This window comes from Photorhabdus africana (assembly GCF_035181445.1).
GTDB classification, from domain to species: domain Bacteria; phylum Pseudomonadota; class Gammaproteobacteria; order Enterobacterales; family Enterobacteriaceae; genus Photorhabdus; species Photorhabdus laumondii.
On sequence record NZ_JAXBVE010000012.1, the window covers coordinates 57,672 to 115,342 of the forward strand.

At 41.7% G+C, this 57,671-nt stretch carries 43 protein-coding genes (2 of these 43 cut by a window edge); 8 read left to right on the forward strand and 35 right to left on the reverse strand.

Annotated features, from left to right (window positions below; genetic code table 11):
* From SLS51_RS09175 to SLS51_RS09195, 5 genes are all read right to left on the reverse strand, one after another.
* Window positions 1–1,281, reverse strand: the 5' portion of a protein-coding gene (locus SLS51_RS09175; protein WP_323837582.1) for an RHS repeat protein. Its footprint begins 1,632 nt before the window's first position; 1,281 of the gene's 2,913 nt are visible here — the first part of the coding sequence; its start codon is at window positions 1,279–1,281; its stop codon lies beyond the left edge, outside the window.
* Window positions 1,282–1,441: 160 nt separating this feature from the next.
* On the reverse strand, window positions 1,442–1,762 hold the full coding sequence (locus tag SLS51_RS09180) for a phage holin family protein (protein ID WP_323837584.1): 321 nt from the start codon (window positions 1,760–1,762) through the stop codon (window positions 1,442–1,444).
* A 52-nt stretch (window positions 1,763–1,814) separates the two neighbouring features.
* Entirely contained in the window at window positions 1,815–6,242 is a 4,428-nt protein-coding gene (locus SLS51_RS09185; RefSeq protein ID WP_323837586.1) for a SpvB/TcaC N-terminal domain-containing protein, read from the reverse strand.
* Window positions 6,243–6,298: 56 nt separating this feature from the next.
* Window positions 6,299–13,357 carry a Tc toxin subunit A-related protein gene (locus tag SLS51_RS09190; protein WP_323837588.1) on the reverse strand — a complete coding sequence of 2,353 codons (7,059 nt, stop codon included), beginning with the start codon at window positions 13,355–13,357 and terminating at the stop codon, window positions 6,299–6,301.
* A 472-nt stretch (window positions 13,358–13,829) separates the two neighbouring features.
* Window positions 13,830–20,459, reverse strand: coding sequence for a Tc toxin subunit A-related protein (locus SLS51_RS09195; protein ID WP_323837590.1), 6,630 nt, complete (start codon window positions 20,457–20,459; stop codon window positions 13,830–13,832).
* 892 nt (window positions 20,460–21,351) lie between these two features.
* Between SLS51_RS09195 and SLS51_RS09200 the strand changes: the two genes are divergently transcribed.
* Window positions 21,352–22,071, forward strand: a complete 720-nt coding sequence (locus SLS51_RS09200) for a class I SAM-dependent methyltransferase (RefSeq protein WP_323837592.1) — start codon at window positions 21,352–21,354, stop codon at window positions 22,069–22,071.
* 135 nt (window positions 22,072–22,206) lie between these two features.
* Here the strand turns inward: SLS51_RS09200 and dtpB are convergent, their stop codons facing one another.
* The 25 genes from dtpB to SLS51_RS09325 all read right to left on the reverse strand — a co-directional run bounded on the left by dtpB (window position 22,207) and on the right by SLS51_RS09325 (window position 43,061).
* Complete coding sequence (gene dtpB, locus SLS51_RS09205) at window positions 22,207–23,676, reverse strand: dipeptide/tripeptide permease DtpB (RefSeq protein WP_323837594.1); 1,470 nt, start codon at window positions 23,674–23,676, stop codon at window positions 22,207–22,209.
* 414 nt (window positions 23,677–24,090) lie between these two features.
* Window positions 24,091–24,609, reverse strand: coding sequence for a 4-hydroxyphenylacetate 3-monooxygenase, reductase component (hpaC, locus tag SLS51_RS09210; protein ID WP_323837596.1), 519 nt, complete (start codon window positions 24,607–24,609; stop codon window positions 24,091–24,093).
* Window positions 24,610–24,628: 19 nt separating this feature from the next.
* Window positions 24,629–26,191 (reverse strand): 4-hydroxyphenylacetate 3-monooxygenase, oxygenase component, encoded by a 1,563-nt coding sequence (hpaB, locus tag SLS51_RS09215; RefSeq protein WP_011145338.1) that lies wholly within the window; start codon window positions 26,189–26,191, stop codon window positions 24,629–24,631.
* Between the two features lie 213 nt (window positions 26,192–26,404).
* Window positions 26,405–26,743, reverse strand: a complete 339-nt coding sequence (locus SLS51_RS09220; RefSeq protein ID WP_323837598.1) for a hypothetical protein — start codon at window positions 26,741–26,743, stop codon at window positions 26,405–26,407.
* 267 nt (window positions 26,744–27,010) lie between these two features.
* Entirely contained in the window at window positions 27,011–27,757 is a 747-nt protein-coding gene (locus SLS51_RS09225; RefSeq protein ID WP_323837600.1) for an SDR family oxidoreductase, read from the reverse strand.
* 330 nt (window positions 27,758–28,087) lie between these two features.
* Window positions 28,088–28,402, reverse strand: a complete 315-nt coding sequence (locus tag SLS51_RS09230; protein WP_323837602.1) for a hypothetical protein — start codon at window positions 28,400–28,402, stop codon at window positions 28,088–28,090.
* Between the two features lie 41 nt (window positions 28,403–28,443).
* Complete coding sequence (locus SLS51_RS09235; protein WP_323837604.1) at window positions 28,444–28,764, reverse strand: contact-dependent growth inhibition system immunity protein; 321 nt, start codon at window positions 28,762–28,764, stop codon at window positions 28,444–28,446.
* A gap of 125 nt (window positions 28,765–28,889) precedes the next feature.
* On the reverse strand, window positions 28,890–29,183 hold the full coding sequence (locus SLS51_RS09240) for a contact-dependent growth inhibition system immunity protein (protein WP_113042099.1): 294 nt from the start codon (window positions 29,181–29,183) through the stop codon (window positions 28,890–28,892).
* Window positions 29,184–29,266: 83 nt separating this feature from the next.
* On the reverse strand, window positions 29,267–29,587 hold the full coding sequence (locus tag SLS51_RS09245; RefSeq protein ID WP_011145341.1) for a contact-dependent growth inhibition system immunity protein: 321 nt from the start codon (window positions 29,585–29,587) through the stop codon (window positions 29,267–29,269).
* Between the two features lie 126 nt (window positions 29,588–29,713).
* Complete coding sequence (locus SLS51_RS09250) at window positions 29,714–30,022, reverse strand: contact-dependent growth inhibition system immunity protein (RefSeq protein ID WP_323837607.1); 309 nt, start codon at window positions 30,020–30,022, stop codon at window positions 29,714–29,716.
* 43 nt (window positions 30,023–30,065) lie between these two features.
* The gene (locus SLS51_RS09255; protein WP_323837609.1) at window positions 30,066–30,398 is read right to left on the reverse strand and encodes an RNase A-like domain-containing protein; all 333 of its coding nucleotides are present in this window, start codon (window positions 30,396–30,398) and stop codon (window positions 30,066–30,068) included.
* Between the two features lie 185 nt (window positions 30,399–30,583).
* Window positions 30,584–30,787, reverse strand: a complete 204-nt coding sequence (locus SLS51_RS09260) for a hypothetical protein (protein ID WP_323837611.1) — start codon at window positions 30,785–30,787, stop codon at window positions 30,584–30,586.
* 2 nt (window positions 30,788–30,789) lie between these two features.
* Window positions 30,790–31,269: an Hcp family type VI secretion system effector gene (locus tag SLS51_RS09265; protein WP_323837613.1), complete on the reverse strand. Its 480-nt coding sequence runs from the start codon at window positions 31,267–31,269 to the stop codon at window positions 30,790–30,792.
* 262 nt (window positions 31,270–31,531) lie between these two features.
* Complete coding sequence (locus tag SLS51_RS09270; RefSeq protein WP_323837615.1) at window positions 31,532–31,843, reverse strand: YjeO family protein; 312 nt, start codon at window positions 31,841–31,843, stop codon at window positions 31,532–31,534.
* 313 nt (window positions 31,844–32,156) lie between these two features.
* On the reverse strand, window positions 32,157–33,047 hold the full coding sequence (hpaA, locus tag SLS51_RS09275; protein ID WP_323837617.1) for a 4-hydroxyphenylacetate catabolism regulatory protein HpaA: 891 nt from the start codon (window positions 33,045–33,047) through the stop codon (window positions 32,157–32,159).
* 25 nt (window positions 33,048–33,072) lie between these two features.
* On the reverse strand, window positions 33,073–34,449 hold the full coding sequence (gene hpaX / locus SLS51_RS09280) for a 4-hydroxyphenylacetate permease (protein ID WP_323837619.1): 1,377 nt from the start codon (window positions 34,447–34,449) through the stop codon (window positions 33,073–33,075).
* A 96-nt stretch (window positions 34,450–34,545) separates the two neighbouring features.
* The gene (hpaI, locus tag SLS51_RS09285) at window positions 34,546–35,352 is read right to left on the reverse strand and encodes a 4-hydroxy-2-oxoheptanedioate aldolase (protein ID WP_113025297.1); all 807 of its coding nucleotides are present in this window, start codon (window positions 35,350–35,352) and stop codon (window positions 34,546–34,548) included.
* An 11-nt stretch (window positions 35,353–35,363) separates the two neighbouring features.
* Window positions 35,364–36,167 (reverse strand): 2-oxo-hept-4-ene-1,7-dioate hydratase, encoded by an 804-nt coding sequence (gene hpaH / locus SLS51_RS09290; RefSeq protein WP_323837622.1) that lies wholly within the window; start codon window positions 36,165–36,167, stop codon window positions 35,364–35,366.
* A 4-nt stretch (window positions 36,168–36,171) separates the two neighbouring features.
* The gene (locus SLS51_RS09295) at window positions 36,172–37,644 is read right to left on the reverse strand and encodes an NAD-dependent succinate-semialdehyde dehydrogenase (protein WP_323837624.1); all 1,473 of its coding nucleotides are present in this window, start codon (window positions 37,642–37,644) and stop codon (window positions 36,172–36,174) included.
* A complete protein-coding gene (locus tag SLS51_RS09300) occupies window positions 37,634–38,863 on the reverse strand; it encodes a Bcr/CflA family multidrug efflux MFS transporter (protein ID WP_323837626.1) in 1,230 nt (409 codons plus the stop codon). The genes SLS51_RS09295 and SLS51_RS09300 overlap by 11 nt, the downstream gene beginning before the upstream one ends.
* Window positions 38,864–38,865: 2 nt before the next feature.
* Window positions 38,866–39,252, reverse strand: coding sequence for a 5-carboxymethyl-2-hydroxymuconate Delta-isomerase (locus SLS51_RS09305; protein WP_323837628.1), 387 nt, complete (start codon window positions 39,250–39,252; stop codon window positions 38,866–38,868).
* Window positions 39,253–39,255: 3 nt separating this feature from the next.
* Window positions 39,256–40,140: a 3,4-dihydroxyphenylacetate 2,3-dioxygenase gene (hpaD, locus tag SLS51_RS09310; RefSeq protein ID WP_323837630.1), complete on the reverse strand. Its 885-nt coding sequence runs from the start codon at window positions 40,138–40,140 to the stop codon at window positions 39,256–39,258.
* Window positions 40,141–40,204: 64 nt separating this feature from the next.
* Window positions 40,205–41,671, reverse strand: a complete 1,467-nt coding sequence (hpaE, locus tag SLS51_RS09315; protein ID WP_323837632.1) for a 5-carboxymethyl-2-hydroxymuconate semialdehyde dehydrogenase — start codon at window positions 41,669–41,671, stop codon at window positions 40,205–40,207.
* Window positions 41,668–42,432 carry a fumarylacetoacetate hydrolase family protein gene (locus SLS51_RS09320; protein ID WP_323837634.1) on the reverse strand — a complete coding sequence of 255 codons (765 nt, stop codon included), beginning with the start codon at window positions 42,430–42,432 and terminating at the stop codon, window positions 41,668–41,670. Before SLS51_RS09320 ends, hpaE begins: the two co-directional genes overlap by 4 nt.
* Window positions 42,429–43,061, reverse strand: coding sequence for a fumarylacetoacetate hydrolase family protein (locus SLS51_RS09325; RefSeq protein WP_323837636.1), 633 nt, complete (start codon window positions 43,059–43,061; stop codon window positions 42,429–42,431). The genes SLS51_RS09320 and SLS51_RS09325 overlap by 4 nt, the downstream gene beginning before the upstream one ends.
* Window positions 43,062–43,447: 386 nt before the next feature.
* On the opposite strand from SLS51_RS09325, the gene hpaR reads away from it, so the two are divergent.
* On the forward strand, window positions 43,448–43,894 hold the full coding sequence (gene hpaR, locus SLS51_RS09330) for a homoprotocatechuate degradation operon regulator HpaR (RefSeq protein ID WP_323837638.1): 447 nt from the start codon (window positions 43,448–43,450) through the stop codon (window positions 43,892–43,894).
* 72 nt (window positions 43,895–43,966) lie between these two features.
* Here the strand turns inward: hpaR and SLS51_RS09335 are convergent, their stop codons facing one another.
* The 5 genes from SLS51_RS09335 to SLS51_RS09355 form a co-directional block, all read right to left on the reverse strand.
* Window positions 43,967–44,710 carry a 4'-phosphopantetheinyl transferase family protein gene (locus SLS51_RS09335; protein WP_323837640.1) on the reverse strand — a complete coding sequence of 248 codons (744 nt, stop codon included), beginning with the start codon at window positions 44,708–44,710 and terminating at the stop codon, window positions 43,967–43,969.
* Between the two features lie 45 nt (window positions 44,711–44,755).
* Window positions 44,756–45,778, reverse strand: a complete 1,023-nt coding sequence (locus SLS51_RS09340) for a fimbrial protein (protein ID WP_323837642.1) — start codon at window positions 45,776–45,778, stop codon at window positions 44,756–44,758.
* A 28-nt stretch (window positions 45,779–45,806) separates the two neighbouring features.
* Window positions 45,807–48,287: a fimbria/pilus outer membrane usher protein gene (locus SLS51_RS09345; protein WP_323837644.1), complete on the reverse strand. Its 2,481-nt coding sequence runs from the start codon at window positions 48,285–48,287 to the stop codon at window positions 45,807–45,809.
* A gap of 23 nt (window positions 48,288–48,310) precedes the next feature.
* The gene (locus SLS51_RS09350; protein WP_323837646.1) at window positions 48,311–48,979 is read right to left on the reverse strand and encodes a fimbrial biogenesis chaperone; all 669 of its coding nucleotides are present in this window, start codon (window positions 48,977–48,979) and stop codon (window positions 48,311–48,313) included.
* Between the two features lie 66 nt (window positions 48,980–49,045).
* Window positions 49,046–49,552, reverse strand: coding sequence for a fimbrial protein (locus SLS51_RS09355; RefSeq protein WP_323837648.1), 507 nt, complete (start codon window positions 49,550–49,552; stop codon window positions 49,046–49,048).
* A gap of 2,302 nt (window positions 49,553–51,854) precedes the next feature.
* Here SLS51_RS09355 and SLS51_RS09365 point away from each other — a divergent pair.
* From SLS51_RS09365 to SLS51_RS09390, 6 genes are all read left to right on the forward strand, one after another.
* A complete protein-coding gene (locus SLS51_RS09365; RefSeq protein WP_323837650.1) occupies window positions 51,855–52,949 on the forward strand; it encodes a cupin domain-containing protein in 1,095 nt (364 codons plus the stop codon).
* 10 nt (window positions 52,950–52,959) lie between these two features.
* The gene (locus SLS51_RS09370; protein ID WP_323837652.1) at window positions 52,960–54,168 is read left to right on the forward strand and encodes an aromatic ring-hydroxylating dioxygenase subunit alpha; all 1,209 of its coding nucleotides are present in this window, start codon (window positions 52,960–52,962) and stop codon (window positions 54,166–54,168) included.
* Entirely contained in the window at window positions 54,161–54,646 is a 486-nt protein-coding gene (locus SLS51_RS09375; protein ID WP_323837654.1) for a hypothetical protein, read from the forward strand. Before SLS51_RS09370 ends, SLS51_RS09375 begins: the two co-directional genes overlap by 8 nt.
* Before the next feature lie 316 nt (window positions 54,647–54,962).
* Window positions 54,963–56,147 carry a CaiB/BaiF CoA transferase family protein gene (locus SLS51_RS09380; RefSeq protein ID WP_323837656.1) on the forward strand — a complete coding sequence of 395 codons (1,185 nt, stop codon included), beginning with the start codon at window positions 54,963–54,965 and terminating at the stop codon, window positions 56,145–56,147.
* A gap of 169 nt (window positions 56,148–56,316) precedes the next feature.
* Entirely contained in the window at window positions 56,317–57,528 is a 1,212-nt protein-coding gene (locus tag SLS51_RS09385) for an MFS transporter (RefSeq protein ID WP_323837658.1), read from the forward strand.
* Between the two features lie 34 nt (window positions 57,529–57,562).
* Window positions 57,563–57,671 carry the 5' portion of a TauD/TfdA dioxygenase family protein gene (locus SLS51_RS09390; protein WP_323837660.1) on the forward strand. It continues 839 nt past the right edge of the window, so the window shows 109 of its 948 coding nt (coding positions 1–109); the start codon lies at window positions 57,563–57,565; the stop codon falls past the right edge of the window.

Below are 57,671 nucleotides of genomic sequence, written 5' to 3' on the forward strand. Positions count from 1 at the left end.
GTAGTTGTTTTGCGTCGCCGGTGAACTGTGCTGGATTTTAGTCAGATTGCCGCCTCGGTCATAAGTATAAGTACGGGTATAGTTGGTGTAGGTGTTGTTATCAGAAGGTAGAGCCGGGGAGGGAAATTGGTGACTTTGTTGACCTATATTCGCCATCTCGCGCCCGGTGGCACTGATAAGCTGATACAGGGAATCGTAAGTGTAGGCGTTTTCCGGCACCACTTTCTGATTGTGCCAAAAGCGGGTGGCTTCCGCATCGTTACGGATACTGATGACATTGCCCACCGGATCATATTCATAACGTAGGTCTTGCAACACTTTGGTGTCCAACGGGTTGGCGTCTAACGAACGGCGGGTTTTGATACCGATAAGCCGTTGGGTTTCCGGTTCATAACTATATTCAGTAATAACACTATTGCCGTGTTCCTCGCGTAATTTTTGTCCGGCAGCGGAATAGGTCAGGGATTTGATAATTACTTGTTCCGTCTGGCCTTTTAATGTTAACCCGCTCCCGTTTAGCTGCCCGGCCACATCATAGGCTAGCCTCTGAATGTTGCCTTTCGCATCGGTCTGAGTCAGTAAAGCGCCGGTGGTATCGAAGGTGCTCAGGATGGTGTAGATGTCATCAGCCAGCATGTTTTGCCAGACGGTTTCGTTATCACCTGTCCAGTTAGCTGCTTGAGTGTCGAGCAATAGTTGGCTGGATTGAGATAAAACAGTACCGGTCAGTGATAAACTCTCCAACCGAGTCACTCCCGCCGTGTCATAGTGGCGCACACACTGACCGACAAGGTTATGGTCTTTCTCTGCTTCGGTATTGCCAGCCCAAATCAGGCGTTCGGTGATACGGGATGTTTCTTCCTCTGGTGTTTGTTCGGTAACAGATAACAGACGGCCTGGCAGGGAAGAAGTTTCATATTGCCGGGTTTGTATGACACCTGTTGCCGTCACCATCAGCAGCGGACGGCCTTCAATATCATTCAAGGTGACAGTGCGACCTGCATCAATGCTCTCTGTACGTAGGGTATTGCCGGTCAGATCATACTGCCAAAGAAAATTGGGTTTGATCGTGTTATTGAGTTGCTTGGCTTCATACAAGCGTGGGTCGATGCTTTGACTTAGGTGTCCGTGAGTATTGTATTGATGGCGGGTAATACGGGTATCGGTATCACCGTTTGCAGTGGTGCGGTGAAAATCGATGTTACGGATCGTCAGGCCCCGGTTGTCTTGGACGTTGACGACGGGGGTCTTTTGATAAAGTTTAGGATCAATGTTTTTCATGAGTTACCTCGTTGTTGGGTTATTGGGTTATTGGGTTATTGTGTGTAATCCTTTCTGCAATCGTAATTTTTGTCTGCATGTTAGTTTTCTTACGATAGTGTAGTCGATAATTTCCCAGTTTAACGGGAGACAGATGGTTTGTTGTGGCAGTGGGCATGCCTTATTGCTTCTTTCCATGATCATGATGATACGTAATGAGGCGGCGCCACAGCCAGTTCAATCCGGTACTTCCTGTTGTGCCGAATAGACCTGCAATCGCAAAAGTCATATAGATGCTGCCACCACTTTCAAAACTCAGTAATCCTCCCAGTACACCGGTAAAACAGGAGATGATGAGTTGACAGAATACGTTGATCCAACTCCATTTATATTGTTTGTTTTGCATATCAATTAGGTACCTTACTAATCCGCCCCAGGCCGCAATAAAACCAATGATCAACCAGATGATAAGTTGAGTATCTGACGGTATGATGAGCAACACCTTTCACCTCCATCTCTGTTTCCCGCCTGTCAGACAGGCGGGATTGATCAAGTTACATATTCACCTCAGCAGTTGTGTCATTTTCATCCTCATTGACAGTAAACCAAGGAGTGAACAAGGTTTGGCGGAACCAACCTTTTGCGGTGATAACCTTGATTTCTCGACCAACGGGATCATAGATATGGGTATCTGCATAAGCTTCTTTTTCCTGCCGGGCACTGTCATTGCTGACGTATCGCCAGTCATTGAGGAAATAGGGCTGATAGGTGCGTATCGGCTGTCCCTTATTGTCATATTCCGTCCGTCCAGTCACTGCCCAACGATTCTCAGTATGCTGGGCATTGATAATCAGAGAGCCGTCTTCATTGCGTTGCCAGGCCATGCCTGTCTCATGTCGGGCAGCGGCTTGCAGTAAGCGACCAAAGCCATCACTGAATACTACCTGTTGACGGATCTGTTGCTCAGGATCACGATCATAACGATCCGTGGTCAATGTGAGGCTGTGAGGCGGTAAATGGGGTCCGTTATTTAACAGGCTAATAAGTTGAGGGGTTGCCTTTTGACTTTGTGCCCAGCGGCGATAAGCCAGTGTGCAGAGGCGTCCATCTTCGGTGATGATTCGGGCGCTATATAACTTTTGCCGATCTTGCTCTGCCAGCCTATTGAGGGCTTTCTGACTTAATACTGGCATCCAGCTTTCTGGTGCGTAAACCTGACACTGTGCTACAGGGAGCGGTTTTTTTAACTCAATAGCGGAGTTCACATCGGACGGTGGAGAAAACGGTGCTTTTTCCGGTGAAGAGTAACCGGTCATCTTGCCGTTTTCAGTTCCCCAAAAGCGCAGTGTGATTGGCCGGCCTAGTGCATCCAGCGTGATAAGGTGCTGATTGTCATTGATATCCGTGAGTTGCACAGGGGTCAGAAAACGCCAGTCATATTTGGCTGAGGTTGTCAGTCCAGCAGCATCTCGGGTTTGTGTGACAACGCAATAGGTTGCATCCCAAGTGAGTGTAATTTTGCCCGTGAGCTGGGTGTTGCTCTGTTTTTGCGGGCGCCAGAACTGTGCGGCTGTACCGTAATCGGTATAGCCATGATGAGTCACCCAGACTTTATCTTCTCCAGTGCTAGGGAATTGATAATTTGTTTGTTGATATCCGGCTTGCTCCAGCGTCGTTGTTAATTTAGCAGACGGGATACTCCCATCAAATGCTGATAGTGTGGATTGACTAAATACCGTTGTCTCGGTAAAGGCAACCAGCGCTTGTCGCGTTGGTGTTTGCAATGGCGCTGAATTTTGCCCATTGGTATAAACGGTTTTTTTCTGGCCGAGGTATTCACGCAGTTTATGATCCACATTATCCGCAATCAGGCTATCTTTAATACTCAGTAGTTCCAGATTTAAACCACCAGCAGGTACATTTTTAGCTTCATAAGTGAAGATATCACTGCGGGTACTATCCGGTAATCCCAACACCCGAACGGTATTGTCGGTCAGATGATGCCAACGGGATTGTTGATAGGTGAGCCGTAATTGGCGTTGCTGTTCATCATAGCTGTTGGCTAACAATTCATCAGGCAGCGTATCAGGATACGGATTGATTGCTGGTTGCTGTCGGCGTGGATACTGTACCGAAACCTGTTTTAGCGGTTGGCCAAATAGATCACTGGATAGCGTAATATCTTGGCTGCATTGTGGGTCGCTGGCGATACGCTCGTAATGATAGCTGCGGCTTTCAACTACAGATGACCAAAGCACCGGGTATTGGTTATCTGCCTGCTGTAATCGACGTACCTGTGGACGGAATTCAGTGACAGTATAGGGAACGTGTTTATTTGTACTGTCGTCCAATCCGTACAGTTCACTGCGTAGCAATTGGCCTTTCAACGCCCGGTTGAACCAGTACCGACTGTTATCATCTTCCGGTGTTAACAGAATATCTTTGCCATCTTGCCAAGTCGTAAAGCGTGGTGAAAAACCGGCAAAAGCCTGATGATCACCACGCCAATACTCTGTCGATAATGTGTTATCTATTACCGGCAGCCCGGTGGCATACCAGTTTTTGGTCAGTGCAGGTGGGGTGCGTTCTGACGCGTTGCCTTGAGCCAGTTGATGGCTGTCTGTCTGCTCAACATAACCAAATCCGCGAAATTCCCGTTCACGCCCATCCCAAGCGCCACGAGCATAACGCAGTGTTGTGACTAATTTGTTGCCGCTGATTTCATCCTCTGTTTCCGTTTGCCATAGGGTGTGCACCGGAAAGGGGAGATAACAAACCGGTGTTTGCCCGGCAGCCAGTGCCGCCGCTTTTTCATCCAGCCAAAACTGGGTGGAACTGCGGTAACGCAAGGTGTGATGGGCCCCCATATTGTTATTCATTTCACTGAGTAACCACGGTTTTGCGCTGGTTAGATCACAACGCCAATGATGGGGAGCCATATGTGGCACGCTCAGTATCAGGCTGGCGACGCCTAACCCTTGTACATCGGCCACTTGTAACTGACAGGTATGATCAAAACGTACTCCTTCTGGCAGGCGCAATGTCACTGACGTGGCAAAACCGTTGCCGCTTTTATTCAGGAAGATATCCAGACGGTTGGTGTGAACATAAATCAGATCCGTTGGGCCACTGCCATCCAGATCGGCCAGATAAACTTGAGCTGGGTTAAATATAACTTCTGGCTGGCTGAATCCCGGCAGGGTAATGGGTTGACCAAAACGTCCATGCCCCAGATTAGGCCAGCAGGTGACTTTAGTTGCGCTCACTTCAACCAGATGTGCCTGACCGGAACCCAATACATCACTAAACGCCACCAACTTACGCGGATCGGCACCCGGTACTGGCAGTGTGACATCACCGGATTGCACCACATCTTTTCCTTTGGCGAAGCCGTCACGAGTATTGGCATATAAACGTACACTTTTAGGGCCGATCAGCACTAAATCAGAGAGCCCGGCTCCCATTAAATCCGCGAGTTGCGCGCGTGGATGAGTATATTCCACCGGCAGAGCGTTGAGTGGGGTAAAACGTGTCCAACTGCCATCCGGGCGCTGACTATGATATCCCCGTAATCCCGGTCCGGTGATAACCCAGTCAAGTTGACCGTCTCCGTTGATATCGATCAGCGAGGCGTTACTTTGCAAGGAAGGGATAACAGACAAAGGCTGTATTTTTTCCCAAGTGACGGTATCTGAGTCAATTTCACCCAGACGCTGTGCGGAACGGTACCACCAGGCGCCTTGATCCTGATATAGCAGGCCGGGTAATCCTTCGCCTTTTAGATCGACTAGCTGCCAGCGCTGAATGGCATTGAAGTTTGCCAGCACATCCATCGGTTGCCAGTAAGCGTGATGTTGCGGTGAAAAATCCTGATACGCCAATTCTAATGGCGGCAGGGTGACGGCAGTGCCGTCTTGCTCGTGCCCCACTCGACGAACGAATGCCAGCGTGCTAGCGATTTCGCTTTCGTCATAATTGAGTATCAAGCGTGAAACCAGCGTTGGTCCGTTGTGTTCTTTTATCTTATTATCCAGTGCTTGCAAGTGGTGATACATCAGTATCTGACGGCATAAACGGCGAGTACGTAATGCAAAGCCATATTCATAACGGGAAAAACGGTCCTGGCGACAAAGCCAGCTACCCGTAGCCGAAAATGCGGGTGGCTTTTTCAGGTTGTTATTACGTTCGCCGTAATCAAATACCAGATAGAACAACCAGTCTGCTTGTGATGGGGCGCGACCATCCAGACCGGGTAATGTTTCACTGGCTGTCCGGTTGCCGTAATAGACGATATGTAAATAACGTTGCGCTGTGGCTTGTGGATGGCGAGTAATTTCATCAGTTTTGCAATCTGTATCATCTTCGGCCCGGTACTGATAATAAATTTGCTCACCATGTGGTGATACAGAGGCTTCCAGCAACCATTGTGCTGTTTGCGTCGTTTGGGATGGGTTGCTGATCCGCGCTTGCGGTGATTTACCCAGTAAATGTACCTGCCCATCTGGGCTATATATCAGCCAAAAATCTGTTTTGCCGGTTGTCTTGGGTTGCCAATATTCCAATCGACTGAAATGACTTTCCAGACGGGAACGGTATCCGGTAACGGTGAAGGTAGCGCCTAGGTTGATACCCTGTAATGTCGATTCATCACGCGGTTGATCCGCGACTACCAGTACTTCGCCTTCCGGCCCAAGGAAAGTATCGGTTTCGTTATAATGGGGAACGCCAAAATGGGTACGGCGGCGGATAGTCATAACGTTGCAATCCCAACCCAGACCAAATGGACTGTTACCGGCACCGCTGTTGTAGTTTAAGGCGAGTGACGGGGCATAACCGCGCCCGGCAGAAATAGGCAATGGTAGAGATAGCGCGGCCATACCATCCGGTCCAGCGGGGGTTAATGCTTCCCCCATTCCCGTGATAGCGCCTCCCCCTTTGGGCAGTGATAGTTCTGTAATACTAAAATCTTGTGAATTTTGCATGAAAGACTCCTTGCAGGCCCCATTTAGGGGCCTGTTTTAGCGCTTAATTGAAATCGTTATTGGCGAATGGTGTAGCGAATATGCAGAATGATGTCGCTTAGACTCTCCAGTATGGTTTTTTGTTTGCCTTCTTTGCTTCCTTCACCAATTGCATTTGGGAAGCTCAATGTCAGCGTACCTTTATCAATGTCGATTCCTTCAAATGGCAGGAATTTTCCATCGTTGAAATCCAGTTGGAACTGGCCGCTGTCATTCATCCCATGAGAAACCGCCAACGATTTGCAACTTTCAGCCAATCCAGTGACCTCTCCGCTGTAAGACAGAATCGCCTGCACATCCTGATAGGGACCTAACAGTGCTGGCAGGGTGACACTGATCTGTTTAATCCGGCGAACATTACCGACTCCACTACCTTCTGGGTAATCGTGACGAATTTGTAAGTCAGCTAATGAAATAGATGCTTGCAGAGACGTTTGGGCATTTCCGGTACCAAACTTCAGGGTGTTATTTCCGTTACCGGCAGTGACTAATTTATTCTTCATCAGTTCTGCAATTTTCTCAGTCAGGGAAAATTGACCTTTCTCTTTATAGATATTTGCCAGTGAAACGGTACGTTCTACTTCCAGTACGCGTTGATCCTGTTTCAGATGCGCGTCTTCCATTTGTGCCAGATTCAACATTAAGGTTTCTCCTGCCAGCAAACCGGCATGGGTTCCCTGCCAGGCACCGGGCTTGATAAAGCGTGCTGTGGCATCGTTAGTCTCCCAGCGATAGGCCATTTCAGCCATCAAACAGCGAGCTACCGTTAAATCATAGAACTGGAAGTAAATCGCGGACAGCCGACCACGTAGCCAGTTGTACAAAGCTTGATTGCTGAACTTATGTTGCAGGAAGGTCAGTTGTGCATGAGTCTGTTCCTGTTGGGTTTTCAGGCTGGTTTTCTGCAATACTGCGGCTTCACGGCGCACTACCAGCGAACCAAGTTGAGCGTCGATTTGTTTCAGCTCTGTCTCGGCGTTATTACGCTGAATTTCCCACTCCTGACGACGCCGACGGTAGGCTTCAGACTGGCTAATTTTATCCGCTTCGGTGCTGATAACACTGGCGGAAAACTCCATGACATTACTTGTGGCTTGGGCAATTGCTCCCCAATGGCTACCACCATCAGCGAAGCCAAAGATGTTGGGAGCCAAATCAAGCGCTGCGCCTGCCAGATGTGATGCTTGAAGTGCAGTAGAGATGCCTGCGACGGAGGCTCGCAACGCCATCGCCTGTTTTTCACCTGCGTTGATGTCTTCATCGTAGAATTTGCTGTAGCTATCAAAACGCGATTGAGCTCCGGCGCGGGTTTTTTCTAGTACAGTTTTTTCAGCATCCAGCTCTTCAATGGTTTTGTCCTGTATGCTGAGATTGGTCAATATCAGTTCTGCCGCCTGATTCTGCAATAGCGTGTTTAATGCCTCTGCATCTTGACGTTCGATAATATTTTGTAACGTGGAACCGAATTGGGTGAGCTGACTGACCATACTGCGGGCGTTTTCCAGCATATGTGGGAAACGCCAAACTGATATAAACGCTGACGGAAGATTATTTCCACCTTGTGAACTGGCGACAGCGGCGCTGAGCAGCGCTTTTGGATCGGCTGGTGTTGCGAAAATAGGCAGATGCAAAGGTTGACCGTCGATAGAGAGGTTATGGCGCAGGTTATACAGCCGTTGTTCCAGTTTCTGCCAATAGCTCAACATCACTTCGTTAACCTGTGGCAGGAAAAGATCTGTGTTGCTTCCACCTGTAGACTGGCCTTGTCGTAAATCTGCTACTGCTTTGGCATGTGTCTTTTGTTTCTCAAGATCTGCGGCCTCTTCTAGTTCTGGATCACGCCATGTTGAACTGAGTGATAAATGAGGTCTATCACCCAAGAGATGCAATGCTTGCATATACCATATTTTGGCTTCGGTGAGTGTGTCCCGCTCCAATTGGCGATAGGCGTAATCTCCCTGTTCGATCAACAGATCAAGGGTGCGCATAAAGGAAGCGACTTTGTAGTGCATTGGATCATATTGCGCTATGGCATCGGGATCAAATGAACCCAACGGATCATCGTTCCAACTCGTGTCCTCTTGTAATGGGCGAACATTCCAAGTGTGGGGATACTGCTTTTGACCATTGGTAATATGACCAGATGGGTTCCAGACATATTTCAGCCAACGGTTAGCTTCATCGAAGTTTTGTTCGTGCAGCAAACGCTGAGCAATCAACATCGGGGTATAGTAGAACAGTTCCCAGAAATAAAGACTGTTCGCGCCGTTGAAGTCCATTGGTTCCATAGCATCAGGGGAATCTTCTGCTAATTTAGGTTCCTGAATATTCTGAGTTTCCAGGCTCAAAATAGTGTCGATTCCCGCGTTGGCGCGGCTAATTAATTTGCGGGCAAACAGCGTATTAAGGCGAGTACGATAGTCTCCCCATTGCATATATTGTGCCCCGCTTGAATTGCTGTGAAGGGATAGGACATTATTAGTCTCCGATTTTTTGATAATACGAATACTAAAATGTTCTTCGCCTAGGTTACGTTCCTTCTGACCACTTTCAAATGCATCAGCAAATGCTGTAAAGGTGATATCAATACTTGCTTCATTATTTTTAAATACTAGCTTGGAGACATCTATTTCTTTGAGACCATTAAACTGGTAACACATTTCTTCGAAGTTGAGTGGTGGTTTAACTGAAACTTTGTCGTTCGCTATATATGGTTCACTATTTAATGTTCCATCCTCCTTCACTGTTTTCACTGTGATTTTAACGTTTGAAGGCTGAATATTTGTATTAATAAACATTGGCCCCGAAACATCAGTGTCAATACCGCCGTGGTCATCCATATAGAAATATTCTTTGAATGGATTGTTGTTACTATGTTTATTATCAATATAACCATAATTACCACTAATGTTACCGCCGGTGGTTATGGACATTTCTTGAGAGCCAGAGGGAAGGTTAGGGAGCCAGGCTCTTGCAAAGTTAGTCGTACTATCCCGATAAAACAGAAGTCTTCCTTGACTAAGCTTACTGGCATTTCCTTCATATTGATAAATAGGGTAGATAAATTTTGCATTTGATAAATTATTCGGGTTAATACCTAGCGTGGTATAAATAATAAATTTATCACCAGGCTTACCGTATTTCTTCATCAAATTGCATTGATTACGTTGTCGACCTTCATATCCATTATGAATAATTCTTAACTTCGGTGAGATTTGGATTTTTGAACCATTTAATTGGGGGCGGGTAATCAGAATACTCCCGCCGTATACCATACTCAGGTAGCCTTCTCCCCAATCATAACCATTATTACTGTTTACTGATGAAGGGATTTCGTAGCTTTCTGCATAGCGGTTATTGACGCTTATAACACTATTGGTTTCAGTGCGGGTATCAAGCTGTTTATAGATATTAGTTTTATAATTATCAGGCACCATCTCTTCTTGTGACATATTAGAGGAGATATATAACCCTTGCATGGTGGCATTTTTATAACTCGCCTGTTCAGGCTCTTTTTGGTAAAACATCACCAGTAATTTATCTTTGCCTTGATAACTTGCACAATAGAGCCCTAACGCTTTATTCTTCGGTTCTGGATTTAGAGTAGATATTTTATTATTCACATCAAAAGTGACTGGTGTATTCCAGGTGCCGTCATAACGAATATGAGCGAGTTTCAGTTCATAACTAAAACCGGAGGTAGTTTTGTCACCTTCTTGTTTAGTCATTTTCTTCTGTTCCAGCCAAGTAATATACAGGCGGGATTGGTAGACTACCGGGCGGATAATATCTTCGTAGGGGTTAATTGGGCAGTCAATTTTGTGCCACTCGCTCCAGGCATTAGCGGGGAATTTACCTTCGTTGAATTTATTGTGATCCACACTGCGCCAATAATATTGATTCACTTCTGTTTTACTGCGTCCGATAAAATAGGTTAATCCTTGGTCATTATTAATGTTGTCATGATAGGCGCTGATGACTTCTAAATTAGCCACCTGTTCGAATGACGTTAGATAAGATTTAAAGGCATCTTCTACGGTATCGGTATTCAATTGACTCTGGCTGATGGATTGCAGTAGCGCATCCATCATTTTTGTCTGGCCGATCCGCAAGGTTGGATCGATGTAATTTTCCGGGTAGTAAAGGAGTTTAGCAATGCCGGCCCAGGTGCTGTAGCGTTTGTTGTATTTATCCCAGTTGGTGAAGAATGAACGGCTAGTGACACTTGTGTCGGTATCTCCCTCCATATTTTTCAATGTGCGGTTAATATACAGTTGGATACTGGCGATAGCTTCCGCAATCTCCGTGGTTTTGATAGCTGAGGAAACTTGGTTATCGATTAGTAGGTATTGATATAGATCATCACGGTCTTTAATTACCGTATGTTTTCTTTCTTCTCGATCTTTTTGGTTATGAGAATAAATATAGTATGTACTTAACGCAGCACTGCGAGACTCATCTAGAAATGCATGTAGGGTATTGGCTTTTTGGGTGTTCAGCCCGGCGGTTAATATCGCGGCGACGTTTTCCCATTGGGTATAGTCAGCGGAAGATTCTATGTCTAATACTTGCGTCAGTTCAAAAACGCCTTGTGGAGAGATATTCAATTGACGTGCGATGTTAACCCATTGCCGGATGGTGTCGATAGATGTCCAACTGGAGAAATCAGCTTTTGCTTGAGTCTTGGCTTGCTCCAGTAGATTTTTATCAAGATTTATGGCGTTAGCCAATAGTTCTGCTGTTAATGTTCCTTTTTCAATCTCGGTCAATATAGAAGAGGCGTTTTCACCGAGTGAGTTAACCCAGTCAGCAAAACGCGTTAGTGACATTAGTGTTGATACATCATGTGCTGGTATTGTCTCGGTTGTTTCAGTTGCCTCAATTGTTTCGGTTGTTTCGGTTTTAATAACAAAGTGTTGTGGCTTTGTCACAAAAAGACGTAAGGTGCTTTCGCTAAGGCCAGTAGAACGGTAAATTAGTGCTAGTTGTGCTAGACACTGGCAATAATGGACAGCTTGTTGAATTGAGTTATCTGATGCAGTTGTTCCTGTTGGTTTCGATGATTGGGTTCCAAAGGGATTTTTCCGCAACCAGTCCCAGAGTGTGCTTGCCGTCATTTTGTCTGTTTTGCCAGAGTTTAGTTTATCTGCCCAGGCCAGCACGGAGAGAGCAACATTCTCAGATGGCAATTGCAGAGCGGCGGCGATGTAATGAGACAGTGTTTGTTTCAGATTTTCCTCGGCTTCTTGCAGATTTTTTTTGGCTTTATTTAAATTTTCTTCCGATTTTGGCTGGCTTTCTTCCGCTTTTTTTAGCTCCTCTTTGGCTTTTAGTATTTTCTTGTCAAAATCTTGCAGACCGTTATATGTAGTATCCAGTAAGTTCTGGATTTCTGGTGTCAGGGTTTGGTTATAGTCGGTGGTGGTCATCACAAATAACTGATATACACTCCATTTCCGTGTACGCAGCCAATTGGTAACGGAATAGAGTTTGCTAATTAGAACCGCTAAATTGTCATGAGTAATCTGAGATAAATCGGTTTTTCCTTCATCTATGGCAACTAGTAGTACCCCTAATTCATCAATAGTTAATTGATGGATATCCGCCAGTAATTTTGTGCAATAGAGATGAGAGAGATTATCTCTATTATTAACCATTGTTTCTTTAGTGTTGTCTCCATAGGTAACCTTTAGTAGTCGATTTAATGAGATATCATCGACGTTAAAAGCAAGTTTAAGTACAGTTTTGTTTCTGTCATTGGTATTGCTTGGGTTTAAATTAATCTCTGGCGTGCCATTGATGGAAAAATCCTGACCATTTATTTTTGGGGAATTAAATAAACGATCAAATTGGCTTGGATGGTCGTCATTGCTATGTTGTGAAATGGGTGCCTTGCACAGTATTAATGCAGTTTCAGCATCAATACCATAACGTTGCATATAGTATTTAATACGAAAGATTTTTTTTAACACTTCTTTATTGATATTGAATTCTGGACTGATACTGCGGAGGATCCCACTTAATACCGTTGGTGATAAGTTTATCGCTTTGAATAGATAAATAAATTTATTAATTTTCAACAGAGCACGATAATCAGTCTTTTCGATAGTTTGTTGTGTATTAGTAGTATGCGATGCAGGCTCAGTAATTTTCATTTCTTCTTCTGGGAGAAGTATAGTTCTTATTTTAAGGAAGTCGCTAAACTCTTCATCACTCAGATTGTAATAACTTTTCAGATATTCCAGTTTTTTTGTCAGAGAAGGTTTAATATCACCAAAATTATTATTATAAAGAGTTTCAGTAGTAGACTCGGTAATCTCTTTTGTCAGAATAGTCAATAACTCTGGTGAAACGGAAGCATTAATATCCAACAGGGAAGCTTGATACTTCAATTGAGAGAGTGTTGTTTCTGGGAATAGACTTAATTGCTCAAATACTGGAGCCTGTAATTGAATACCCTTACGTACACTTTCATAGGCATCGTGATATGGCATTGAGCCAGAAGTGCGGAAAGTTGATAACGTTTCCATCACGTTAGCGTGGCTGTCCAAATTAGTCTGAGTCTTAATACTGTTCAGTAACATGTTATTAGACAGAGAAAGTGTGGAAATCTCCGTATCCATATTTTTCTGGCTGAGTACCAATGATTTTAGATCTGGGCGACGCGTATCCAGATGATAAATGGAACCTTCTGCATGTAAATTTCGTGCCTGACGATAAAGTTCAGTCAGATAAGCCGCAGGAGAAAACATGGAGGAAATTGCGCCAGGGGCTGCATACTGACTGGCGCGGTTGCCAAATCGGCTATTGTAACCTTGCTGGTCGGCATGAGGAGTTGTCAGGGCAAGATGGACCGCACTTTGTAATTGAGGGTTTGCGCGTTTCAGAATACGGGCTTCATGCAGCAGGTTATCCTTTTGCATCTGCTGTGCTTCAAGATATAAGCTCTGGGTCTGTGACCATGAGAGTTTGTCCTTCACTTTTTTGCGAAGTTCGTCAAAAGAGAGGTGGCAAATATCGGTTAGATTAAAATCTGCTCCTAACGCTTGTTGATATTCGGGCTTGAGTGTGTTCATGCTTATTCCTTTTAAATATTGAGTCAATAAAACATTTATGCTGGCTTGCATATCGTGGAGATAAATAAGGTTATTTATCTCCATCAAAATAAAGGCAACACAGGTAACGTTTGATAGCGGTCTGAAATTAGGTTGAAAATAATGGTCAAATAAAAACACCATTTAACTATCAACTATTTCGTAACGTTATTATTTATTTAAATGGCTGTTGTGATGCAATAACAAAAATTATAATTACATCATAAGTAATATAATTAGTTAACAATAACCAAATGAAATAGTTGCATTTGTTACATATTGCATGCTACGAAAAAGAAGAGGGTTGATATTTTATAGTAGGTAATCGGACTCACGAGAAAAGGAAATATCTCTGTTATAACGAGCGCTAGACAGGTAAGAAGGCAGACGGTGAATGTGGTGAAAGGTTCAGGCCCCCGTTTAGGAGCCTGTTTTTAGTGTTTGATTGAGATGGTTACTGACGAATGGTGTAGCGAATATGCAGAATAATATCGTTCAATGCCCGCAACATGGCTTGCTGTTTGCCAGTCGCATTCGGGAAATTGAGTGTTAATGTGCCGGTATCGTTAATCGCTATCCCTTCAAATGGCAGCAACTTACCATTGTTAAAATCCAACTGGAATTGACCACTATCATTAATTCCATGAGAAATCGCCAGTAATTTACAGCTTTCAGCTAATCCGGTTTCACTTCCTCCGTAGGACAGAATGGCTTGTACATCTTGGTATGGTCCTAACAGGGCTGGCAGGGTGACACTGATCTGTTTAATGCGTCGAATGTTGCCTACGCCGTTGCCTTCTGGGTAGTCACTATGCAGTGACAGATCTGACAGTGAGATTTTGGCACTGAGCTGGTCGTTTTCTAATGTAACGGGATGATCGTCAACGGGTTCAGTTTTACTACCTGCTAGCAGGGTAGAAATGCGTGTTGCCAAATTAAATGATTTTTCTGGCAGTGCTCCATAGAACTGTGTCAGTGAAATGGTCCGTTCTACTTCCAGAGCGCGTTGATCCCACCTCAAATAGGCATCTTCCATTTGTGCCAGATTCAACATCAAGGTTTCACCGGCGAGTAAACCGGCATGTGTCCCTTGCCAGGCACCGGGTTTGATAAAGCTTGCGGCGGTATCATTAGTCTCCCAACGATAAGCCATTTCGGCCATTAGACAACGGGCTACGGCCAAATCGTAAAATTGGAAATAAATAGCCGCTAGCCGACCACGTAGCCAGTGGTACAACGTTTGATTACTGAATTTACGTTGCAGGAAAGTCAATTGCGCCTGAGTTTGTTCCTGTTGGGTTTTTAGGCTGGTTTTCTGCAACACTGCCGCTTCACGGCGTACTGTCAGCGATTGAAGTTGGGCATCGATTTGTTTTATCTCTGTTTCGGCATTGCTACACTGGATTTCCCACTCCTGATGGCGGCGGCGATAGGCTTCGGACTGGCTGATTTTATCCGCTTCGGTGTTCATCACACTGGCGGAGAATTCCATGACATTACCTGTTGCTTCGGCAATCGCCCCCCAACGGCTACCGCCATCAGCGAAACCGAAAATGTTGGGCGCCAGATCAAGAGCAGCACCGGCCAGACGCGATGCTTGCAGGGTGGTGCTGAGGCCAGCAATGGAGGCATGTAATGCCATCACTCGGTTTTCACCTGCATTGATATTTTCATCGTATAGCTTTTTGTAACTGTTAAAGCGTGATTGCGCCCCGGCTTTGGATTTTTCCAGTACGATTTTTTCCGCATCCAGCTCTTCAATGGTCTTATCTTGTATGTTGAGATTGGTCAATATCAGTTCTGCGGCTTGATTCTGCAATAGCGTGTTTAAGGCTTCCGCATCCTGACGTTCGATAATATTTTGTAGCGTGGAACCGAACTGTGTTAGCTGACTCACCATACCGCGCGCATTTTCCTGCATCTGTGGGAAACGCCACAGTGACATAAATGATGTCGGTAGCTCGTTTCCGCCTTGTGCGCTGGCAACAGTAGCGCTAAGCAACGCTTTTGGATCCGCCGGTGTAGCATAAATAGAAAGATGTAGCGGTTGACCGTCGATAGAGAGGTTGTTGCGCAGGTTATACAGCCGTTGTTCCAGTTTCTGCCAGTATTTTTGCATCACTTCGTTGACCTGTGGCAAGAAAAGATCTGTCGGGTTGCTGTGACGGCTAATATCACCTTGTCGCAAGGCGGTCATTGCCTGGGCGTGTTCTTCCTGTTTTTCCGTTCTGGCAGCATCACCTAAACTCGGGTTACACCACTCTGAACTGAACGATAGATGAGGTTTATCACCTAACAGATGCAGTGCTTGCATATACCACATCTTGGCTTCGTTGAGTGTGTCCCGTTCTAACTGACGATAGGCGTAATCTCCACGCTCCAGCAACAGATCAAGGGTGCGCATAAAAGTAACGACTTTATAGTGCATTGGATCGTATTGCGCGATAGCATCAGGATCGACTGAATTTAATGGATCATCGTTCCAACGGGTATCTTCCAATAATGGGCGGACATTCCAGCGGTAGTGCTTAATTTGACCATGCTCAATATAACCGGATGGGTTCCAGACATATTTTAGCCAACGATTAGCTTCATTGAAGTTTTGTTCGTGTAGCAAACGTTGAGCAATCAGCATTGGAGCATAATAGAACAGCTCCCAAAAATAGAGGCTATTAGCTCCGTTGAAATCCATTGGTTCGGTTCCCAATTTATTTTCTGTAAAAATAGGATCAATATTTTCCATAGAATATTTTGGATAATAACCTTGAAAATTAGTTTTATTAATAAACCAGAACTCTCCAATGTATTTTGGATCTCCAGAGTATTTTACAAATAAATAAATCCAACATTCGCCATTATTTATCTCATTTCCTGGCTTAGTACTATTATTGCCATTTATTACGGATATATAAGTTTGAGAAAGATCAATTAATTGAATTTCATCCTTTAATTCACCCTGATAAATGATATTTTCTTCGTCAGGTTTTTCCGTGTCATTGCCTAACATTATTGTGATATTTTTGCTGTTACCGTGATGACTTGAGCTATATATTGGTAATGTTGCAATAAAATTATCATTCCATAAAGTAGGCTCTTGAATATTCTGGGTCTCTATATTCAGAATAGTATCAATTCCAGCGGTGGCGAGACTGGCTAATTTACGGGCAAACAAGGTATTAAGGCGAGTGCGATAGCCGCCTGACTGCATATACTGCGCTCCGTTTGTGTCGTGGTAAAGGGTCAGGATATTATTGTCACTTATCTCTATTGATGAAGAGACTTCATACCGGTTATTCACCTTAATGATACTATTGACGCCAATATCGATATCAAATTGGTTATGAATATTAAGTATGTAATCTCCGAGATTGATATCTTCGGGTAATATATTTGAGGAGATATGTAGCCCTTTTATTGGCGCATCTGTTGTGTATTTATCCAGTGCATCCTGTTTTTGATAAAATATGACTAACAACTTATTATCTTGGTGATTTGCACAGTAGAACCCTGGTTGTTTTCTTATTAGCTCTGGCTCTAATCGATCCAACTCCTTCTGAATATCCTGTTGGTTCAATTCCAGCTGTTTTTCCCTTACGCTTATCTCTGTCGTTGATTGTCCCTGCTCAATCAACTCTCTCTCCCATTGCGCCAGTTGTTTTTTCCGTTGTTCTATTAGCGGTGGCAATAGTTGCAATGATTCTAGTGGCGCTATAGGTTGTGGTGGACTTACTGGATTCAGTGGTGTGATTGGTTTTAGTAGTTCTACAAGTTCCTGCTGTTCTTGCAGTTTATCTTCTAATTGCTTTTGGTACTCTTGCAATTGGTCCAATAAATCTGATGTTTTCAAAACAGCGGATATTTTGTCATGTACTTCTAAGGTTATTGGTGTGTTCCAAGTCCAGTCATAACGGATATGCGCTAGTTTTAGTTCATAATAATAACATTCGATGGTTTTATTATTATCGGCCTGTTTAGCAATTTTCTTTTGTTCCAGCCAGATCAGATACAGGCGAGATTGGAAAATTACCGGGCGGATAGTGTCTTTATAGGGATTTATTGGACAGTCAATTTTGTGCCACTCACTCCAGGCGTTAGCAGGAAACTTACCGTCATTGAATTTATTGTGATCCACGCTACGCCAATAATATTGATTCACTTCTGTTTTATTGTGTCCGATAAAGTAGGTTAATCCCTGATTGCTATTGATGTCGTCATGATAGGCACTGACAATTTCCAGATTAGCCACCTGTTCGAACGACGTCAGATAAGACATAAAGGCGTCTTCTACCGTATCGGTATTTAATTGACTCTGGCTGATGGATTGCAGCAACGTATCCATCATTTTTGTTCGCCCGATACGTATCGTCGGATCGATGTAATTCTCAGGGTAGTAAATGAGCTTAGCAATGCTGGCCCAAGTGCTGTAGCGTTTATTGTATTTGTCCCAATCGGTAAAGAATGGCCGGGTGGCAACCTGCGAGACTGAGTTTCCCTCCATGTTTTTCAGTGCCCGGTTAATATACAGTTGGATGCTGGCGATAGCTTCCGCAATCGGGGTAGTTTTGATGGCGGCGGAAACTTGGTTATCAATCAATAAATACTGGTACAGATCATCACGGTTTTTAATTTTTGCACCTGCGTTAGCGACCTTATGAATGTAGTACTCGCTTAATGCAGTACTGCGAGATTCATCCAGAAAGGTGTGCAGGGTGTTGGCCTGTTGGGTATCGAGTCCGGCGGTTAATATGGCCGCTATTTTTTCCCATTGGCTATAGTCAGTGGAAGGTTCTATGTCTAATACTTGCGCCAATGTAGAAACATCTTGTGGAGAGATATTTAATTGACGCGCGATATTCACCCATTGTTGGATGGTGTCGAGAGATGCCCAGTTGGAGAAATTAACTTGTGCATGAGTACTGGCTTGCTCCAGTAGATTTTTATCAAGACTCATGGCATCAGCTAACTGTTTGGCTTCTAATGTTCCCTTTTCAAATTCGGTCAGAATAGAAGAGGCTTTTTCCCCCAGAGAGTTAACCCAGTCAGTAAAACGCGTCAGTTTTATCAGTGATAATGCATTGTGTGTTGACGTTGCTCCTGCGGTAAGACCAAAGTGTTGTGGTTTTGTGACAAACAGACGTAAGGTACTTTCGCTAAGGCCGATGGAATGATAAATCAGCGCTAGTTGTGCCAGGCATTGGCAATATTGGACGGCTTGTTCTTCTGTCTCAGTAGTTGATTGTTCTGGGGTGTGTTGAGATTGCAACCATTTCCAGAATTTTTTTGCTGTCATTGCACCAGAGCCGGGTTTTAGTTGATCTGCCCAAGTGAGCATATAGTAAGCGCTATTTTCAGACGGTAATTGCAGAGCGGCGGCGATATAGGGAGAGATCTTCAACAGAAGATTTGCCTCGTTTTCGCTGTTAAGGCCTTGCAAACCATTGTAGACAGCATCTAGCAGGTTTTGGATTTCTGGCGTCAGGGTTTTGTTATAGTCGGTGGTGGTCATCATAAACAACAGGTACTTATTCCATTTCTGTGCATGCAACCACTGGGTAACGTTATAAAGTTTGTCAATCAGAACAGACAGATTATCATCACTGATCCCAGATAAACTGGTTGATCCTTCACCTATGGCAATTAGCAGTAAATTCAGCTCGTTAACAGTTAATTGATGGACATCTGCTAGTAATTTGGTCAGATAGAGATAAGAAATATTAGTTAAGTTATTGATTATTTTTCCATTTCCATTGTTACGATGAGTCATCTTGAGTAATTGATAAAGTGATATATCATCGACATTAAAAGCACGTTTAAGTACCTCTTTTTGCCAGCTATCAGCACTGTTTTGGCTTAAATCAATTTCTTCATCTGAAACGTAGAAATCCCGGCCATTTAATGGTGGGGTATTAAATAAACGACTAAATTGATCGGGGCTAGGGCTATAGTAGTCTTTTGAAATTGGTGCATTGCATAGTATCAATGCAGTTTCAGCATCAATATTGTAACGTTGCATATAGTATTTAACGCGAAATATTTTCTTTAATCTCGCTGTATTGATGTCTGGTATGTCATTCAGTTCATCGTATATAGTAGGGCTATATTCTAGGATGACTTCCATAGGTTGGGATATTGCGTGATAAGTTCTACTAGAGGCAATTTTTTTAAGGATTTCTGGTGCCATGTCTGTGGCTCGTGATACAAGAATAATCTTATTAAGCTTGAGTAGATAATATTGAGCGGGTTGTTGGCTGCCATATTCGGCATTCATTTTATTATGTATTCGTTTGATATTTTGTTGGTTAATAAACTGATTAACTTCTTCATCAGTCAAATGATAATAGCTTTTTAGATATTCTAGTGTTGCCATTAAAGAGGGCTGAATATCGTCAAAGTTTTTTTTATAGAGTCTTTTAATTTCCTTTTTGTCATCTGTAATTTTATCCGTTAGGATATTAAATAGTTCTGGAGAGATGGAAATATTAATCCCCAACAGGGAAGCTTGATATTTCAGTTTAGCGATATCTGTTTCTGGGGATGGACTCATTTGCTCAAATACCGGAGCCTGTAACTGAATAACCTTACGTACATTTTCGTAAGCATCGTGATATGGCAGAGAGCCAGAAGAGCGAAAGGTTGATAGCGCTTTCATCACATGAGTATGGCCTTCCTGCCCGGTCAGTGTCTTAATCCCTTCCAGCAACACTTTATTAGACAGAGAAAGTGTAGAAACTTCATCATCCATATTTTGCTGGTTGAGTATCAGTGATTTTAGATCCGGGCGGCGTTTATCCAGATGATAAATGGAATTTTTTGCGTGTAAATCTTGTGCCTGACGGTAAAGTTCAGTCAGATAAGCAGCGGGAGAGAACATGGAAGCAACTGCGCCGGGGGCGACATACTGGCTGGCGCGGCCACCAAATTTACTGTTATAACCTTGTTGATCGGCATGAGGCGTGGTTAAAGCAAGATGTACCGCATTTTGTAATTGAGGATTAGCACGTTTGAGGATACTCGCTTCATGCAGTCGGTTAGCTTTTTGTGCCTGTTGTGTCGTTTCGGGGCGTTCTGGCGTGATTGTGCTCATGTTTATTCCTTTTAAATGTTAAATAAGGTAGTTATGCTGCTCTGCGTATCATGAATACAATAAAAAAGTTATTGATATTCATTAAAATAAGGCAGCAAATACGACGCCTGATAACGGGTTGAAATAGGCTGAAAATAACGGGTAGATAAAACGGTATCATTCGGTCATTAACTATTTCATAACGTTATTATCTATTGTTTCTCTAAATGCCTGTGGCAATGCAATAACAAAATTTATAATCACGTAAATAATAATTAATCTAAGTAATGATAAATCTATGAAACAATTGCTATTGTTTTGAATGCCGTTTTATGGAAAGTAAAGTGATTAATATTTTGTGATGAACGAAGGGGATAATTAGAAAAGACATTTTTTCTTTTTGGTTATCATTGTAGTAATTATTGCGACTATATATTAGTCTGTGAAAAGTAGTGATTTTAAATGAATATGGTTATTATCTTTTTAAAATTATTTTTAGAATGATAATATACCCAATTAATTTGAAAATGCAGGATTAAAGTTGATTTGGTATAATATACAAGAAACTTCCGGTAAAAAAAGGAATATTGTGACTAGACTCAATATATGGATAATAATTATATACACATAGTTGTATTTGTGTCATTTTGATATTGAATTTTTTTCACAATGGGGTTCTGGAGGAGAGTGATCAATTTAAAGAAAAATCGATATTGCTAAATATGATTTAGGTATTGCAAAAATCAATTTATTATTTTAGGTCCTGTTAGACCTTTTATTTAACTTAGTTATGTTTTTTCTTTGCAAAAACCGTCGTAAACTTTCGTCCAATGCGGACAGGGATATAAGGCGAAAAGTCCAAAGGACTTTAAAGAGCAATTTTGGTTATTACTACACATATATGAGATAACAAATGAATACTAACTGGATGAATGAAGAGGCTTCAAATTTATTCGATCAATATGATGATTATTTGGAGGAGAGACTTGGGTACGCGCCGTTGATTGAGAACCTTAAGGAGAGCTTGGGGCAAAACGTATCGGTTCTTGATTACGGTTGTGGTGGTGGGAAAGTGTCACGTCGACTAATTGCTGGCGGCATAAAGACGGTAACGGGAGTAGATATTTCACAAACCATGGTGGACAAAGCCGCCAGCAATATCAATCGTGGCAATAGTTCTTATCATCAAATTACAACTGATGTCCTTAACTTCAATGATAATACTTTCGACGCAGCTATATGCTGTTACGTGTTCGTTACTAACAGTGAAAAGTCTGATCTTTTGAAAATCGCTAAGGAGGTTCACAGGACATTAAAACCTGGTGGTATTTTTTATGTATTGGATACTAATCCAGATTCTTGTGGGATTAAATTCAAATCTTTTATGAGTGGCGATCTAAATAAAAAATACAATGATGGAGAAATCAAGCCAGTGTATTTAGAGCTGCCAAATGGAACTATTTTTAAGATTTCAGATACGCATTGGCATAAAGATACATATTACCAAATCTTGAACGAGGCCGGGTTCAAAACTATTGAGCTTTTTGAACACAATGACGCGGATGCTTTAGAGGATACTGGAGATCTACGATGTTACCCACCTTTTGCCATGTTCAAAGCGACTAAATTCTAGATGCTCTATACCCTATGGATTTCAAGATGCATCGCGACGGCAAGGGAGCGAATCCCCGGTAGCATAGATAACTATGTGACCGGGGTGAGCGAGCGGTATTTTCTCCTTTGGCGAGGTTTTTTATTTTAGCTCAAGTCATATTTTTTGTTTTTCATTCATCATACTGTTTAGCCACGGCACGGTGACCGCCATGATGATCGCGACAATGAAGGTCGCAATCCCAATTTTGCCGAATACGCTGGTATAGATTGGCAATGTTTGCAATGGGTCAGTAATCCCTTTCGGTGCGGCGGTAAGGGCTGCGACATAGCCGCCGAGTAAGGAGGAAGTTGCTTGAGTTAAATACCACATTCCCAGAATAAAACCCATCAGGTACTGAGGAACAAGGGCTGCAATCATTGCCAGGCCCAATGCACTGATCATCAATTCACCGACGCCTTGGAACAGATAAACCAGAACAATAAACCAAGGGGAGGTCAAACCTTGTTCATCTGCAAACCACAAACCGGCAGCGGCGGCAGTGAGGAAACCTAAAGAGCACAGGAACATACCAACAGCAAACTTAGCTGGCATTGTGAGGTCTTTACCTTTAGCGCCCCAGTGAGTGTATAAGGCGGCGAGTATCGGGCTGGCAACGACGATCCAGAATGGGTTAAGCGCTTGGAAACTGACCGGGTTAATGTCAAAACCAAGCAACTGGTGGTGAACGTTATGGATGGCAAAGAAATTGAGAGAAGTTGGCATTTGTGCATACAGGATGAAGAACACAATAGCTTGAAGCATCAAAATGAAAGCCACAAACATTTTGTTACGGCTAGCTTTATCCTGTTTTAATGTTTCACGGAAGAAGATAAACACCACGATAGCAGATAGGGTAATCAGCACAATATTGGCTATTTTCACGTTGTGCATCAGCCATGCACAGACGTAAACCATCACAACACTTCCTGCTAATACCAGGAATAGGTTTTTATAGTTGATTGGTTGATGGTCGGGTTCAGAACCAATATTACGTACTGTATTGCGACATAAGATATAGACTAACAAAGCAATAATCAGCCCAATACCACAAATATTGTAGGTAACGGCATAACTAAATTTTTCCGCAATAACAGGCGCGAGAGCGAGTGAGAACAGCGAGCCGAGGTTGATTGACATGTAAAACAGCGTAAAAGCCCCATCCAGACGAGGATCTTTGGGGGGATAGCATTTAGACAGCAGGCTGGCCGGGTTGGCTTTGAACAGGCCGTTACCAACGGCGATCGTTCCCAATGCGTAGAAAATTAAATCAGGGTGTAGGATAGAAAGGCCCGTCATAAAATAGCCAATTGCCAGGACAATGGCACCCAACACAATGGTTCGTTTAGTTCCTAGTAAGTGGTCACCTACATAACCGCCAATCGAGATCAAACCATAAACCAGCGCGGCAAATGCACCGAAGGTAATAAACGCTTGTTCTTGGGAAAATCCCAATTTCTGTACAAAATAGACAGCAAGAACGCCTTGTACACCGTAGTAGCCGAATCGCTCCCAAAGCTCGACGAAGAAAATCATAAAGAACGGCTTGGGTTGTTGTAATAAACCGATGGATGCGGGTTTATTCATAGTTGATTGCCTCTGATGAGTCATTATTTATATGTTGGAATACATACGAAAATGCCTGATAGTTGACATTTTTATAACATGATGTATCGCTAACGTGGTGTTTTTTTGAACTTTGTCCAAATTATCATGAACTCGGTAGGTTATTATATGGTTAAAATGTGTTCTTGGTGGTTGATCACACTAATATAAAAATTAATATCAAATTTAGAACTATATTCATAAAGTGAATATTAAAAATGATCAGGAAAAAGGTTGAATATACCCTATGGATTTCAAGATGGATCGCGACGGCAGCCAACAAAGAGGCAACTTGAAAGATGACGGGTATAGATATATGCGTTGACAACAGAACACTATTCAGGCCCTGAATGGCCTGAATAGTGGAAGAACAATCACTGCCAGATGGAGAAGCCGTTAAACTGTAGCGGTTTCAATTTCCAACATAACTGGACGGAAATTACGCTTAAAATAGATGAGGCCGTGGCCTTGTTCGCTCACCGTGATATGTTTAATCTGAACCAGATACACGTTATGCGTTCCCACTTCTTGAACCTGTTCAATTTCACCTTCAAGGCTGGCGAGGGTGCCGGTTAACACCGGTTGACCTAATATTCCTTTCTGCCAGATATTCCAGCGAAAGCGCTCTTCCATGCTGACTCCGGTCATACCGGCAAAGTGACGTGCCATCAATTCTTGTTCGTGGTTTAAAATATTGACACACAGGCGGCCATTTTCCTGAAAAACGGTATTCATAGCACTGCTACGGTTAATGCATACCATCAGCGTGGGTGGCGTATCGGTGATTGAGCATACTGCGGTGGCCGTGATGCCGCAGCATCCGGCATGGCCATCGGTGGTGACGATATTCACCGCTGCTGACAGACTCGCCATCGCATCTCTGAAACGCAGGCGATGTTCATTTTCTAAGGACATATTGGCCTCCTGCTACCGATTATTTCAGCAGCTTATCTAACTGGTTAATATCGTTATTGTTGTATAAATGTGGCCTCCGCCAGCCATGCTGATCATAATCAGCAAGGCAGCGATCAACCATATCCATCATTTTTTTCATATTGCCAGAGCCATGAGCATGACGCAGACATTGCATACGAATTTCATCCTGACTTCCGGCGTAGTTGATTTCGTACAACTCGTGACGGCCACCGAATTCACTACCAATGGCATCCCACATCAGTTTTAAAATCTTAATGCGCTCAACGTGATCGATTCCGTTGGAACCCCGAACATACCGGGCCAGATATTTATCAATTTCTGGATTATTCATATCACGTACACTAGATGGTAGATAAATTAGGCCGCTGGTGACGTTACTTTCAATAATATTCTTAATTTTAGTGTAAGCCGTTGGTGCCATAACGCGATAAGTTTGTATTGCTTGGGTATCCGGCATATAAGCGCCGCCTTTCCACGGTTTGGCTTCTGCCCACATCGCATCACTCAGTGACCAAAACAGGTTACGCCAGGCAACCACTTCACCCAGGTCAGCCTGAACACCACGGAATTCTATCACGCCGGTACATTCCAGGCTCCTTTGTAGCAGGGCAGTAATAAAATCCAGTTTCACTGCTAGTCGTACACAAGCCTGTAATGGGAACAGATTGGCGAAACCTGCTTGAACTGCCCAGTTGCGTGAGCGGTCAAAATCACGGTAAATCAGGACATTTTCCCAAGGAATAAGGACCTTATCCATCACCAGAATCGCATCGTTTTCATCGAAACGGCTGGATAAGGGATAATCGAATGGGGAACCTGTTACACCTGCTACCAATTCATAGGAGCCGCGGGAGATCAGTTTCATGCCTTCCGCATCCATTGGCGTGACAAACATCAAAGCGAAATCAGGGTTATCTCCCATTATTTGTGCGGAGCCAAAACCAATAAAGTTATAGTGAGTCAGTGCTGAGTTAGTTGCTACCACTTTTGCGCCGCTGACGATGATACCGGCATCAGTCTCTTTTTCTAGCTTAATATAGACATCGCGTGTCTGATCGATGGGTTTATGGCGATCGATGGGGGGATTGATAATGGCATGGTTAAAGTAAACGCCTGTTTCCTGAATACGTTTGTACCAGACACGGGCGTTATCAGCGAACTGGCCATAATATTCAGGGAATGCGCCGAGTGCGTTACCGAAGGCCGCTTTATAGTCAGGTGTACGGCCCATCCAGCCATAGGTTTGACGTGACCACTCAGCAATCGCATCACGTTGTTGGCGCAGATCATCCGCACTGGTAGCAAAGCGGAAGAATTTGTGAGTATACCCGCCACTGCCGGTATCGGTATTCCAGCACAGGGTATCATGGGTTTCCGGGGCGTGCAGGGCATCGTACAACTGACCAATTGAAGCAGCAGAATTGCGGAATGCGGGATGTGTCGTGACATCTTTTACGCGTTCGCCATAAATGTAAATTTCGCGGCCATCCTGAAGGCTTTTCAAGTACTCTTCACCGGTGAAAGGACGTTTTTTGTCGGCGCGAAAATCTTCTGGTTTCATGTCTACCTCACAGTCGTCATAAAAAGCGCCTGTCTTGATATAATATAATCAATATTGGCACGGAAATGTTAATTTAGTGTTTGTTTTGTGTTTCTTAATTGAAGCTTTAGAATGGCGTTTCTTGAATAGATTTTCGGAAGGTTCGCTGGTACTTTTCGTTGGGAAGGATGATTTGTTATTTAAAGTGTGATCCAGACGATATTTTTGTGATTGTTATTTCAAGGTCTTTTCTCCGGGGGCTTGTTCACTTACGGACAATAGACGGCCGGGCAGGGTGTTAGCTTCATATTGCCGAGTCTGAATGGCGCCGGTTGCGGTTACAATCAACACTTGACGGCCTTCAATATCATTGGGGGCGACGGTACGGCCGGCATCGGCACTTTCTGTTCGCAAAGTATCGCCGGTGAGATTGTGGTGGCGGGTAATACGAGTATCCGTATCCCCTCCCGCGACAGAGCGGTGAAAGTCGATGTTACGAATGGTCAGGCCACGGTTATCGTAGACGCTAATCGTGGGCGTATGTTGATAAAGTTTTGGATCAATGTTTTTCATGATTTACCTCTTGGTTGTATTGAGGATTTTGGTTGTTGCAGTTTGGCCTGCGTTCAACCGAATGGGCACTTGGGCATATTCTTTATCCAGAAAATAGCGATGAGTCCTGTTATCAATATGCCAGCCCATACTAATTAATAATACATCCTGAATATTGATCTAAAGTCAATTGAAAATATGGGGCATCTTTCATTTTCTGGTTTCTTTTTCATGTATCCAAATATTGGTTATTGGTAAATTCAGCTCAATATGTACTTGTTTTAAATGTTATTTCCCTCCGGCGAGGTCAATAAAATTTCCGGTGACATATGAGGCTTCATCCGACAGCAACCAGGCGATAGCCTGTGCCACTTCTTTCGGTTGTCCACCGCGTTTCATTGGTAAGGAATTTTTCACCCGATCAACTCGATTTGGTTCGCCGCCATCAGCGTGCATATCGGTATAGATGAATCCAGGACGAACGGCATTGACCCGAATTCCCTGATCTGCCACTTCCAGAGACAGGCCAATAGTCAAAGTATCGATCGCCCCTTTTGATGCGGCATAATCTATATATTCGTGCGGTGAGCCCAATCGGGATGCTGCGGATGAAACATTGACAATTGATCCACCGTGACCACCATGCCGGAAGGACATTCTTTTAACTGCTTCCCGTGCACAGAGAAAACTGCCTATAACATTGGTGGCAAAAATATCATGCAAGCGATGGGCGGTTAATTGTTCAATCGATGCTTGTGGTTTAAGTATTCCGGCGTTATTTACCAAACCTGTGATGCATCCGAGTTCGGCATCAATTCTTTGGAAGAGTTCTACAACTTGTTTTTCATCAGCGACATCGACCTGAATGGCGATGGCTTTACCGCCGATATTATGGATGATTTCTGTGACTTCCTGAGCTTGCTCTTGATTGGTGTGGTAGCCAATACCAATGTGATGCCCTTTCTCTGCCAAATAAAAAGCTGTTGCGCGACCAATGCCACGTGATCCGCCGGTAATTAATGTAATTTTTTGCATAATATTCTCATTTAAAGTTTTATTTTAAGAAATTAAATATCAAACGAACCAGTATTATTAAAGAAAAACTGAATAAAAAGCAAATTTTTGCATATGGCATCGGGATATTTGTAATGTTTTCATTGTTATTTTTATAATTATCTTTAGTCAGAGGTTAAAATATCTTTAATAACATCATATTTTTTGTTTTTATTGAGGGTGAAATGAATTTTTGTGTGTGATTAATGTTTTTGAAGTTTGGTTAATAAGTGACGCCTTTGAAGTATAATATATAATTAATTACATTCAAAAGCGTTTTTTATTTGAATATTTCATGGATTAAAGGTCGATTTATTTATCCTTTTTATGGTGTTTGTTTATATAACTTTGCATTATTTTTGATGACTGATTCAGATGTTCTAATACGGCGGAAATAGTTTCCCATAACTTAGGGTCAGCATTATTATCATGATAGTTGCTAAAACATCCTTTTATATTGTTAGCGCCACGGATAAGATGATTAATATTTTCCAATAACATTGGCGGTGCAATATTAAGATAATTTCCTTGCAGCTCATTGAATATTTTTTGAAATGATTCAAAATCATTCCTATCAATAGCATTTGTCAGCTTATCTATGTACTGCAATTGTTCTCTCATTTCCATTATATTTAACCTCTTTATTTCTTCATTTAAGAATAATTTAATTACTCATCTTGTTCAGTATGCTCGTTTAAATAATCTTGTGACTTTTTTGACACATGCTTTAAAAACTCAAGTGCTGTCATACCCCACCATTCTGGGAGAACGTCAGCATCATGGTAATGATAATCAAATGTGCTCTCTACATCTTCGGAAATGTCAATAAGATCATTGATTTCTTCTATTAACCCTTTTATCATTCCCAGAGTTGCGACATGAAGAAAATCATTGATAACATCATCAAGCTTGGGACCTGATATTATATCGAAGTCCTGATTAAAATAAGCATGCATTAAAATATCTAAAAATGGATATTGTCCGGTCATTTTAATGTGGCCTCTCATATTATTGCGATCTCCTAGTAATCGAAATCAATAGAATTGCTTGAAATATATAAACTATTCTTATTGATTAAACTTCCTTGTTTGTTGTTATGTGAAAAAATTTTTAGTTACTTGCCTTTATCCAGATAATTTTTTGTTCTTTTTGATACATATTTTAGAAATTCAAATGCTGTGGTATCCCATAATTTAGGGCAAAAGCTAGAACTAGAATAGAGAGTTTGAAAGTCTTTCTCTATATTTTCTGAATTATGGATAAGAGACTCTATTTCCTCTATTAATTCTTTCTTCATTGCTTCATTCGTGGTATCAAGGTAGTCATTTATGACATCATCAAGCTCAGGGCCAGATATTATGTCATAGTCTTGATTGAAATAAGCAAACATTAAACGATTTAGTTCCATTTTCTTCTCCACAAATTTTAATCAAATTTTGGGTATGCTGTTAATATATAATATTTTTTGTCGTTAAATTCATAACGCCTTAATTACTCATCTTGTTCAGTATGCTCGTTTAAATAATCTTGTGACTTGTTTGACACATGCGTTAAAAACTCAAGTGCTGTCATACCCCACCCTTCGGGGAGAACGTCAGCATCATGGTAATGATAATCAAATGTGCTCTCTACATCTTCAGAAGAGTCAATAAGATCGTTGATTTCTTCTATTAACCCTTTTCTCATTCCCTGAGATGCGTCATTAAGAAAATCATTGATAACATCATCAAGCTCGGGACCTGATATTATATCGAAGTCCTGATTAAAGTAAGCATGCATTAAAATATCTAGAAATGGATATTGTCCGGTCATTTTAATTGTGGCCTTTCATATTATTGCGATCTCCTGGTAACTGAAATCAATAGAATTGCTTGAAATATATAAACTATTCTTATTTATTAAACTTCCTTGTTTATTTTTGAATTAAAAATCCTGTAATTATTTATTTTTATCTAGATGATCTTGTGCTCTTTTGGATACATAGTTTAAAAAGCCAAGCGCTGTGGCAGTGTCCCAAAAATCTGGGTCAAAGTCACTATAGTAGAGAGCGTCAAAGTCCTTCTCTATATCTTTTGAAGTGTTAATAAAAGAGTCAATTTCTTTGATTAATCCTTTTATCATTTCCTGAGTTGCAACATTAAGAAAGCAGTCTATGACTTCATCCATAGTTTTCCCATACAATAAGTCATAATCTTGACAAAAATAAGCACCTACTAAGATGTCTAAAAATGGATATTGTCCGTTCATTTTAATTAAACCTTTTTATATTTTGGAGTGTATAATCTTAGCCCTAATATACTGGAAATGCAGTTAATATATAATAGGGTTGACCGTTGTATTTAGAGTACTTTAAAACAACTTTGACTTTATATAACTTGTCCACATATCGTGATCCTCTGGTAATACCGAAACCAATAGAAGTACTTGAAACATATTCAATAGGAGCGGTTGTTCCTTCTGGAATAGCATATTTAGCCCAATTCTCCAAGTGTATTCTATTTGCTTTTAGAGCTTCCGAAATCACTTGCTCTGCCACATCTTGATTGTAAAAAGTACTTGCTCTAGATATATCTGCTAGCCTTGCCCTTAACTCCTGCTCCGATAACCCAACATGTTTAGCCAAAGTATGTCCACCCGGTTTTAACCCTGTAGGCGATTCATGTTCAATTAACTTAATTCGGCCTACTCGTACAGAGGCAACTCTAACTGCGCCCGCTATTGAAGCAAATGACAATGGTACAGCAATATCGACAGTAAGCCCTATTTCAGAAGCGGTGTAATCATCAGCCCCAAATTCTTTTGCTAAATTTACCGCCTCGCGATAAGTTTCCGTCGTGGTTTCTCTGCCGCTAAACCCGCTCCACCTAATATTCTGTTACTCCAGGTCTCTTCTTCGGTAATGGTATTATCCGATAGGATCGCCGCGAGTTGCACAGGTGATAAAACAATGCGTAACCCATTCTCAGATTCTGAATCAACGGGAGTATCAGTTAAATAAGTGGCATTATTCATCGTCAATAAATCCTGTCATCCCAGAAGCTATAAGAACCGGTTGAACAAGCAAGATTGTTCCACGTGATATCTTTGTAAGTAAAACAGATGATTTCCTGTGGTACGCTGGCATTACTGTCTCTGGAATGCGGATAATTGCTTTTTATGCTGGATATCAAGGCGTGGCCTAGCCTGATAGAATAGTTTTTTTCTAATCCTCCGGTTAGTGATGTGCGATAGTTCTCAAATAAACATTCCAGCTCTTCATTGTCATCGAAGCTTCGCGCCAATAAAGGCGAAGATTTATCGATGGGTTTTACTACCATAACCGGATGATGGGATACGTGTTGTTCTCTTGTCATTAAATGTTGAAGCGAGTAAATAAAAATCTCATTCTCATGGCCGTGCTGGTAATTATTTCCTATGGAACTTAAGGAGCCACAGCCAGCGGAGATTAGCCCCTGTTTTTTGCCTTTCAATGTTAAATAAATGATATTTGCCATACTGGTTGCTCCTCTAATGTACTTTTTTATCCTGCTGTAGGGTGTGTGCAAAAAGCAATCAAAAATTTATAAATTTAAGATAATTTACATTTGTAAGAGGAATTAATGTGAAAACCAGAATATTTAGAAATAGGGTATCAAAGTATTAAGAGCAACGTAAAAATCTGAACTGTTAAGGTGTCGTATTTGTAATTAATCGCATAGCGTGAGTTGACATTCAGGTAACACCCAGTGGCCGCTACCCGAATAATTTGAAACTATCCTAAACGCATACGATCAATCTGATAAAAAACCGCCACACCCAGTATCCTAGCAAAGCAAATGTCATGACATTAAGAGAATGTGATTTGAATCTTTTCTTTACGGTTGCATAAATTAAAGGGGACATAATCAGTAAACATGTTGGAGCAAATACATCACGATTATCATCTATCAGCTCTCTGTAAACAGTACAGAGATTATCTATATCCTGGCCACCGATATAATGCTCTTCTTCTAAGTATGACATCATATATATAAATAACGCACAAAAGATAGCATAAGTGATATTGAAGGTAATGGCTGATTTTCTCATTCTGAAATTCTCATGATTATATGAAGTCTATGACATCAAAAGGTGGGAATCCGAATTCGCCTGCCATATAGTAAGGATTTTGCATATGTTGTGTTTCCTTTTCTTAAATAAATTTATTTTTATCGGCACTCCGATTGCCATCATTTATCCTTCAAAAAATTCCAGTGAGTGACAGAGTCTCAGTATATTCAGAATTTTAATTCTTGGAAGAGATTTTGTAATAAAAATGAGTCAGTTTAGCACGAATTAATAGCACGAGGTTTGCGGAGCAGGCAGAATAAAATGCCGGGCTTGGTATAATTAGCATGGATATTTATTTTTCGTGAATATTTCTTTCTCGCCAATAACTAGGTGAGCAGCCAACTAATCGATTAAAAAAACGGGCAAAATAGGCTGGATCTTTAAATCCAAGCTGATAAGCAACTTCAAATACTGGGCAATCACTGAATAATAGTAGCCGTTTGGCTTCACGCAGTTGACGGTCAAAGATGAGTCGTTTCGGTGGACGATTGGTAAACCGACGGCACATATCTTTTAATCGCGACTCTGTAATATCTAACTTATAAGCATATTCCGGTACGGAAAGATGATGATGATAATAATTGTCTATTAATTGGTTAAAGCGCTGAAATAATTTAATTTCTCCTCGCACGCCATTAACCGGGTGATCATCAAGAGGAATATTGCGCAATAACAGGGTAAATATAGCTTGTGCTAAAAATGTCAGCGATTGCTCTCGACCAATAAAGTTATTCGATGATTCGCGGGCGATTAACGCCCAATAGTGATTAAAAGCGGCCAGTTCTTCCGGTTTATCGACGACGGATAAGCAAATAGCCGGAATATCAAGAATATCTTTATTAGCTGGATAGAGTGATTCCAATAACGGTAATATCAGATCTTGCCGTACGGTAAGGACATATCCGTCACTGTCATCTTGAGTGAAAAAAGCGTGAGGAACGGAGGGCGGTGTCAGGATAAACAGCGGCGCTTGTACAGAATAGTGTTGAGCATCTAACTGTAATTCAATATGGCCGGTGATCAAAAAATGAAGTTGGAAGAAACCATCGTGACGATGAGCTTGCATATTACGACCAAAAAATGCCGCCATCCGGCCAAAGGTCTGATAATGCACATCATCAGTGCCTTGAGTTTCATCATAATCCTTGCTGATATCAATATTGGCAATGATAGGTTCAGCCATGATGGTTTTTCCTTTTTATTGAAAATTACGACGCTGTTCTCTGTCTGGCGTGTTTCATTGGGATCAACCAGATAATGGCTGCGCCAACGACCAGCAATCCGGCAACGAAATAGAGCCCGGTATTAAAGCTTCCTGTCTGATCTTTCAGCCAGCCGATTAATAACGGGCTGAGTGCTGAACCTATGTTGCCTGTAGCGCTAATAACCGCAATGCCGATCGCTCTTGCGCGTAAACTGATAGCTTGATCCGGCGTGGTCCAGAAGACCGCCATTGCGGTAAATGAACCGGTTGAGGCCATAATAATCCCAATGAGCTGAATGACACTGTGGTTGGTCAATGAGGTCAATATCCAGCCCGCGGCGGCGAACAGATAGGGTAGCGCCGTATGCATTTTACGTTCTTGTAACCGGTCTGAACGGCGACTCCAGTAAATCATGCCGATGATGGTACAAAACTGAGGAATAGCGGTCAGGATGCCGATCATGATGTTACTGCTGCCCTGATTGAAGCTTTGCACAATCTGTGGCGTCCAAATATTAATCGCACTCAAGGTATTGGTTAAACAGAAGTAAGCCAGGGTATACATCAGCATGATCGGCGCGAAAATTTCACGCCATATACTGGGTTTTTGCATTGCCTGATGAGTTGATGAGCTTGCCGGTTGAACCAGAGCGGGCTGGTCGTTATCCATCATCTCTTGTAAGCATTTTTTGTCCTCATCTGTCAGCCAGTTAGCGCGTTTGGGTGAATCATCAAGATAGAACCAAACGACAATTCCCAGTAGTACCGAAGGAAAACCTTCCAGCAGGAATAACCATTGCCAGCCGTGAAGGTTCAGCAGGCCATCCATTTCCAGAATATAACCGGAAGCCAGAGAACCAAACGCCATCGTCACCGGCATTGCCACCATAAACAGCGCGTTGGCACGGGCGCGATAGTAAGCCGGGAACCAGTAAGTCAGATATAACAGGATGCCCGGCACGAAACCTGCTTCGGCGATACCGACCAGCATACGCAAGATATACAGACTGGTTGGTCCGGTAGCGAACATGGTGGCAGTGGAGGAGATCCCCCAGAGCACCATAATCGTGGCTATCCAGCGTCGCGCTCCGACAATGCTTAGCATAATGTTGCTAGGAATACCGAAAATGACATAAGTGACATAGAACAGCGTTGCCGCCAGACCGAACATGGTTGCGTTCAGTCCAAGATCTTTACCCATTGTCAGGCCGGCAAACCCGATATTAATTCGATCCAGAAACGAAAATACAAATAAGACGAACAGGAAAATAATCAGGCGACGGAATAGCTTATTAATGACGGATTGCTGTTGTGCCGTCAGCGGTTTATGTTGACCAACCGGAAGATCCGGCTGTTGCACAACAGTTGATGAATCGCTCATTATCATTTTCCTTACTTACTGTTTTATGTGTATTACGTTGTTTAGGAAATTAAATGCTTGTTGAGTAAATCAATTATTAAATTGTGGTTGCTAAGATTAATAAACACCGGATAAAGGTGCTACCGGCGGCTCTTTATCCGCGATAAATCGTGCTGCCAGCGCTTCCGCTGTCCGAGCCAATAAAGTTGTATCAATACCCACAGCAACGAATAGAGCACCGAGTTTCAGGTAGTGCTCGGCAACATTGGGTGCGGACATCAGAATGCCCGGCGCTTTACCCGCCGCTTTGATTTGAGCGATGGCTTGCTCAATTGCGTCTTTCACTTCAGGATGTTGCGGATTATTGGTAAAGCCCATATCGGAACTGAGATCCGCCGGACCGATAAAGACACCATCCACACCGTCTACTTTGAGGATCTCCGGCAGGTTACGGAGTGCTTCACGGGTTTCTACCTGAACCAGAACACAGATTTCATCGTTGGCACGATGCAGATAATCAGGAATTCTGTTCCAGTGGGAAGCTCTTGCCAGAGCGCTACCTACACCACGGATACCCGCCGGTGGATAACGGGTTGCCCGAACCGCTTCGTAAGCCTGTTCGGCGTTTTGTATCATGGGGATTAATAACGTTTGGGCACCGATATCCAGTAGCTGTTTAATGATGACCAGATCGTTCCAGGGCGGACGCACAATGGGATGACTTGGATAAGGGGCGATCGCTTGCAACTGGCTTAGAATCGTCTGAATATCGTTCGGTGCATGTTCGCCATCAATAAGTAGCCAGTCGAAACCGGCTCCGGCCACTAATTCAGCACTGTAGGGGTTACAAAGCCCCAGCCATAGACCGATTTGTGGCTGGCCTGCTTTTAATGCTTGTTTAAATTTATTGGTTAACCGATCCATATTTTTCCTCGTTAAACAAAACGGCAACTGATAGCACCGAGGGGGCCATAATCCACATGGAAGGTATCCCCTTTATTGGCTGGAACCGGGCGGGTAAAAGAGCCGCTGAGAATGATTTGTCCTGCCTCAAGCTGAACACCATGTGGGGCCAGTTTGTTTGCCAACCATGCGACACCGTTAGCTGGATGATTAAGTACCGCCGCCGCGACACCGGATTCTTCAATCACGCCATTGCGATAGAGCAGGGCGCTGATCCAGCGCAGATCAAACTGATCGGGCTTAATCGGACGGCCGCCCATAATGACGCCGCCGTTGGCGGCATTGTCAGAAATCGTATCGAACACTTTGCGTGGGCGCTTAGTTTCCGGATCGATGTTATGGCAACGGGCGTCGATCAATTCCAACGCAGGAATGATGTAATCGGTCGCGTTGTAAACATCAAACAGTGTGCAGTTCGGGCCACCCAAAGGTTTTGCCAGAATGAATGCTAGCTCGACCTCAATACGGGGCACAATAAAGCGATCACATGGAATATCACTGCCATCAGGGAAAAACATATCGTCCAGCAAAGCGCCATAATCTGGCTCACTGATTTGTGAGCTGGCTTGCATGGCTTTTGAGGTCAGGCCAATTTTATGGCCTTTGAGTACCCGACCTTCGGCAATTTTCAACTCCACCCAGTGACGCTGAATAGCATAAGCATCATCGATGGTGATTTCAGGGTAATCCAATGAGATCTGGCGTATTTGTTCACGGCTTTTTTCTGCCTGATGCAGACGATGTGCAACCTGTGATACGACTTCTTTCTGTAACATGCGGTTAAACTCCTGTGTCTTCTATGCCACCAAAGCAGAGATATTTCACTTCCAGATAATCTTCGATGCCGTAACGAGAACCTTCACGTCCCAGGCCCGATTGTTTAATGCCGCCGAATGGGGCGGCTTCATTAGAGATTAAACCTTCATTGATCCCGACCATACCGCTTTCCAGCGCTTCTGCCACACGGTAGATCCGGCCGATATCGCGGGAATAAAAATAAGCGGCCAGACCAAATTCAGTCTCATTTGCCAGATGGATGGCTTCTGCTTCATCACGGAATTTGAACAGGGGAGCAATAGGGCCGAATGTTTCTTCTTGGGAGATAAGCATGGATTTATTGACATCAGCCAGTACGGTAGGTTCGAAGAATAGACCGCCCAGAGCGTGTGGTTTACCCCCGGCCAATATGCGTGCACCGTGGGAAATGGCGTCACTGATGTGTTCCTCGACTTTATCGACGGCGGCTTGATTGATCAGGGGGCCTTGTTGTGATTTAGCGTCGCTAGCCGGGCCAACCTGCAACTGATTAACGGCTTGTGCCAGACGTTCGGCGAAGGTGTCATAAATGGTTTCCTGTACCAAAATTCGGTTAGCGCAAACACAGGTTTGACCGCTGTTGCGGAATTTAGCTATCAATGCTCCCTGTACAGCGGCATCAATATCAGCATCATCAAAAACGATAAATGGCGCATTGCCGCCCAATTCCAATGATAGCTTTTTCACCGTGTCGGCACTTTGTGCCATCAAGAGCTTACCGACACGGGTTGAGCCAGTAAAAGAGAGTTTGCGAACAATCGGGCTCTGGGTCATAGCTCCGCCGATGGCTTTCGCATCGATGCCGGTCACCACATTGAATACGCCAGCGGGAATACCGGCTTGTTCCGCTAGCGCAGCCAGAGCCAGAGCGGAAAGTGGGGTTTCCGAGGCGGGTTTTAGGATCACTGTGCAGCCTGCTGCCAGAGCAGGGCCAACCTTGCGGGTGATCATGGCATTGGGGAAGTTCCACGGTGTAATGGCCGCCACAACGCCAATAGGTTGTTTGATCGTGACAATCCGGCGACCGGGCAATGGGCTTGGAATGGTTTCACCGTAGGTGCGTTTACCTTCTTCCGCAAACCATTCGATGAAGCTGGCGCCATAAGCGATCTCGCCCATAGCTTCTGTCTGTGACTTCCCTTGCTCCCGGCTCAACAATTCAGCCAGTGCCTGTTGATTTGCCATCATTAACTGAAACCAACGTTGCAGGATCTGGCTGCGTTGTTTGGCTGTCATGGCTCTCCAGGCAGGCAGAGCTTGCTGAGCGGCTGCAATTGCGCGTTCTGTTTCAGCCGCGCCCATATTACTGACGTGGGCAATAACTTCACCATTTGCCGGGTTAGTCACCTTAAACGTTGCTTGATTGTCGGCATCAACCCACTGTCCGTTGATATAAGCTTGTTGACGCAGTAATTCTGTATTTACATTATTTGTCATGATTTTTTTCTCCTAAAGACACTTGTGTGAGGGGTTTTCGCTGGTAGAAAGTTGCTAGCTGCTGGCATAACCAACTCAACCCAGCACAAACAGCCATTACAAGGGCCATAGCAAAAGGGGTTTCATCTTGTAGTAAAGAGACGGCAACACTGGCAACTGCTGCCATACCGAATTGTGCAGAAATAGCGAGCGCACTGGCGCTACCGGCAAGTTGACCGCGATGTTGAAGTAATAAAGAGAGGCTGTTAGTACCAATGGCATTAACCAGCGAGATAAACAGTACGACCAAAATGACGATCACCGTCAGACTTTGCTGATAAAAGATAACCAGTAAGATGCCAAACAGTAATTGAGCACTGGTTTGAATGAATAACAGACGGGAAAGATCGTAGACTTTTAGTAAACGGACATTGAGCAGCACAATTGCCATCATGCCGAGTGCATTACAGGCGAACAGTAATCCGTAGTAATTTGCCGGAACCTGAAAATAGTTGATATAGACGAAAGGGGAACCACTGATAAATGCGAACATGGCGGCACAAGTGAATGCCAATGTGCCGATAGTTGCCATCGCTTCACCGTCAGTCAGTAATTTGCCGTAATTTTTAAAAGCGGTGATAAGTTTTCCGCCGTTATTCTGGGCGGGTAGCGTTTCTGGCAATAAAAATAGTAATAATATCCCGCTGATACAACCGAATAGACTCAATAACGTAAATATGGCCTGCCAATTGAAATAAGTTAACAGTAAGCCACCCAGTAATGGGGCGATAAGCGGCGCTATCATAGTTACTAAGGTCATGAGTGATAGCACGCGTGGTAATGCCTGCGGACCATAGATATCACGGGCGATCGCTCGGCCCATGACCACGGCGGCGCCACTGCCAAATGCCTGTAATGCGCGCAGTAAAATCAGTTGTTCAACGTGTGTCGCCAAGGTACACAACGCACTGGCAACGACGAATAATGCGATGCCGCTGAGCAGCAGTTTTCTGCGCCCTAAATGGTCGCTCAGTGGGCCGTATAACAGCATGCCAAGGCAGAAACCGGCGAAAAATGCGCCCAAGGTATGTTGCATCTGCCCTTGTGTTGCCTGTAATTGCCTTGCCATTTCCGGCAAGGCTGGCAGGTACATATCAATCGACAGAGGCCCGAAGGCCACTAGCGCACCTAATAAAGGGATTAACCAACGAGGAGGATGCTGATGAAAGGGCTTCGGCATCACTACTCCTTACGAAACAAGGCGTGGACGTTGTTTTGTTTGTAGTTCAATACCGGGTCTAATTCTTCCATCGTAAAGGAGAGGGCAAGATAACGTTGTGCCATCAACGAGGCAAAATGTTGTTTGATCAGGGGAAACAGCTTCTCACCAACCTGTTGACGGCTTTCAAGGCTGCGTCCTGCGCCGATTTTCAGTGTCATATGGACGAAGGCGTAATCATGTTGACCATCGGCCATTTGCCAGGTATCCAGCCAGATGGCACGGCTGCGTATGCCGCCTAATGGGAAAATACCGGTATCTGCCAGCGCCTGATTCACTTTGGCAAACAACTCTGGCAGATTGGCTTGTTCGCGGATATTTTCTGTACATTCAGCATAAAAATGTGGCATAGGTTACTCCAAATCAGGGGATAGACTGTTGGTGATGTAATCAGGTAGCGGGAATACGGCGTTGACTTGCCCAGTGCCGGAACTGGCAAACAATTCAGTCAGAAACTCCACTTTACCGTCATAGTTATCCCAACCGAGTAGACCTAATAACATCACTGTGTCGTGCATATTGCCTTCGCCATAACAATAATCTGCATATTCCGGCAGCATTTTGCAGAACTCTTTGAATTTGCCCTCTTTCCAAAGTTGAACCACCCGATGATCCATCTGTTCATCAAATTCTCGGGTGTAGCTATTCATGCCCTCTTCGGCGCGTTGATCATCAATAAAACGGTGAGAAAGGGAACCGCTGGCGAATACCGCAACGGTGCCATCATATTTCTCAATCGCTGTCAGAATTGCTTCTCCAAGACGACGGCTATCTTCAAAAGCATGGACAGTGCAGAATGCGGAGACCGAGACAACTTTAAAATGTCGGTCACTGTTCATGTAACGCATCGGTACCAGCGTGCCATACTCCAGTTTCAGGCTTGGGATTTCATGCGCCTGAGCGCGCACGCCGACATTGCGCGCCTCTTCTGCGATCATTTGTCCCAATTCAGGATTGCCGTCATATTCATAACTCATATCCCGGATGAAATGGGGTAATTCATTACTGGTGTAAATGCCGGAGAAATGGTCGGCACAATTGATGTGATAGGCACTATTCACCAACCAGTGCGTATCAAACACAATAAGGGTATCGACGCCCATTTCGCGGCAACGGCGACTGATCTCTTTGTGACCATCAATAGCTCCCTGACGGCAACCGTGATGCTTCCCCGGTAGTTCAGACAGATACATGGATGGCACATGTGTAATTTTGGCTGCTAACGCTAACTTACCCATAAAATCCTCATTTGATATCAGGACGGCGAACCGGAATTCACCGTGGTTAACGCTGACGGAACGGTTATACCCCCCAACGCGGGATGGGATGATCCCCCATCGAGATACAGACGTTTTTCATCTCAGCAAACACTTCAAAACTGTATTCACCGCCTTCACGGCCGGTGCCGGAGGCTTTCACGCCGCCGAATGGTTGACGCAGGTCACGGACGTTCTGGGTGTTGACGAATACCATGCCGGCTTCGATATTACGGGCCAGACGCAAGACTTTGCTGACATCTTGCGTCCAGATGTAAGAAGCCAGACCGTACTCCACATCATTTGCCAGACGCAGACCTTCTGCTTCATCTTTGAATGGCAGCAGGCAGGCGACAGGGCCGAAGATCTCCTCCTGAGCAACCCGCATACGGTTATCAACATCCGCCAGCACCGTTGGGCGTAGGAAATGGCCGTCTTTTAGGTGTGCCGGTAAATCGATCGGTTTATCTGGGCCACCTGCCAGCAATGTTGCACCTTCTTCTATTCCCAGACGGATGTAACCGGAGACTTTCTCCCAATGCGGCTTGCTGATAAGTGCGCCGATCTGAGTGGTTGGATCTTGTGGATCACCCACCCGTAAACGATTAGCGCGTTCAGCAAAACGTTTAATAAACTCAGGGTAGATACTTTGCTGAATAAAAATACGTGAACCGGCGGTACAACGTTCACCATTGATAGAGAAAATGGTGAACAGCGCGGCATCCAGTGCGCGCTCAATATCCGCATCTTCAAAGATCAGAACCGGAGATTTACCCCCTAGCTCCATTGAATATTTTTTCAGGCCGGCATTTTTCATAATCTGACGACCAGTTGCTGTGCCGCCGGTAAACGAAACCGCGCGTACATCGTGATGTTTCACCAGCGCGTCACCCGCGGTAGCACCGTATCCCTGAACCACATTCAGCACACCCGCAGGGATACCCGCTTCTAGTGCCAATTCGCCTAAACGGTTGGCGGTTAATGGGGAGAGCTCTGACATTTTCAGTACTGCGGTGTTACCTAGTGCTAAACAGGGGGCAACTTTCCAGGTAGCGGTCATAAATGGCACGTTCCACGGAGAAATCAGCGCACAAACCCCGACGGGTTGCACCAGCGTGTAGTTGAGCATTTTGTCATCAACGGGATAGGTACGGCCGTTCATTTGCTGACAAATCTCAGCAAAGAAGTTGAAATTGTGAGAAGCGCGAGGGATCAGGACATTTTGTGTTTGATGAATGGGCAGACCGGTATCTTTGGTTTCCATTGCCGCGATTTCAGGCACATTCTCATCAATCAACTCACCTAAACGGCGCATCAAGTGTGCACGCTCTTTCATCGGCAGATCAGCCCATTTGGGAAAGGCGGCCTTTGCGGCGGCAACGGCTTGATCAACCTCTTCTTGACCGCCGGAAGCGACTTCTGCCAGTACTTCGCCGGTAGCCGGGTTTGAGGTTTCAAAATAGGTTTTACTGCTGACGTTTTTGCCGTTGATCCAATGGTTAATGACGGTCATGACAGACTCTCCTCATACTCTTGCTGGCTGACAATACGGTTGACCAGACGCCCAACACCTTCAACTTCAACAATAACTTCATCTCCCGGTACCACATCGGATAATCCTTTTGGCGTGCCGGTGGCGATCATGTCTCCCGGTTGCAGCGTCATAAAGTCGCTTAGATAAGCGATCAAGAATGGAATATTGAAGATCAAATCAGCGGTTGTACCGCGTTGACGCAATTCACCATTAACCCAGGTGCTTAATGTCAGATTATGTGGATTGGGCACATCTTCTTTATCAACGAACCACGGACCGATGGGGGTCAGTGTATCGCGGCTTTTTACCCGGAGATTAGGACGATAGTAGTTTTCCAGATAGTCACGGATTGCGTAATCGTTACAGACGGTGTACCCGGCAACGTAATCCATCGCGTGTTCTTTAGCGACTTTGTGGGCGGTTTTGCCGATGACAACCACCAGCTCGGCTTCATAATGCATATATTCCACATGATCAGGGCGAACGGAAACCTGACGATGACCGGTTAGCGTATTGGCGGCCTTGATAAAAACCAGCGGTTCTTTGGGGGGCTTAAATTCCAGCTCAGTGGCGTGATCAGCATAATTCAAACCGAGGGCAAATAGGGTACCGTTTGCGGGTGGCAGCCATTGAACGGATTCGCCGTTGATTTTACTGCCATCAGGCAGGCAGACATTTTCCTGTTTATCCACGGTAACAATCAAATCGCGACCTTGATAGTGAACTCTTGCGTGTTTCATGCTTTTTCTCCCACTTGCACAACCTGATTTTCCAGTGATGGGAAACCTGCTGCCCGAATAACAACTTTGTCGCCCGGTTTGATAGCCACGCGTTGGTGTGGCGTTCCAAGCAGGATCACATCCCCCTCTATGAGGGTTGCGAAATCACTCAATGCTGCAACTAATTCCGTGGCTGAACGCACCAGATCGGCTGTTGACCAGCGATCGACTTCTTGCCCATTGATTTCGGTAATGATATCTAACGCATCAATGGATTCAGGATGGGTCATTTGGCCTATGGGGCAAAAACCATCGCGACACTTAGCTTTAATTGCCGGACGATAAAAAGCGGTTTCAGGCAGGCTGACTTCATTAGCTAATGCATAACCTGCGATATATTCGGCTGCGTTTTCAATGGCAACTTTGCGGGCGGTTTTACCTATTATTAATGCCAGCGTTGCACCGCTTTGAACCTCTTCACCTACCGGATGGGGAATCGCTTCACCGGAGGTGATAACGGTATTGCGGGGTTTAATGAACCATACGGGTGTTTTAGGCAGAGTGTTATAAGGTGCTTGCTGAAATGAGCCATGCCAGAAATCTACCTGGCTCTGGTGGTTGAGGGCTACGGCGAAGACAGTGCCTTTCATTAACGATTCCTCATAAACTTAAACGGGCGGTTTTAAGATGCATTTATTAATATATTAATAAGCTACAGGGCGCGTTGTTGCAATATGTTAATGTGTTTGTTAATTTTAATTGTGATCTCAGTAACAGTATCTCCACTAAATTTGTTTTTTATCATTATTAATCAACATATTAATCTTTTTTCGGATAAAGGCGTTACTCTTGCATTAACTTTTTATTAACTTTATTTTTAGGGCTAATTTTTGTTTACTTATTAATATTTTTATGATTTTTTCTTTGTGGTTGACTGAGGGACGTGCTAGTCTTTTTTATTGTGGTTATAGAGTGAGATAATACTTTCAACAGAGAGTAAATCAGTGATTAACTAAAATAAGAGCCTTCATTACCCATGCATGAATCTCTGACAATTGCATTACTTCAAGCGCGAGAAACCGCGATGGGTTTTTTCCGCCCAATCCTTAAGAGTCATAATTTGACTGAACAGCAGTGGCGTATTATTCGTGTACTGTCTGGTAATCGGTCAATTGATTTTTATGATTTGTCTTGCCAGACCTGTATTCTTCGTCCAAGTTTAACGGGGATATTGACGCGTATGGAGCGTGATGGCTTGATCTTTCGTCTTAAGCCGATGAATGATCAGCGCAAACTTTATGTTTCTTTAACACTGGATGGTCAGAAACTTTATGAAAAGGCGAAAGAGCAGGTAGAACAGGGATATCAGGCGATTGAAAAAGCCTTTTCGCCAGAAAAACTGGCTCAGCTTTCAGCTTTGTTGGAGGAGTTAATTGTTGTTGGTAATAACTCACTGATGAATACAGGAAAGGATATTAAATAAAATCTCCATTGAAAATGAGGGTAATGGATAATGGTGAAATTGCTGAGTAGAATCAGCAATTATCGATTTTGGTTATTGAATAATTAGCGTTAATATTTCCTGTGGGTAGATAATAAATTGCCCACGAAATAGTGTACCTGCCGGATAATGAGGGGTGAGGGTTTCCCGCAGCGCTAATGTTATTTCATTATCTTCTAGGGATAGGGCAATAATTTCAGCCGCTTCAAAGCCAAAGAACCGTTTTACTTGTGGATAAAGTGCTTTATACAAACTCTCTTTTACGGAGAAGGCAAGGGTAAATGCTTGTTCAAGTGGTAAATGACAATGTTTCAGAAGTTGAATTTCCTTGTCATTCACAATCATTTTTGTGATTTCATCTATATTTTGACGATCGACGATAGCTTCTATATCGACACCAATTAATCGGTTATGAGTTTGCGGTGCAGCCAGCACAATTGCACAATGAGATGAATGAGAAACAGAACCACAAATATTCTGCGGCCAGATTGGGGCGCGATCATGACCAGAGATCAAATTAAATGCGGGTTGCCCTAATTGTGCTAAAAGTTGTCTGGCACAATAACGTGCTGCCAGATATTCAGCCCGTCGTTTCTTAACGGCTTTAGCTAATGTAGCAGGGAAGGGGAGATTTAATTGATTGAAGAGTTCATCGTGATAATGTGAAAGATCAAAGCGGGCATGCCAGAAATGCACTTGGGGGTGTTTAACAACCGTTCCATACTCGATTTGAGTGATAAATCCGTTGTCATATTCTGGCAGTAATGCTTGATTGGTGTGTATAACTGTCTGTTCCATGTTAATTATCCAGATAAGGAAATATTGTCCAGTTTATACTGAATATCACTCATATTGAACGGTAAAATGTGCTGCAGCGTTAGCTTTTCCGCCTGTTATTCTATCATCGGTTTGGTAATAGCGGGCAGTGAAAGGTAAATTATAACGATAATCCCTGTTAGAATAACCGACAACAAATGGTTTCCCAATAGGAATAGGAGTTCCCATATATAAGATTTGCACACCAACCCCTTTTGCTGTATTTGTTGCATTAGCTCTGTTTAATTGAATAATACTCTCTGGTGTGCCACTGATTGTTCTTGCTGAAAATTTAATTGTAGGTTTAATTTTTTCTGTACATTCAATACCGATATTAAAATCAGCATGACCAGCAGTTGTTCCTTTTCCTTTAAATAAATAACTGGGAATATTACCAAAATCTACTTTCGGTGTTGAGGCTGTTGTCATACAGCCAGTAGCCTTAAATCTATATAAACCTGAATGCCTTATTGATATTAAATTTGTACTTCTTCTCCCTAATGCTACTAATTTAAACATTATGCCATTAGAGAATGTTTTTGGTATATCAATTGCTCCTGTTTTATAAAGATAGATACTAATACCGCCTATATCTTCCCAGGTAATGTTTCTTCTTGTTCCCAGATTATATGAGTAATTAGAACCATCTGTTTGAGGATATCCTCTTTCACCGATTTTTCCCCCTGAGATAGTAAAATATAAGTATAACCTATTTGGGATTATTTCTAATCCTCCTGAACCATGTGGAGTTTTAATTGATTCCACTCCGTGGAGAACACTGTCACCAAACATTAGTGATACATTGTCTTCATCACATGAAAAAATCGGGTCTTTTACACTAATACCCATTTCATTAGCTATCTGGGCAGCACTGAAAGTTGTTACATAAATACTTTTCGTATTATCTGTATTAAAACTCAGTTTAAAATTATTTAAATTAAATGCTAAGTTGGCAATTTTTGCTCTTGGGGCTAATTCACAGTCAGCGTATGAATTATAGCTACTTAGTAAAAATAGAGGATAAATTAATAACCATAAATATCGTTTCATATATATTCCTGTTGATATTTGTACTTAATTACTGACAACGTAATGAAGTCAGAATAATACCATTAATTTTTTGATATAATTTACTATCGAATTGAATATGACAGCTCTGTTTATCGCCTAAATCGGCGGTTAATTTTGCTGTGTCACTCACACCACTGAGGAAAACTTCACCCTTTTCATTCACCATGCCATTGACACTATTTGGGCCTGTAATTATCGTGCCGAATGGGAGTTTCTTACCGTGATGTTGTAAAGTTAAAAATACTCGATGACCAACACGAATAGAATAATCCGCCAATACCAAAGCTCCTTTGGTTGGAATAACCTTAGTGGTTGGATTATCAATATCTACGTCATCACCGAATGTATTGGTATCAAGGGATAACATATTTTCCCGATATTGCGATATATAAGGCACAATGGTATATCCCCGCCAATCTGTACTGATAGAGGTATTATTCAGTACCTTGGCATTGGTTGCCCCGGGGGCACGAATTAAAGCACTGGCGCCGCTTTCGCTAATATTTTGCGCCAGAGTCACGCCATAGGGATGAGCAATAATGGCACCCTCTAATCCATAATTAACCCGCTGATTTTTTCTATGATCGGTGGTATAACCTACATTAATAGAACCATATGAACCTCGGTAATATAAACTGGCGGCATTACCTGATTGTTTTTCTTTCTCTGATTTTTCGTAGCTGTAATCTTGGGAAATCATATAGTTCAGATTTTGTTGTTCCAGTAAAGAGCCGGATAATGTCATTGAATGCTGGCTGCTACCGTTGGTATTATAAGCGGTATCATAATCTACCGATGCGCTGTGATTATCTGATGGCAGCCATTTATCCAGAGGAATACTGATATTGAATGAAAAAACTTGATCATTATTAATACTTGAGCGATTACGATGATAATTGTAGCTTAATGATAAAGAGATATCATGAATATTGGTATTATAGGACATAGAATATGACTGATTCTTACGGGTTTTATCTTGCCAATAATCTTGCTGCCAGGCCGATAATGAAAGATTACCATATTGTCCTAAGTTTTGGCCCATCGTTATTTGCATCCGGTTTTTAGGCGCACTATTTCTGCTATGATCAGTAAATGGGTCGTTATTGTTGGCATCGCTAAAGCTGTAATAACCATTGGTATTGTAGCGATAACCGGCTAATGTCACCGTTGTATTGGTTTCAGTAAAACCTTTACTGTAGCGTATCTGATAAGATTGTCCGGTTTTCTTTTCTCCGTTTGAGAAATGGGTTGCTGCATTGGTGACATCGATTGATACCGCACCCATTTTTCCCAGATTATGCCCTAAACCTAATGCATGGCTTTGATAGTCAGAAGAAATAATCACTCCACCATAAATGGTGGTGCTATCCCATAACCCATAAATAGCTTCTGTCTGAATAAATCTTTTTTTACTGGCCTGTTTACCACCGCTGAATTTACCGATATTAGCAAAATATTTCATTTGGCCGGCACGGATCATTAATGGTGAGGCAGCAAAGGGCTGAGTAAATTTTCTGATATTGCCATTTTCTTCATAAATAGATATTTCCAGATCACCATTCAGGTTACTGGGGTAAATATCAGTAATTTCAAAAGCGCCTGGTGGAACAAAAGTCTGATAAATAATATTATCTTTTTGGTGCACTTCTACTCTTGCGTGAGTCATGGCAATACCGCGGACAACAGGTGCAAACCCCTGCTGGCTATCTGGCAACATTTGGCTATCAGACATCAATTTAATGCCATTAAACGTGAAACTATCGAATACCATGCTATCGGTGGATGTTTCACCCAATACCAGACGAGATCTTAATGGGCGAATATCCCGTTCAGCATAGGCTTTAAGCGATTGCCATTCAGATGTTGTACCCGTATGGTTGTAGTAACTATTATGACGAATTCGCCACGGACCTAAATTAAAGCCACTACGTAAATTCAGATATTGATTCTGTTCACTTTGATTTTTATTCCAGGATTGCATTCCTGTCAGATGATAATTGGTGAAAAACATAGGCAGACCATCATCCCACTGCTCAGGGGAGATATCTCCCCTGATTTGCGATTGCATGGCCGCTTGCGGAAAATTCAACATCAGCGTAAGAGCACTTAAATCCAGTTCTGCTGACGCTTGTTTAATATATTTCTCAGGTTGAGAAATGATTTCTTGTTCAGCAAGTGATGCTAATTCTGGGAAGCTTGCTATTTTTACCCCGATTTCTTTCAGTAAACGGATAGATAATTCAGGACAAAGTTTCTCACCACAGTCAATAAAGGATAGGCTTTTAATGCCAATATCCCTTTTATTGACGATAACGTTAACTTTATAGATACCTGGAATATGGGCGTCCGTTTTTGCCAGACTCTCCAGATTAATATTTTCTCTGTCTTCGTCTGATAATTGTAATGCATTGATGTCGAAATACAGCTCTGCATATGCTGGCAACGATAAACAACAAATCATTAAAGCAAAGCTAATTATTTTTTTCACAATACACTCATCAGACAATATTATCAGAAATTAAACTGGCGCTCTTCTGTTGTGCCACCGTAATCATTGATAGCAGTCAGAGTTACGCTTTTTATGCCATTTTTGGTTGAAAATACCTTATGACTAAAAGGGGGAATAAATCCGGGTTTAGGTATTAATGTTCCGTTAATTTTCATCTCATTAAGATTAACGTAATAAGCCGTGGGGTTAGTTAATTGAACACCATGGGCATTACGTGATGCTGCCAAACGATTAATGGCATCATTAGCCTCGTTATCAGATAACCCGGATGGACGATAAATCAATTTGATAATATTTTTTATCGTGATGATCATCTTGCTATTGTCATTTTTTTCAACGGCCGGGATCGCATTGACATTAAGTAAAAATATCGACTCCCGATCCGCAGGCAGATGATTGCCGATATATGAAACACGGATCTGGTGTTCGCTCTCTTTCGACATCTTAAACAATGGCGGTGTAATAACGAACGGTACTTTATTTTGACTGTTATCGATATTATCTACCCACGACTGTACAAGATAAGGTCTTTCTGTATCCGAGTTGGTGATAGAAATCGTGGCTTCTTTTTGTGAGCCATTATAGATCAGGCGAGTTCCGCCTAAAGTAATCCCTGCTTGTACTTGTCCCATAAAAAAGATAAGTAAAAAGGGAGTAATAAAGCGAAGCATTTTTACTCCTTTGGTTATAAATAATATTTTGTTATAAGTTAACTTCAATAAAATATTTAACTGGTTTTATGGATATATAAGTGTGAAGTTTACGTCTGCATTAATAGTACCATGACCTATTGTAGTATTGGTTGATTGTAATTTTGCTATAAGAGGGATGCTGGTACTTCCTTTTGTGATTGTATAACCAGATACTTTGCTGTTAGCATTTATTTTAGTTGTATTATTATTTTTAGTCAGTTGAATACCGACGCCGGAAACTCCTGAAGAGTACAGAGTATTATCATTGGAGTCTTGAGTACCGAAAAATTGGATATCTATATCTGAACCGGGGCAATTGGTTAAATCAATTTTAAATGACTGAGCAGCCGCGGTGGTTCCCGTTGTGTTCTTAAATCTTTCTTTTGGTATTTTACCAAAATCAACTTCTTGATCTTTTCCGCTGCTAATAGTACAGCCGTTCTCAAGAATAGTACCTCGGAATTTAATTGTTCCATCATAAGATAACGCACTGAAACTACTGAAAACTGCTAATACCGTCACTAAAGAAGCCAAAATAAAATTCTTTTTCATTTAAAAATACCTTACCTTAATAAATATGTTTTTTAGTCTTGTCTATACAATAAAGATATATATCTGACCATTAGGATAGTTTAATGGTTGATAATATCATTGAAGTCATTTTTATCATAGTATATACCCGTCATCTTTCAAGCCGCCTCTTTGTTGGCTGCACTCACTCACCCCGGTCACATCGTTATCTATGCTCCCGGGGATTCGTTCCCTTGCCGCCGCGATGCATCTTGAAATCCATAGGGTATATAATGCAATCGCATTTTTAACCATTTTTTTCATATATCTTTAGTTTATCCTAATTTAGTCATTGTTTCCTACCATGTTATAGTCTGTGTATTTATATTCATATTGTTGATAATAAATTTCTGATATTGATTTTTGATATAGAAAAGAATGGTTTTTTCTCTGAGATATCATCTATTATTGTAAGCTTATTCGTGTTGCTAATAATGATTCTTATTTCTATTTAAATGCTTGTAATGCTATAGCATGATAAGTACCATATTGATAGCAAAATTCTTGTAAAGTACTGCTAATAACAGTGAAAAACGCTTATAGGTAAAGTGTATAGCACATATGGATAAACTTATCTTCACTATTTTTATTGAAATGGAGATTCAATAACGATATTAACAATAGTAATCTATAGCTACTTAACACACTAGTATCTTACTCAAAGAAAGTGAATATTCTGATTGGGAAAATCGCAATATGTAATGCCGTCGTATTAACGATATTAATACGATCGGGTAAATTGCCATCTTAACCGCGATTAAGATAACGAAAATTTCTTCTTATTTTTCTTCGGATTTTAAGTTGAATTCCAATTCAGAGTTTCGTCTTTGCTTTAGTTTTATTCTCACTCGACGGAAAATAGTATTAACTAAAATATGATCTTTTTCAACAACTTCAACAAAAAAATTGTATTTTTTTTACAATTAATAAAAATTTCTTTCTATTTCATTACGTTATAAGATTAAATTAATCGTTTGATTGAGTTAATTCAACCAAGAAATAATAATGATGTTTATTTAATGTCTCATTTTTCATCATTATATAAATTAGACAAATTGATTCATTTTTGTCTTATTATTAATTCGGATATTCTATTGCTATCGATGTGTCTGTATATTTTATCATCAAAATCATTAATCACAGTTTTAGTCAGAGAAGGAATTAATCGGGCTGGAACAACTGTGTTAACAAGATGTCAACCCCTGTTATCTGATGTGGACATTTAGCATGCTGATATCGAAATAGTAGTAAGTCACGTAATGAAAAATTAAGTCATGGAAGGTATTGAGGTTAATAAGGCTAATTTTCCAGATACCTGAGTTGTAGTGATGGGACATAAAGGTGTTCTATCAGGTAGAGGTAACACAATTCTGTTTTGGTTATATTGCTGACAATGGACATATTTTTTGTTAGCTTCTTTCAGCGGCAATGTTGTTATTTCAACGGATGTTATTTTTCGCTACACGATGATTATCCTAATTGCTGAAATATCATCAGGGGCCTGTTTGTTATCCATATGAAATGGTGATAGCGATTACATAACGCCATTTCCCACAGTCAAATCTGGTGGAGTATGGGGGAAGTATTTACGCTGTTTTCCTCCGCGTAGCTATTTTGCTTTGCCTTATTTGCTGAAAAGCAAAGGATGTATTGTCAATAATGCGTTTGTGTCGGGACTAGGCGCTGATTGGGAAGGCCTACACTATTCCCCAGTCTCCCCAGTCTCCCCAGTCACATAGTTATCTATGCTCCCGGGGATTCTCTCCCTTGCCGTCGCGATCCATCTTGAAATCCATTGGGTATAAATATTCATTAAATTTCAAAAATAAATTAATGAAATTATTTTATTTTTTTATTAATTTATAAAATAAATTACGTAAACTATAATTCAAAGTTAATAGTAATAAACATAAAAAATAGTGGTGAAAATAGTATTGTGAAAAACAAGTGATTAATTTTCATTTGATGAAAAATGTGACTGGTGTCAAAAAAATAAATATTTTTTACCATAAAATGGTTAACAATTAAAATTTATTTAACTACTCTTAATTTGGGCGTTAAAAATATAAAAAACTGTTATTGCAAGGTGGGGGAATTATCACCTAAATTATAGTAAAGTATAATTATAATTAAGCAGTGTAGATATAATGATCATTTATTTTTTTGAAATGACATTTTATTCTGAGCTATTTTTAAACTAAGTTTTTTATAAAAATGTGAACCTAATTGTTGGATGATAAATAAGCATTCATGCTCTCGCCTTAACAATTATAGAGAATAAAAAATGAAAAAATTATCTAAAGTTACATTAGTAAAACGAGATCATATTCCATCGATTCGCACTATTGAAGTGAATGGTATGGAACATTGGTTAGGACACGTAAAAGATTTCATGAAAAATAACCAATTGATCGATTTTTTACCAGATGATAACCGTATATCCATGGCATGGGTTCGTCTTGAAGCAGGTGAAGAATTAGAACCACATATGCATCCAGTAGAATCAATGATTTTGCTCTGTGAAGGTTCTGCTGAATCAACAGGGGAGATACAAACAGCTATGGAAGCAGGTGATGCGCTTTTAGTGCCACCTGGTCGTCTCCACGGTTTCAAAGGTGGTTACCCCGATGGTTTTTGGGGATTATCCATTCAATTCGATTCTCGTGGCCTTTACGAGGATTTTACTGACCCTTGGGCAACTTTCCTTCCTGAGCAAGTTAATAAAAATTTGGGTACTACAATTGCGGAACAATTATTTTCTCGTAATGAGATTTATATGGAACGTTTCGATAAACATAAACTTTTTGCTTTAGTAAATCGTGGGCTATTAAAAAAAACACAAGCAAAGAAAAGATTTCTCGATTGTTTCCAAGTGTGGTCTGACTATTTTCAGAAAATGGTGTTAACTCGTGCTGCAACATTACACAACGAGGCTTTTGAAGAACTTACAATGTCCCATCTAGAAGAAGAGTTTGGACATAATCGTGATATCAAAAATAACCGTATAGATTTTGAACCTGTATTTGATCCAGTTCTTGAAGCCGCAAGCTCATGGTTCGCTTATAAAATGATAACAGCAAGTGAATTAGAAAAAGTTGTTTTAGTTCATTTGGTGGTTGAAGCTTCAGCTACTTTCTTCTACAAACATATTAAACCTGTAATGAATGATACTACTTATAAAGCTCACTTTGACGTTCATAGTATTCTAGATGATGAACATGTACGTATGGGCTATGAATTCATATCTAACTACAATATTGAAGATGGAAAACCTTTATTTGAGATACAAAATAAAGGCTGGGCTATGTTAATGACGGTAATGTCACGTATCGCTGATTTAACAGTATACGAAAGTAGTGCAGTAGAAAACGAATCCTAGGAGTTGGTTAATGAACCTTCGATGGGCGAAAGAAGGCACCCGAAGGGTGCCCTCCAAAATTTATACATGTAACCAGATATATGAACAAGAAATTAAAAATATTTTTCTGGGAAACACATGGAATTATGTTGGGCTTTCTTCAGAAGTTGAAAATTTTGGTGACTATATACAAACATTTGTGGGAAAGATTCCTGTCATTTTAATCCGTGATAGAAAAGGAATATTGCGTGTATTTGTAAACCGTTGTCCCCACAGAGGAGCAAAGATCTGCCATAACCTTCAGGGTAATACTAAGCTACTTGTATGTCCTTATCATGAGTGGGCATTTAGTTTAGAAGGTAACTTAGCTGGGATGCCTTTTAGAAAAGGTATTAATGGAAAAGGTGGAATGTCTGAATTTTTCCATCCTGAAGAACATGGTTTGCAAGCTCTTAATGTGACTGAGAGACATGGTGTTATATTTGCTAGTTTTTCATATGATATTGAACCATTTGAAACATATTTAGACCCGGTCATGCTTTCATACTTTGATCGTGTTTGTGATGGTAGGAAACTAAAAGTTATTGGGAAAATGCAGCATAGAGTTAATTGTAATTGGAAACTTCAAATTGAAAATGTAAAAGATCCATTTCATGCAGCACTTCTGCACTCATTTTTTAAAAACTTCGGTATTTGGCGTTCAGATCAAAAAACTAGTGTAAAAGTTTGTTCTTCTGGTAAAAGCAGTGTATTAGTGTCAACAGCCTCTTTCACCAAAGCTGAAATTGAAAAAAATGCAGGGACAAAAACAGAGCTATCACTTTTAGATCCGAGAATCATCGAGCATCAGCATGAATATGACCATGGTACAGGCGCAATTATGACTGTTTTTCCAAATCTCATCCTGCTGCAACAACTCAATTGCTTAGCTATGCGTCATGTTATCCCTGATGGTACAGATAGTTGTATTAAAATTTGGACTTTTTTTGGCTATGAAAATGAATCCGAGGAGTTGACGAAACGGAGATTATTTCAAGCAAACCTACTCGGTCCTTCAGGATTGGTTACCATAGATGATAATGAGATTTTGGCTGTAACCCAAGAAGGGGCTAAAAGCATGCCAGACTCCGAAATCGTTTTAGAAGCTAGTGTTGGTGAGTCAAGTGAAGACCACATGATGACAGAAGCGGCTATCCGTGGATTTTATAAATATTACCGAGGAGTTATGAATCTTGGATGATTATAAAATTTGGTTTACAATCAATAGATTGTATAGCTTATACAACAAAAATTTAGACTCAAAAATATTAGATAATTGGGCATCATATTTTACGGATGATTGTATATACCGAATTACGTCAAAACAGAATATAGATAATGGATGGGATCTATGCTTTGTTTTTTGTGAAGGAAAGAAGATGCTCATAGATCGTGCATCCGCTTTATCTGGGTCAATTTACTTTAGAGACAGAGTACAACAAAGGATAACATCTAATATATTATTGACAAAACTCGAACACTGTGGACAGAAAATCTTAGCCAATACAGAAACAATATTTACAATTCATGAAAGCATATGTGGTCAAGAAAATAAGTTGCTAGTAAGTGGTATAACTAAGGATATTATCGAATATAAAAGTGGTGCTGCTTTATTTAAAGAACGTCTCTGTATTTGCACAGCAGATATTATTACAGATTCAATTGTGTATCCGATCTAAGTTGCATTCTATATAATTAAATGAGAATGAATTTTTTATCCTACATTTTGCATCAATTTTGGGAATTCTTTCTCCGAAAGATGTAGACATGAGCAAGACCATTTTTGGTTTTTGGGTTTCTTTGAGAAGTGAGGTTTTTTTTGATAAAAAATATTCACAGCATCAAAGAAATAGGTATTATTTCTATAGTGGAAATTTGTTGTGATCCTGAAAAGGGAAATATCAGATTAACAGTTGGTCTTGACTATAAAGCACATTGAAATTACTAAACTTAATTACATTGATTGTGATTTAAATCACAATAATGAGGTGCAGAATGTCGGCTTTACCATTATCAGGAATTGTTGTTGTTGATTTAACGCGGCATAGGGCTGGCCCAGTCACATCACGACTACTGGGTGACTGGGGAGCCGAAATTATCAAGATTGAGGAACCTACCGATAAAGGTGACAGTATGGGAGGCACTCGTGAAGGTTTTGATTACCAAAACCTTCATAGAAATAAAAAAAGTTTATCAGTTAATTTGAAAACAGAGCAAGGACAAGGGATTCTCCAGCGTTTGGTTCGTAAGGCTGATATCGTGCTTGAAAATTTTAGGCCTGAAGTTAAGTTTCGTTTAGGTGTCGATTATGAATCTTTGAAAAAAATTAATCCTCGTATTATATGTGGCAGTATTAGTGGCTTTGGGCAAAATGGTCCTTATAGTTCTCGACCAGCTGTTGATCAAATAGTACAAGGCATGTCAGGACTTATGTCTGTGACAGGTACTCAAGAAAGCGGTGCACTCAGGACTGGTATTGCTATTGCTGATATTAGCTCAGGCATGAATCTAGCTCAGGCAGTTTTACTGGCACTATATCATCGAGAAAAAACAGGTGAAGGGCAGTGGGTATATACTTCACTTCTTGAATCAACTTTAGCTATTATGGACTTCCAAGTTGCTCGATGGCTTGCAGATGGTAAAACACCTGAACTTATGGGAAATGACCACCCGACATTAATGCCTACTGGTGTCGTAAGAACTAAGGATAGTGAAATAAATATTGCGGCGGCAGAAGATGAAAAATTCAAAAAGTTATGTCATCTACTTGATATAGACGAAGTTTATTTGAATCCTCAATATTCAGATATCAATAATCGTTCAAAAAACAGAAAGCAGCTTATGGATGAAATTCAATCTGTAACACGGAAATTCGAGAGTAAACAACTAATACAAATTCTAAATGAGAATGGGATACCAAGTGGTTACATCTATGATATAGCACAAGCTATGTCCGATCCGCAAATTCAGTATTTGAAGATGAAATGTTCTATTAAGCACCCATTATTAGGCGATTTGACTCTGGTAGGTCAACCCATGCATCTAAGCGCTTTCTCTGACTTTGATACCGTACGTCATCCTGCGCCAGAACATGGGCAACACACGGAAAGTTTATTAAAAAATTTCCTTGGTTTTGATAATGATGAAATTGCATCGTTTCGCAAAATAGAGGTTATCTAGAAACAATAAGATAATATACCCAATGGATTTCAAGATGGATCGCGGCGGCAAGGGAACGAATCCCCGGGAGCATAGATAACTATGTGACCGGGGTGAGAGAGTGCAGCCAACAAAGAAGCAACTTGAAAGATGACGGGTATAAATATATTTAATTCATAGAGATGAGACAATGAATGCAACGTACACTGAAATATATAGTTTTTGGTCAATAAAATCTTTTATAAGGCTATTTTTATTATGGCTAGCTGGTGCGGGAACTCGTTTGACAATATTGGCTACCCCACCAATCATTTCTGATATTCATCATGATCTAAATTTAACTGAAACTCAAGTTGGGATTATTTCTGGATTGCCAGCAGTATTATTTGCAGGTACCGCAATTCTAGGCTCTCTATTAATTGCAAGGACGAGTGCAATAAAGACTCTTATCCTTGGTTTACTGATTACCAGTTTAGGTTCTGCATTCCGTGGAGCCGCCGATGATATAATTATCATGTATATGGCGACAATGATAACAGGGTTGGGAGTTGCTTTTATGCAACCTGCATTACCTTCTATTGTGAAGGATTGGTTTCCAAAACATATTGTGATTGCGACGGCTATTTATGTTAATGGCCTTCTTCTTGGAGGAGAGGTTATTCCTGTTGCAGTGACAAAATCTATTTTATTACCTATTTTGGGATCTTGGCGACTTACATATGTTTTTTGGGCTGCGATAACATTAATAATTGCAATTTTTATATACAAATTAGCACCTAAAAATAAACATGAAATAATATCGATAAATAAAAATTTAAAGTGGGTTCCAGAATGGAATAACATTATATTATGGAAGTTAGGATTAATGATGGGATGTGTAAATGCAACATATTTTGCAACCAATTTTTTTATTCCACGTTACTTACATGAAACTAATTTTGAGGATTTAACATCTATTTCTTTGGTTGCTTTAAATTTAGGACAAATTCCTGCTTCTATTATTCTTATGATGACAGGAGCCACTGTAGCAAAACTACGATATCCATATTTGATATCAGGAATAGGATTAATTGCATCCTTTAGCAGCATTATGTACTTTGGTACTGAATATATAGTTATTAGTTCAGCATTCATCGGTTTTTTTTCTGCTATCGTTTTAATACTAATGTTAGGCCTACCTAGTATGATTAGCGAGCCACATGAGGTACATAGATCTACTTCACTAATGTTAACAATTGGTTATACTTGTGCAGTTATAACACCAGTAATTAGTGGTTTATCATGGGATATTTCAGGAAATCCAAGTTATGTATTTCTTCCTATGATGATGTGTTCAATCATCCTGTTTATTTCAGCAATAAAAAGACCAATAGTAAATAAAGTGATAAAAAATAAAGTTTAAAATCTGTAAGTGATAATTTTGGAGATAAAACAAAATGAGTGATAAAATTAAATATACCATACGTAAACTAACTCCATACTTTTGTGCAGAAATACGTGATATCAAACTAAATGAGCCATTAAATGAAGATATAATAAAAACCA

Excerpts from the sequence above, each read along its gene's own strand:
- SLS51_RS09325 (WP_323837636.1), bottom strand. The coding sequence starts at position 43,061 with ATGAAAGGCACTGTCTTCGCCGTAGCCCTCAACCACCAGAGCCAGGTA.
- SLS51_RS09265 (WP_323837613.1), bottom strand. The coding sequence starts at position 31,269 with ATGGCAAATATCATTTATTTAACATTGAAAGGCAAAAAACAGGGGCTA.
- SLS51_RS09355 (WP_323837648.1), bottom strand. The coding sequence starts at position 49,552 with ATGAAAAAGAATTTTATTTTGGCTTCTTTAGTGACGGTATTAGCAGTT.
- hpaB (WP_011145338.1), bottom strand. The coding sequence starts at position 26,191 with ATGAAACCAGAAGATTTTCGCGCCGACAAAAAACGTCCTTTCACCGGT.
- dtpB (WP_323837594.1), bottom strand. The coding sequence starts at position 23,676 with ATGAATAAACCCGCATCCATCGGTTTATTACAACAACCCAAGCCGTTC.
- hpaH (WP_323837622.1), bottom strand. The coding sequence starts at position 36,167 with ATGTTACAGAAAGAAGTCGTATCACAGGTTGCACATCGTCTGCATCAG.
- SLS51_RS09225 (WP_323837600.1), bottom strand. The coding sequence starts at position 27,757 with ATGCAAAAAATTACATTAATTACCGGCGGATCACGTGGCATTGGTCGC.
- SLS51_RS09250 (WP_323837607.1), bottom strand. The coding sequence starts at position 30,022 with ATGAACGGACAATATCCATTTTTAGACATCTTAGTAGGTGCTTATTTT.
- SLS51_RS09380 (WP_323837656.1), top strand. The coding sequence starts at position 54,963 with ATGTCGGCTTTACCATTATCAGGAATTGTTGTTGTTGATTTAACGCGG.
- SLS51_RS09385 (WP_323837658.1), top strand. The coding sequence starts at position 56,317 with ATGAATGCAACGTACACTGAAATATATAGTTTTTGGTCAATAAAATCT.
- SLS51_RS09320 (WP_323837634.1), bottom strand. The coding sequence starts at position 42,432 with ATGAAACACGCAAGAGTTCACTATCAAGGTCGCGATTTGATTGTTACC.
- SLS51_RS09305 (WP_323837628.1), bottom strand. The coding sequence starts at position 39,252 with ATGCCACATTTTTATGCTGAATGTACAGAAAATATCCGCGAACAAGCC.
- hpaE (WP_323837632.1), bottom strand. The coding sequence starts at position 41,671 with ATGACCGTCATTAACCATTGGATCAACGGCAAAAACGTCAGCAGTAAA.
- SLS51_RS09235 (WP_323837604.1), bottom strand. The coding sequence starts at position 28,764 with ATGACCGGACAATATCCATTTTTAGATATTTTAATGCATGCTTATTTT.
- SLS51_RS09350 (WP_323837646.1), bottom strand. The coding sequence starts at position 48,979 with ATGCTTCGCTTTATTACTCCCTTTTTACTTATCTTTTTTATGGGACAA.
- SLS51_RS09260 (WP_323837611.1), bottom strand. The coding sequence starts at position 30,787 with ATGAATAATGCCACTTATTTAACTGATACTCCCGTTGATTCAGAATCT.
- SLS51_RS09200 (WP_323837592.1), top strand. The coding sequence starts at position 21,352 with ATGAATACTAACTGGATGAATGAAGAGGCTTCAAATTTATTCGATCAA.
- SLS51_RS09230 (WP_323837602.1), bottom strand. The coding sequence starts at position 28,402 with ATGGAAATGAGAGAACAATTGCAGTACATAGATAAGCTGACAAATGCT.
- hpaD (WP_323837630.1), bottom strand. The coding sequence starts at position 40,140 with ATGGGTAAGTTAGCGTTAGCAGCCAAAATTACACATGTGCCATCCATG.
- SLS51_RS09220 (WP_323837598.1), bottom strand. The coding sequence starts at position 26,743 with ATGAAAAACATTGATCCAAAACTTTATCAACATACGCCCACGATTAGC.
- SLS51_RS09370 (WP_323837652.1), top strand. The coding sequence starts at position 52,960 with ATGAACCTTCGATGGGCGAAAGAAGGCACCCGAAGGGTGCCCTCCAAA.
- SLS51_RS09335 (WP_323837640.1), bottom strand. The coding sequence starts at position 44,710 with ATGGAACAGACAGTTATACACACCAATCAAGCATTACTGCCAGAATAT.
- hpaC (WP_323837596.1), bottom strand. The coding sequence starts at position 24,609 with ATGTCCTTAGAAAATGAACATCGCCTGCGTTTCAGAGATGCGATGGCG.
- SLS51_RS09190 (WP_323837588.1), bottom strand. The coding sequence starts at position 13,357 with ATGAACACACTCAAGCCCGAATATCAACAAGCGTTAGGAGCAGATTTT.
- hpaX (WP_323837619.1), bottom strand. The coding sequence starts at position 34,449 with ATGAGCGATTCATCAACTGTTGTGCAACAGCCGGATCTTCCGGTTGGT.
- SLS51_RS09195 (WP_323837590.1), bottom strand. The coding sequence starts at position 20,459 with ATGAGCACAATCACGCCAGAACGCCCCGAAACGACACAACAGGCACAA.
- SLS51_RS09185 (WP_323837586.1), bottom strand. The coding sequence starts at position 6,242 with ATGCAAAATTCACAAGATTTTAGTATTACAGAACTATCACTGCCCAAA.
- SLS51_RS09340 (WP_323837642.1), bottom strand. The coding sequence starts at position 45,778 with ATGAAACGATATTTATGGTTATTAATTTATCCTCTATTTTTACTAAGT.
- hpaA (WP_323837617.1), bottom strand. The coding sequence starts at position 33,047 with ATGGCTGAACCTATCATTGCCAATATTGATATCAGCAAGGATTATGAT.
- SLS51_RS09365 (WP_323837650.1), top strand. The coding sequence starts at position 51,855 with ATGAAAAAATTATCTAAAGTTACATTAGTAAAACGAGATCATATTCCA.
- SLS51_RS09295 (WP_323837624.1), bottom strand. The coding sequence starts at position 37,644 with ATGACAAATAATGTAAATACAGAATTACTGCGTCAACAAGCTTATATC.
- hpaR (WP_323837638.1), top strand. The coding sequence starts at position 43,448 with ATGCATGAATCTCTGACAATTGCATTACTTCAAGCGCGAGAAACCGCG.
- SLS51_RS09245 (WP_011145341.1), bottom strand. The coding sequence starts at position 29,587 with ATGACCGGACAATATCCATTTCTAGATATTTTAATGCATGCTTACTTT.
- SLS51_RS09270 (WP_323837615.1), bottom strand. The coding sequence starts at position 31,843 with ATGAGAAAATCAGCCATTACCTTCAATATCACTTATGCTATCTTTTGT.
- SLS51_RS09240 (WP_113042099.1), bottom strand. The coding sequence starts at position 29,183 with ATGGAACTAAATCGTTTAATGTTTGCTTATTTCAATCAAGACTATGAC.
- SLS51_RS09300 (WP_323837626.1), bottom strand. The coding sequence starts at position 38,863 with ATGCCGAAGCCCTTTCATCAGCATCCTCCTCGTTGGTTAATCCCTTTA.
- hpaI (WP_113025297.1), bottom strand. The coding sequence starts at position 35,352 with ATGGATCGGTTAACCAATAAATTTAAACAAGCATTAAAAGCAGGCCAG.